Below are 54,873 nucleotides of genomic sequence, written 5' to 3'. Positions count from 1 at the left end.
ACCACATCGGCGACCCCGAGGGCCTCGACCGCCTTGGCCCGGCCCTTGGGCTCGGGCTTGCGCCGCCCCCTGCTCCCCTGGCCCGTGGCGTCGAGGATCTCGACCTTGGCCCGGCGCGCTGCGCGCAGACCCTCCTCGTGCGGCGTCTCGGTGGTGAGGACGGCGACCAGGTCGAGCGGCTCCCCCACCAGGTCCGCGAGGTGCGCGAGGGCCCAGAGGGCGTCCCCGCCGTTGTTGCCGCCGCCGACGAGCGCGACCACGAGCGGCTGCGTGCTGGTGTCGTCCGGGAGGCGCGCGGCGACGACCTGGGCCAGACCGGTGGCGGCCCGCTGCATCAGCTCGCCGTCGGGGAGCTGCGCCATGGCACGCTCCTCGGCGGCACGGACGTCGTCGACCGACCAGGCGTGGATCATCTCGGGCCTCCTTGCGATCGCCGGAGCGGGACCGGCCGGGGTGTCACCTCTCGGCGATAACGAACGCCGAGGCCACGCCCGCGTCGTGGGACAGGGACAGGTGCAGCCTAGTCACGCCGAGGTCGTCCATCCGGTCCTGCACGCTGCCGCGTACCTGCCAGTAGGGTCGGCCGTGCTCGCCCCGCACGACCGTCGCGTCGTGCCAGCTGAGCGAGCCGGGCGATCCGAGCGCCTTGGCCAGTGCCTCCTTGGCGGCGAAGCGGGCGGCGGTCGACTCGGTGCGCAGTCCGCGCTCCTCGGGCGTGAACAACCGCTCGAGCAGGCCGGGAGCCCGCTCGAGGGTGCGCGCGAAGCGCTCGACGTCGACGACGTCGATCCCCACGCCCAGGATCATGGACGACCTGCTCGTATGCCGACGCCCGCCGTCACTCGACGGTGACGGACTTGGCGAGGTTGCGCGGCTGGTCGACGTCCAGCCCCTTGGCGGTGGCGAGCTCGCAGGCAAAGACCTGCAGCGGGATGATCGACAGCAGCGGCATCATCATGACGCTGGTGCGGGGCACCTCGATGACCTCGTCGGCGAACGGCCGGACCGCCTCGTCGCCCTCCTCCGTGATGACCAGGGTGCGGGCACCGCGGGCGCGGATCTCCTGGATGTTGGAGACGACCTTGGCGTGCAGGTCGTAGGGGCTGTCCTGCGCGGGCATGACGATGAACACCGGCTGGCCGGGCTCGATCAGGGCGATCGGGCCGTGCTTGAGCTCGCCGGCCGCGAAGCCCTCGGCGTGGATGTAGGCGATCTCCTTGAGCTTGAGCGCGCCCTCGAGCGCGATCGGGTAGCCGACGTGGCGTCCCAGGAAGAGCACCGAGCGGGTGTCGGACATGAAGCGCGCGATCTCGCGGACGCGGTCCATGGAGCCCAGCACCGTGTCGACGTGCTGCGGGATCTCGGCGAGCTCACGCATGACGGCCTGCGCGTCCTCGGCATACGTGCCGCCGCGGAGCTGCGCGAGGTAGAGGCCGAGCAGGTAGCAGGCCGCGATCTGGGCGGTGAAGGCCTTGGTGGACGCGACGGCGATCTCGGGGCCGGCGTGGGTGTAGAGCGCGGCGTCGGACTCGCGCGGGATGGTCGCGCCGTAGGTGTTGCAGATGGAGACCGTGAGGGCGCCGAGGTCCTTGGCGTGCTTGACCGCCATGAGGGTGTCCATCGTCTCGCCCGACTGGGACATCGAGACGACGAGGGTGCGATCGTCCACGACCGGGTCGCGGTAGCGGAACTCGTGCGCCAGCTCGACCTCGGTCTGGATGCGGGTCCAGTGCTCGATGGCGTACTTGGCGGACAGCCCGGAGTAGAACGCGGTGCCGCAGGCCACGATGATGATCTTGTCGATGGCCCTGAGGCGCTCGGGGTCGATGTTCATCTCGTCGAGCACGAGCTTGCCGTCCTCGTCGGTGCGCCCGAGCAGGGTGTCGGCGATGGCCTTGGGCTGCTCGAGGATCTCCTTCTCCATGAAGGACGAGTGCCCGCCCTTCTCGGCCGCCTCGGCGTCCCAGGTGACCTCGAACCTCTTGCCCTGGGCCGGCGTGCCGTCGAAGCCCATGACCTGCACGTCCTCCGGCGTGATGACGACCAGCTGGTCCTGGTCGACCTCCATGGCCGACTTGGTGTAGCCGATGAACGCGGCGACGTCGGAGCCGAGGAAGTTCTCGCCCTCGCCGAGGCCGATGACCAGCGGGCTGTTGCGGCGGGCCGCGACGACCGTGCCGGGGTGGTCCGCGTGCACGGCGAGCAGCGTGAACGCGCCCTCGAGGCGGTTGACCACGTCGATCATGGCCGCCGTCAGGTCACCGTCGTAGGCCTTGGCCAGCAGCTGGGCCGCGACCTCGGTGTCGGTCTCGGACAGGAACTCCGCGCCCTCGGCGAGCAGCTGGGTCTTGAGCACGTGGAAGTTCTCGATGATGCCGTTGTGGACCACCGCGATCTTGCGGTCCTCGCCACCGCGGTGCGGGTGGGCGTTCTGGTCGGTGGGTCCGCCGTGCGTCGCCCACCGGGTGTGACCGATGCCGGTGCTGGCGGCCCCGAGGGGGTGCGCCTCCAGCTCGGTGGTGAGGTTGACGAGCTTGCCGGCCTTCTTGGCCGACGAGACCCCGTCGGGCCCGACCAGCGCGATGCCCGCCGAGTCGTAGCCGCGGTACTCGAGCCGGGCCAGCCCCTCGAGGACGACCTGCTGAGCCTTGCCATCCACCTGGGGGCCGACGTATCCCACGATTCCACACATGCGGCACACGATAACCGGCTCGAGGCCCTCACCACGCGAGAAACCCCCACGTGCGCGAGGCGGCGGGGCGTCATACCTGCTCATGGGCCACAATGTCGGGGTGTCGTCCAACGCTGCCGTCGCGCCGGTCTCGACCCCGTACGTCGAGATGGACCGGGCCGCGTGGGCCCGGCTGCGGGATCGGCACCCCCTCTCGCTCGACGCCGCCGACCTCGCCCGCATCCAGGGCACCGGCGTGCCGCTGGACCTGCAGGAGGTCGAGGAGGTCTACCTCCCGCTGTCACGCCTGCTCTCCTTCTACGTCGACGCCACCTCCCAGCTGCACCGCGTCACCAGCAGCTTCCTGATGGAGTCGACGCCCCCGCCGACGCCGTTCGTGATCGGCGTCGCCGGGTCGGTCGCGGTCGGCAAGTCCACGACCGCCCGCCTGCTGCGCGACCTGCTGCGCCGGTGGCCGTCCACCCCCAAGGTCGAGCTGATCACCACCGACGGCTTCCTCTATCCCAACTCGGTGCTCGCCGAGCGAGGCCTCATGCACCGCAAGGGATTCCCGGAGTCCTACGACCGGCGGGCGCTGTTGAAGTTCGTGGCCGCCGTCAAGGCCGGGGCGCCGTCCGTGCAGGCCCCCGTCTACTCCCACCTCGTCTACGACATCGTCCCGGGCGAGCAGGTCGTCGTGGAGCAGCCCGACGTGCTCATCGTCGAAGGGCTCAACGTCCTGCAGGCCCCCCAGCCCCGCCGCGACGGGCGCCTCGGCCTCGCCGTCTCGGACTTCTTCGACTTCTCCGTCTACGTCGACGCACGGATGGACCACATCAAGAAGTGGTACGTCGACCGCTTCCTCAAGCTGCGGCAGACGGCCTTCGCCGACCCGGCGTCCTACTTCCGGCGGTATGCCGACCTGTCGGACGCCGAGGCGCGGGCCACGGCACTGCGGATCTGGGAGGAGATCAACGGCCCCAACCTCGAGGACAACGTCGTGACCACACGTGGGCGCGCGAGCCTCGTGCTCACCAAGGGCGAGGACCACTCGGTGCGCCGCGTGCTCCTGCGCAAGCTCTGACACCTCGCCTGCTGCCGGCCCCAGGAGCCGCGCCAGTGACCGGCTATCGGCGGCGCAGGGTCAGCTGGACGAGGACCGGGCCGGATCGGCGCCGCGACGGACCGTCCGCGCCGCAGCCGGCGTCGCCGTCGTCCGAGCCGGAGGCGCACGACCCGCAGCCGCCGTCGGGGCAGCCCGCCGCGAGCTCGCGCGCCTCGATGCGGCCCATCCGCACGAGGTGGTCGACGGCGGCGTCGACGGACGGGCGCGACAGGCCCGTCGCGCGCGAGATCGCGTCCAAGGATCCCGCCCCCGACGCAAACGCCGCCAGCACCTGCCGCAACGGCCCGCCCGACGCGACGGTCGGGCTTGCGGCGGGCGAGGTGGAGCCCGGGACCGTCATACGACCAGCCGCCCGACCTGGAACACGAGCACCGACAGCGTCCAGGCCATCGTCATCTGCACCGCGATCCCGAACACCGTCCAGCGCCAGCCGATCTCACGCTTCTGCGCGGCGAGCGTCGCGACGCAGGGGGTGTAGGCCAGCAGGAACACCATGAACGCCAGCGCCGCCGCGGTGCCGTGGCCGCCGGACGAGCGTTCGAAGTCCTCCCGGATGACGTCGCCCAGCCGACCCGGCTCGCGCTCGCTCTCCGGCTCGGACACGGCATAGGTCTGGGCCCACGAGGAGATCACGGCCTCCTTGGCGACGAAGCCGACGACCAGCGCCGACGACGTCCGCCACTCCCCGTAGCCCGCGGGCGCGAAGGCGGGGGCGATCGTGGAGGCGCCGGCGGCGTAGACGGAGTCCGACGCCTGGACCTCGCCGAACGACCCCTTGCCGGGCATGGGGGTGGCCTGCAGCAGCCAGATCGCGACCACGGTGGCGACGATGATGCCGCCGGCGGTCTGCAGGAAGCCGCGCAGCCGCACCCAGGTCTGCGAGGTCATGAGCCGCAGCTGCGGCAGCTGGTAGGGCGGGAGGTCGAGGATCAGCGGCTCGTCCCCCACGCGCCGCCACACGGTCGAGCGCAGCGCGAGGCCGAGCAGGACGACGAGGACGATCGACAGGAGGTACATCGCGAAGACGACGGTGCCTGCCTGCTGCGGGAAGAAGGTCGTGGCCAGCAGGACGTAGACGGTGAGCCGCGCGGTGCACGAGGTGAGCGGCACGAGCAGCGCGGTCATGGTGCGGTGGTGCGCGTTGGGCAGCGTGCGGGTGGCGGCGATGGCGGGCACGTTGCACCCGAACCCCACCACGAGCGGCAGGAAGGCCCGCCCCGGCAGGCCGATCGCCCGCATCAACCGGTCCGTGACGACGGCGGCCCGCGCCATGTAGCCCGAGTCCTCGAGCAGCGACAGCAGCGCGAACATCAGCGCCATGAGCGGCACGAAGGTCAGGAGCATCCCGACGCCGGCGATGAGACCGTCGACGACGAAGCCGCGAACCGGGCTGTCCCCCAGACCGATCCGTTCGAGCAGCCAGCCGGCGCCGTCGCTGATCGGGCCGGTGAACAGGCCGTCGAGCCAGTCCTGCATCGGTGCGGCGACGGTCGTCGTGAGCTGGAAGACGACCCACATGGCGGCCAGGAAGACCAGCGGTCCCCAGACGCGGTGCGTCACGATCCCGTCGACGCGGTCGGTCCACCCGACCCTCACCTCGCCGCTGTGGCTGGCCGCAGCCTCCACGGCGGCCTCGACCCACGCGAACCGGTCGTCGGCGAGCATCAGCTCGGAGTCGTCGGAGTCGTCGGGGTGCCGAGGCCGTATGCCGGAAGCGGCGCCAGGACGGGTCGCCGGCACGGGCCGGGCCAGGGTCTGGACGACGACCTCCGCGAGAGGGTCCAGCCCCGTGCGCCGACGCGGGTCGACCTCCACGACCGGCACGCCCAGGGCCGCCGCAAGGCGGTCGGCGTCGACGTGGATCCCGCGGCGCTCGGCGACGTCGCCCATGGTGAGGGCCACCACGACCCTCAGGGCGTGCTCGCGCACCTGGGCCACGAGATAGAGGCTGCGCGCCAGGTGCGCCGCGTCGGCCGCGACGACCACCACGTCGGGGCGCTCGGCGGGAGGCTTGTCGATCAGCAACGCCCGGGTGAGCTCCTCGTCCGGCGAGGCGGGGTCGAGGCTGTAGGCGCCGGGCAGGTCGACGAGGTCGACCTCGGCGACCGGGCCGGCGGGCTCGTCCCCGCCCCCGGTGCCGCCCCCCGCGGCGGCGTGCCCCATCCGCCAGGCGCCGCGCCCGACCTCGACGGACGTCCCGGGCCAGTTGCCCATCTGGCGACGGGCGCCGGTGAGCGCGTTGAACAACGTCGACTTGCCGACGTTGGGCGAGCCCGCGAGCGCGACGACGGGCGTGCCCGGGGCCGCGGCCGGGCCCCCTGCGTCGCTGTGGCAGCTCGGGACGCTGCTCGCGGTGATGTGGGCGACCGTGGTGGAGCCGGCGGCGGCCGCGCCGGCACCGGGCGCGGCCGGGAGGGGCGGGGCCTGCGTCATACGACCGGAGCCTCCTCGACCACGAGGACCTGTATGCCGTGCGCCGTGGCCCGGTCGAGCGCGATCCGCGAGCCGGCCACCGCCACGACGCGACCGCCGCCCGCCGTGCGGTGGACGACCTCGACGGTGGCGCCGGCGCGCAGGCCCAGCTCCGCGAGGCGTCGTCGCGCCACGAGCGGCAGGTCGACCAGGGTCAGCCGCACCGGTCGTCTCGTGGGGACGGACTGCAGGGTGTCGGTGGGCCTCATGCGGGCCACGCTACGCCCGAGGTTAGGCACGCCTCAGTGCGGGGTTCCCTTGAGCGGAACACCCCTGCCCCGTGGCGCCCCGTCCCCGCACGGTTGTCAGATCTCGAGGCCCTCCAGCAGGTCGGTGACGAGGGCCGCGATCGGGCTGCGCTCGCTGCGGGTGAGCGTGACGTGGGCAAAGAGGGGGTGCCCCTTGAGGGTCTCGATGACCGCCGCGACGCCGTCGTGCCGACCGACCCGCAGGTTGTCGCGCTGCGCCACGTCGTGGGTGAGGACGACGCGGGAGTTCTGGCCGATGCGGGACAGGACCGTGAGCAGCACGTTGCGCTCGAGCGACTGGGCCTCGTCGACGATGACGAACGCGTCGTGAAGCGACCGTCCGCGGATGTGCGTGAGCGGCAGCACCTCGAGCAGGCCACGGTCGATGACCTCCTCGACGACCTCGGTGGAGACGACGGCCCCCAGGGTGTCGAAGACCGCCTGCGCCCAGGGCCCCATCTTCTCGTTCTCGGTGCCGGGGAGGTAGCCGAGCTCCTGGCCACCGACGGCGTAGAGCGGGCGGAAGACGATGACCTTGCGGTGCTGACGGCGCTCCATGACGGCCTCGAGCCCGGCGCACAGCGCCAGCGCGCTCTTGCCGGTGCCCGCGCGACCGCCGAGCGAGATGATGCCGACGTCCGGGTCCATCAGCAGGTCCAGGGCGATCCGCTGCTCCGCGGAGCGGCCGTGCAGCCCGAACGCGTCCCGGTCGCCGCGCACCTGGCGCACCGCGCCGTCGGCGCCGACCCGGCCGAGACCGCTGCCCCGGGCCGAGGACAGCATCAGGCCGGTGTGCACGGGCAGGTCCTTGGCCTCGGGCATCTCGGCGCGGCCGTTCTCGTAGAGCGCGTCCAGCTGCTCCGGCGCGACCTCCAGCTCGACGATGCCGGTCCAGCCCGAGTCGACCTTCCACTCGTGGCGGTACTCCTCGGCGTCCAGGCCGACCGCGGACGCCTTGACCCGCATCGGCAGGTCCTTGCTGACGATCGTCACGTGCCGACCGGAGTCCGACAGGTGCTTGGCCACCGCCAGGATCCGGGTGTCGTTGTCGCCCAGACGGAACCCGTCGGGCAGGACGCGCGGGTCGGTGTGGTTGAGCTCGACGCGCAGGGTGCCGCCGTCGTCACCGACCGCCACCGCGTGGTCCAGGCGGCCCTCCTTGACCCGCAGGTCGTCGAGCAGCCGCAGCGCCTGGCGGGCGAAGTAGCCGAGCTCCGGGTGGTGCCGCTTGGCCTCGAGCTCGGTCACGACCACGACCGGGAGCACCACCTCGTGCTCGGCGAACCGCAGCATCGCCCGGGGGTCGGACAGGAGCACGGAGGTGTCGATCACGTAGGTGCGGCACCCCTCGGCCACCGCGCCCTGTCCGGCGCCGGCGTCCCCGACGGCCTCGGCGTGCGGGACGTCCGGAGCGCCCTCGCCCCGCTGGTCCACCGACGACTCGTCATGGCTGGTCTGCGTCACGCTGACTCCCACGCGCGACGGTGCCGTCGCGCTCGCTCTCGGTCCGGAGGCCGACCCTGGCGCCGGGGCGCCGGGTCCGGCCCCCGTCCGGAGCTCGTGTGGCTCCCTCAACGTCAAGGCCTTCCCATCCGTGCGCTGGATGCGCCGGATGCCGCCACGCTACGTGCGCCCGGTGGTGGTCGCGCGGGATATCCCGCCGCGACGCGTCGGGGTTCAGCCGAAGTTCACCCGCGCGGACCCCTGGCGTCGCGGACGACGGACCGCTCGGGGCAGGGGTGCGCCCGGCGATGCCGGCGGCCGCGCGCGCGAGACCTCAGGAGCCGTAACGCCGTTCGCGGTCGGCATACGACCGCAGGGCCCGCAGGAAGTCGACCCGCCGGAAGTCCGGCCAGTAGGCCTCGCAGAAGTAGAACTCGCTGTGGATGGACTGCCACAGCAGGAAGCCACCGATCCGCTGCTCCCCCGAGGTGCGGATCACGAGGTCCGGGTCGGGCTGGCCCTTGGTGTAGAGGTGGTCGGCGATCTGGTCCACGTCGAGCGTCTCGATTATCTGCTTCAGCGAGCGGCCCTTGTCGGCCTCGGCCCGCAGGAGGTCCTTGACGGCGTCGGCGATCTCGCGGCGTCCGCCGTAGCCGACGGCGATGTTGCAGACGAGGCCGTCGAGCTCGGCCGTGGCCTGCTCGGCGCACCGCAGCGGCGCGGCGGTCTCGGCCGGCAGCAGGTCCAGCGCCCCGACCAGGCGGATGCGCCACCGCTGCTGCTCGGCGAGCGAGGCGACGGCGCCCTCGATGATGCGCAGCAGCGGCGCGAGCTCGGCCTCGGGGCGGTTGAGGTTGTCGGTGGACAGCAGCCACAGCGTGACGAACTCGATACCCACCTCGTCGCACCACTCCAGCAGGTGCTCGATCCGGTCCGCCCCGGCCTGATGGCCCTCGGCCGTGTCAGCGCCCTTGGCCCGCGCCCACCGCCGGTTGCCGTCCAGCATGACGCCGACGTGACGCGGCAGGCCCTCGGTGGGGAGCTGGCTGAGCAGCCGACGCTCGTAGGCGGAGTACAGCGGGTTGCCGACTGAGCTGCGCACGGGGGACCTCCTTCACCGGTGACTCGGCGGACAGCGGGCTCGGCGACGTGCTGCGCGGCACGAACCGTGCCGAGGCTACTCCTGTCGTCCGGACCCTGTCTGCGGACGCCGCCCGTCCTGCTCACGGCTCTCACTGCGCTCGATGCGCTCACGCTGCGCCTGCTGCTCCGCGGCCTCGCGGTAGCGCACCCGGCGCAGGTGGCCGTTCATGCTCCGCACGAGCAGCCAGATCGCGAGCGCCAGCAGGAACACGACCACGAAGGCCGCGAAGCCGGGGCCGATCTGGTTGTAGAGGTCGTTGCCGCCGCCACCGGGGTTCATCAGGCTCGCTCCTCGCGCTCGCGCTCGTGCTCCGCCTCGAGGGCCACGCGGCCGTCGTAGGCGATGGACAGGTCCGTCCGCCGGCCCGACGCGTCGGCCTCATCGGGCGTGCCGAGACCGGCGAACAGGTCGTCCTCGCCCGCCTCGATCGGCACGTAGGACAGCGCCGCCTCGAAGTCGTCGTAGGGCCAGGACTGCTCCTGGATCGCGAGGGGGACCTGGAACCACGTGCCGTCGGGGTCCACCTGCGTGGCGTGGGCCATCAGGGCGGCGTCGCGGACGGGGAAGTACTCCGCGCAGTGGATCTTGGTGGTGACGGTCCGCTCGGGGCGGTCGCGCCAGCCCTTGAGCCAGTCGTCGTAGGGGCTCTTGTGCCCGCCGGCCAGCATCGCCTCGTGGAAGGCCGTGATGCGCGCCTTGGAGAAGGTCTGGTTGTAGTAGATCTTGAGCGGCTGCCACGGCTCGCCGGCGTGCGGGTAGCGGTCCGGGTCGCCCGCCGCCTCGAACGCCGCCATCGCCACCACGTGGGTCATGACGTGGTCGGGGTGCGGGTAGCCGCCCTTCTCGTCATACGTGGTCATCACGTGCGGGCGGAACTCACGGACGACGCGGACCAGCGCCTCGGTCGTGACGTCCAGCGGCTCCAGCGCGAAGCACCCGTCCGGCAGCGGGGGCAGCGGGTCACCCTCGGGCAGACCGGAGTCGACGAAGCCCAGCCACACCTGGTCCACGTCGAGGATCTCGCGCGCCTTGGCCATCTCCTGGCGGCGCACCTCGGGCAGGTTGCGCTGGATGTGCGGGTCGTCCTTGAGCTTCTCGTTGAGCACGTCCCCCCGCTCGCCGCCGGTGCAGGTGACGACGAGGACCTCGTGCCCCTCCCCGCGGTAGCGGGCCATGGTGGCCGCACCCTTGCTGGACTCGTCGTCGGGGTGGGCGTGCACGCACATGAGCCGCAGCGGGCCACGGGCGGTGTCGGTCACGAGGGGTCCTTCCGGCGGGACTACGGTGGGGGGCGAACCCCATTGTGCCCCGAACCACCTGCAGGAGCCGACGTGCCTGACGACGCCTACCCGGACGTGGACGAGCGGGACTACGACGAGGAGCTCGAGCAGCCCGTCGTCCCCCGGCTCGGCACGCGTCGGTGGTGGTGGATCGCGGCAGCCATCCTCGTCCCGGCGATCGCGCTCCTCGCCTGGATCGGCGTCCAGAACGCCACGGACGTGGTCACCCACCGGGTCATCAACTACCGCGTCGCCGACGACCGGTCGGTGATGGTGGACTTCGAGGTGACCCGGCCCCGCGGCTGGACCGTGTCCTGCGAGGTGGAGGCCCTGGACGTGCGTTTCGCTCCGGTGGGCACGACCCACGTGCGGGTGCCGGCGGACGACCGCCAGGACACCACGCGCACCAAGACCAGCCTGCGCACGACCTCGCGGGCCGTGACCGGCACCGTCAAGCTCTGCACGCGCGTCTAGCCCCCGGCGAGCACCACCGCGGGGACCAGTTGGTACAATGGAGGCTTACTCGTGCCGGGTCTGGACCTGACGCGCGGCTCTTTCGAGCCTCGTCGCTGCGGTCCGGACCCGAACTTATACCGACCAGGAGAATCATCGTGACCGAGACGACCGCTCAGCAGAGCTTCCTGACCCAGGAGGCCTACGACCGCCTCAAGGGTGAGCTCGAGCAGCTGTCGGGCCCCGGCCGCACCGACATCGCCAAGCGCATCGAGGCCGCCCGTGACGAGGGCGACCTCAAGGAGAACGGTGGCTACCACGCGGCCAAGGAGGAGCAGGGCAAGATGGAGGCCCGCATCCGCCAGCTCAAGCAGCTGCTGGAGACCGCCAAGGTCGGCAACACCCCGCCCGACGACGGCATCGTCGAGCCCGGCATGGTCGTCACGGTCGACCTGTTCGGCGACGACCTGAAGTTCCTCCTCGGCAGCCGCGAGATGGCCGGCGACGAGGACCTCGAGGTCTACTCCGAGAAGTCCCCCCTCGGTGCCGCCATCAACGGCAAGAAGAAGGGCGACCAGGCTTCCTACGAGGCCCCCAACGGCAAGACCATCACGGTCAAGATCAAGGACGCCAAGCCCTACGTCGCCTGAGCGCCTACCCCAGCAGGCGTGCGGCCACGCGGCGCGCCGCCGCCTCGTCCACGCCGGCCAGGAGGCCGACGGCGCACAGCAGGTAGTCCCGGTCGACGGCCGTCCGCGCGTGGTCGGGCACCCGCCACCCGCCGGCCCAGTCGCCGGTGACCGCCCCGAGGACGGCGTCCGCGACGCTGCCCCGCTCCCCCGCACCGCCGCCGTGCCTCAGCGCCCCGCCCGACCCGAGGACCAGGGCGACGTCACCGGTGGGGCGGTCCGGTCGTGCGTGGCGCCGCACCGCGATCGTCGCCGCCAGCCGGGCCAGCTCCGCGTCGTGCCCGCGCTCGTCTGCGTCGGCCGGCAGGTGCCCGGTGTCGGCGTGCACCCTCTCGGCATACGCGCGCAGTCCCTCGCTCACCGCGAGGCCCTCCGCGGGGGCCGCGTCGACGATGGTGGGGGCGTTCCACCGCATCCCGAGGTCCCCCTCGACCGTGCGCATCGCCCACATCGGGCCGACCACGTGCTTGCGCAGCGTCGCGTCCTCGCCCTGCGGCTCGATGACGGAGTAGACGTCGGTCGTCGCCCCACCCACGTCCACGACCAGCACGTCCCCGTCGTGCAGCGCCGAGAGCACCTCGACCCCGCTGAGCACGGCGTCGGGGGTCGCGGCACGCACCAGGGCGGCGAACGTCGGCCCTCTCGACAGGCCCTTGCCGCCGATCACGTGATCGAGGAACACCTCGCGTATGGCGGCGCGCGCACCCTCAGGCGCGATGACGCCGATGCGCGGGACGACGTTGTCGGTGGCGACCACCCGCCGACCGCGCTCTCGCAGGATGGCGACCACCTCGTCGCGGGCCTCGGCGTTGCCGGCCACCACGATCGGCATGGTCACGCGCGCCCGCGCCAGGCGAGTCGCGTTGTGCCGCAGCACCTCTGCGTTGCCCCCGTCGGTCCCGCCGACCAGGAGGACCACGTCGGGGCGGGCATCCCGCAGGTCACGTATGCCCTGTGCGTCGAGCTCCCCCGCGCTGACGTGCACGACCTTGGCCCCCGCGGACAGCCCGACCCGGTGCCCCGCCTCGGCCGTGACCGTCCGCTCGTATCCCACCACCGCCAGCCGCAGCCCCCCGCCCGCGCTGGAGCACAGGAGCACGTCGTCGATCTCCCCTGAACCGTCCGGCAGCTGCGCCTCAGCGAGGTCGCGGACCGTGCGGTAGCCGTCCAGCACGTCCGTCCCGACGGTGGTCGGCGTCTCGGCCCGTGCCAGCAGCTCGCCCGTCCCCGTCTCGACGACCACCGCCTTGGTGAAGGTCGAGCCGACATCGACGCACAGCACGCGGGACATGGTCGCCAGGCTATCCACCCGCATCGAACGAGCTCACACGCACAACGGCGCCAGCCGCCACATCGACCTGGGCCGATACCTCGTTGTGCGTGCGGGTCACTAGCCTGGGGCCATGCCCGGCACCCAGCGCAGCGTGACCCTCCGCTTCATGGCGGCACCGACCGACGGCAACGTCCGCGACCGGGTGGGCGGCGGCCGCATGCTGGAGTGGATCGACAAGTCCGGATATGCCTGTGCCGCAGGGTGGTCCGGCACCTACTGCGTGACGGCGTATGTCGGCAACATCCACTTCACCCGCCCCGTCGAGGTCGGGGACCTGGTGGAGGTGCAGTCCCGCGTGGTCCACACCGGGCGCTCGTCGATGCACATCGTGGCGACCGTCTCGTCCGGCGACCCGCGCGACGGGACGCTCACGATCAACACCCAGTGCCTGCTGGTCTTCGTCTCGATGGGTGAGGACGGGCGACCGGCGGCGGTGCCGGAGTTCGTGCCCGAGGACGACTGGGAGCGCGAGCAGCAGGCCCTCGCGCAGAGCCGCATCGAGGGTCGCCGGGCCATCGAGGCCGACATGGAGCGCCAGCGCTACACCGACGACACGGACGCCTGCCGCGAGACCTTGCGCTTCATGGCGGCGCCGACCGACGTCAACTGGGGCGGCAAGGTCCACGGCGGCATCGTCATGCGGTGGATCGACGAGGCGGGGACGCTGGTGGCCGAGCGCTGGCACCGCGGCAGCGTGATCGCGGTCTACGCCGGCGGCGTCCGCTTCTACCGCCCCCTTCTCATCGGGGACGTGGTCGAGGTGGAGGCCCGCCTCATCTACACCGGCCACTCCAGCATGCACGTGTCCGTGCACGTGCGATCGGGCAACCCGCGCACCGGCGAGATGCGCACGACGACGCACTGCACCATGGTGCTCGTGGCCCTCGACGAGGACGGCCACAAGCAGCACGTCCGCTCGTGGAACCCCCAGCGCCCCGAGGACCTCGCCCTGCAGGAGCACGCCAAGGCGCTCATCGACATCCGCGAGCGGCTGCGGCGTCCCATCCCCGCGGCAGCGCCCGACGCCCCGCACTGAGCGTGGGAGGATGGGGGGATGATCTTCGGTCGTTCCACCCCCGTGATGGTCACCCCCGCCGAGGCCCTGCCCGGGCGCGACACCCCGATGGGCGGGCTGGCGGCCCGTCATACGGTCCTCGATGCCCCGCTCACCGGTCCCTGGACCACCGCCGGCGGCTCCCCCGCCGAGATCCTGTATGTCGCGGGCGGGTGCTTCTGGGGGCTGGAGCGCATCTTCTGGAAGCTGCCCGGCGTGGTCGGCACCGCGGTGGGCTACATGGGCGGGTTCACCCCCAACCCGACCTACGAGGAGACGTGCAGCGGTCGCACGGGGCACACCGAGATGGTGCTCGTGGCCTACGACCCGGCGCAGGTCGGCGCCGACCGGATCGTCGCCACCCTCATGGAGAACCACGACCCCACGACCGCCAACCGCCAGGGCAACGACATCGGCACGCAGTACCGCTCGGCGATCTACTGGACCACCCCCCTGCAGGAGGCCCAGGCCCGCGCGGCGTGCGACGCCTTCGACGGGCTGCTCACCTCGCGCGGCCACGGCCACGTGACGACGGAGCTGCGCTCGGCCGAGGACGCGGGCCCGTTCTACTTCGCCGAGGACTACCACCAGCAGTACCTCCACAAGAACCCCGGCGGCTACTGCAACCACGGGCCCAACGGCTACACCTGCCCCGTCGGCCTGGTCTCCTCGGACGACCTGCCCGCCCAGACGACCGTCGAGCCGCCCCGCGCCTGACCGAGACGCGGCCACTGCCGACCACGGGTCAGACGCGCACCACCCGGATCCCGCAGACCTCGCCCAGCACGTCGAAGTCATCATCCTGGGTGTAGACGGGCAGGTCGTTGGCCCGGGCGGTGGCTGCGATCCAGAGGTCGTTGACGTTGACGCGTCGTCCGGCGTCACGGAGCAGGACGCGCATCCGCGCCCACTCCCGCGCCACCGCCTCGTCGACCGGGAGCGCCTCGACCATGGCGAGCGCCGTGGCCGTCGCCATGCGTGCGGCTCGGGTCTCGACGTCGCCGGCTGCGAGGACGCCGGCCTCGATCTCCGCGACGGTGATCACGGAGACGTACGAGCGCTCGGGCAGTGCCTCGGCGGTGACGGGGCGCCCGACCTCGCCGGCGATCCAGACGCTCGTGTCCAGCAGGCCCGCCGCTGTCACCGGATCGGACCGAGGTCGTCGGTGCTGCCTGCGCCGATCCAGGCCTGGTCCTGCGTCCAGGACCCTCCCCGCCCGGGTGCCAGGACGGCAAGGACCTCGTCCCGCTGGAGGTAGCCACGACGACGACGTCCCGGCCGGGTCAGCTCGGCCACGGGCTCGCCGCGGTGGGTGATGGTGAGTCGCTCACCCGCCGCGACGCGGGCGAGGAGCGCGCCGGTGTGGTTGCGCAGCTCTCGCGCGGCGATCGTCGTCATGTGCGCAATCGTAGCCCTCGGCGCACACCATGGACCGGGTGAGGCTCGGGTTCAGGCTCGGCGGCCCGTCCGCGCCAGGACGCGGGCACACCGGTCCGCCCCCTCGGGCACCTCGACGGGTCGGGCGAAGATGCCGGGTGCGTAGGCGTGCTCGCCGAATCCGTCCACGGCGGCGTCGATCTCGTCGAGCTCGGCATCCGTGAGGACCTCGTCGCGGCCCTGGGAGCGTGAAATGTCCCAGCGGTGCACCAGCAGGTCGAAGCCGTAGAAGCGGGTGAGGGTGGCGCCCACGGTCGTGGGGCCGAAGTGGCCGTCGAACGCCTGGTCCCCCACGGCCGGGTCCGCCAGCAGCGCGGCCACGGCCGTCTCGTGCGCGGCCCACCGGTCGGCCGGGGATCCCTCGGCGGTGACCGGCAGGGAAAGGCCGCATCCCTCGACGAAGTCCCGCTCCGTCTGGACGACGTGATCCACCACGTCGGTGGCGGTCCATCCCTCGCACGGGCTGGCGGCGTCCCAGTCGGTCGCCGCCACGACGACCGCCGTGAAGGGCTCGGCGTGCTGCCGCCAGCTCGCGAGGGTGGGGTTGTCGTCGGTCCTGGTGGTCGGGTGGGTGGTGGTGGTCATGAGGGCCTCCTCGGCAGATGGGGAGTCGAGACGGCGGGGCACGTCTGGACCGGACACCCCGACGCTAGGCTCGGCGGGCATGGGCCGTCTTGACGATTCCCGACAGCCGGGCCGGGCGACCGACGACATCGACCGGGCGCACCTGCGCGACCCGGCGGACGACAGCTTCGTGATCAGCCGCTATCTCCCGCCGGACGCGCTGCAGGGCTGGATCAGGCGCTACTGGGTGCCGGTGTGGGACGTGCCGGAGGATCCCGACCAGCCCGACCACTCCGACCAGCCCGACCGGCCCGAGCGGCCCAAGCGAGGGCGCCGGGAGCAGAAGGTCCTGCAGTACCCCGTCACCCTGGCCGTCGTGTCGCCGGTCTACGCACGGTTCGTCGGCCCGCGGCGAGGCCTGTCGATCACGGTCCTGGAGGGACGCGGGTGGGCCTTCGGCGTGATGCTCGCACCCGCCGCCGGCACGCCGCTCCTGGGTGGGCCGGTCAGCGGGATCACCGACCGGTATGTCGACCTGGCCACCGTCCCGTTGCTCGGGGACCTGCCCGAGGCGCTGCGAGCCGTGATGAGCGAGGACCCGAGCGACGAGGCAGCCCACGCCGTCGGCCGCCGGCTGGTGGAGGACCGGGTCGCCCGCCTGGGCCCTCCGGACGTCGAGGACCGGTTGGTGAACGACGTCGTCCGCACCGTCGAGGAGGACGGCTCGGTCCTCACGGTCACCCAGCTGTGCGAGCGGGTGGGCCTGTCCGAGCGGACGCTGCAGCGCCTCACCGAGCGCCGGCTAGGGCTCACCCCGCTGTGGCTCGTCCGTCGTCGCCGGCTGCACGAGGCGGCCGACCGGTTGCGTCACCACGAGGGCAGCCTCGCCGACGTGGCCGCCGACCTGGGGTACGCCGACCAGGCGCACTTCTCGCGCGACTTCCGCACGGCGACGGGCTACTCGCCGCGGGAGTTCGTCATGCTGCAGCGCGGAGGGGCCTGAACCCTCGGCTATCGTGCGCGCCATGGACGACGCCCCGCAGCCTGACCCGACCTCCCTGCTGGACGAGCTGGAGTGGCGCGACGCCACGACCGCCGACGAGGAGCTCCTCGAGGTCGCCACGTGGGTCAACGTCAACTGGCTGCGGCACCGCACCAGCCGTGCGGAGGTCCGCGAGAACCCCCGGCTGGCGCACTACTTCGCCGACTTCGGGCACCGCGGCGGCGACCTCGGCGTGGTCGCCCAGACGCGCACCGAGACCGTCGGCGTCGCCTGGGCCCGGACGTTCTCGGCGCAGGACCCGGGCTACGGCTACGTCGCCGACACCGTGCCCGAGGTGAGCGTCACGGTGTTCGAGGACTACCGCCGCGAGGGGGTCGGACGAGCCCTGCTTGAGCGGCTCGCCGACCGGCTCCGGACCGCGGGGTATGCCGGAGCCAGCCTGTCGGTGGAGGACGGCAACGAGGCGGTCAACCTCTATGGCCGGCTCGGCTATCGCACGGTGGGGCACGACGGCACGGCCGAGACCATGCTCCTCGACCTGCGCGTCTGAGCCGCCGGGCCTGAGCCGTCGACGCTCAGCCGTCGGGCCTGACCTGACGGGCCAGAGCTGTCGAACCTGAGGGGTCCGGCCTGACGTGTCCAGACCCAGGCGGCCGATCAACCCTGCGGGGTGCTGGTGAAGCGAGGGTGCCGCTTCTCCAGGAAGGCGGTCATGCCCTCCTGGCCGTCGACCCCCACCGCGCCGTCCGCCATCGCGGCGATCGCCATCGCATAGGCCTCGGACTGGTCCCGGCCGACCTGGGCGTAGAAGAGCCTCTTGCCTGCGGCGCGCTGGGCGGCGCTGCCACGGGTGACGCGAGCGACCAGGGCGGCCACCGCCTCGTCCAGCTCGTCCTCGGGGACGACCGCGTTGACCAGACCCCACTCCAGGGCGGTGCCCGCGTCCACGACGTCGCCGGACAGGGCCATCTCGAGGGCGCGCTTGCGACCGACGTTGCGCGCCACCGCCACCAGCGGGGTGTGGCAGAACAACCCGCCGCGGCCTCCCGGCAGCGCGAAGCCCGCCGTCTCGGCCGCCACCGCCAGGTCGCAGGTCGCGACGAGCTGGCAGCCGGCGGCCGTGGCGAGGGCGTGCACGCGGGCGATCACGGGCTGCGGCATGGCCTGGACGGTGTCCATCAGCGACGTGCACAGCTCGAACAGCTCGGTGACGTCCTCGGACGTGGCTCCCACCATGTCGCGGAAGCTGTGGCCGGCGCTGAACACCGGGCCCTCCGCGGCCAGCACCACCGCGAGGGTGTCGGTGCTGCCCGCCTCGGCGAGGGCGTCGCGCAGCGCGCGCATCATGTCGACCGACAGGGCGTTGCGCTGCCTCGGGCTGGTCATCGTCACCGTCGTGACGTCGCCGGTGCGGTCGACGCGGACGAGCTCGTCTGCCATGGATCCTCCTCGATCGGGCGTGTCCTGGCAGTCTGGCAAAGGGGGACGAACCTGGGCAGGCCCCGTGGCCCCACGTCGACCGTCGGCCCCTCCCGCGCGCCGAGCGGTCGGGTGCGTCAGACGCTCCGGCGCGTCAGATGCTCCGGCGCGTCAGATGCTCGGGCGCAGCGCCCCGGCCGTCCGCGGCCGCTCGAACGGGGTGAACAGACCCGGCCCGATCGGGCGCAACGTCAGGACGACCTGCCCCTGGCGATAGACCGGCCGCACGAAGTCCAGGCCCTCGATCCGGGCCTCGGGGTCGATCCGGCCGGGGTGGCCGGGGACGACGAGCTCGTCGATCACGGTCTCCGCCAGCACCCGCCCCGCCGTCATCGCCCCCGCGAGGGTGCACTGGCCGGGAAACACGAACAGCCGCCCGCCATACCGCGCCTCGTGGTCGGCGACGGCGTCGCGCGCCATGACGGCCCAGCGGTCGTGGTCGCGGTGCGAGGCGCTGGACCACCGGTGCGGACCCACGACCTGCGCGGTCACGAGGGCGATGCCGTCGACGACATGGGTGGCCGCAGTGACCACGTCGGTGCCGCGCGTCAGCTGCAGCGCCTGCTGCTCGGCCTGCTGCACCGTGGTCCACCAGCCCGGCAGGACCGCGACGTGCTCGTCAGGGCGGCGCGGAGGTGCGTCGCTGTCCATCGGGGCCCCCTGCACGTCGTCGGCGCAGCAGCGGGAGTCGCCTGCGCCAGACGTCCATTCGACTCGTGCCGAGCATCACCGCGGCCACCCTGACGTGAACGGAAGCCGAACTCGGAGAAGCCAGGTGATGCGCCTCGGGCATTACCGACAGGTAACCGAGTTTGCTTACCCTTGAAGGGACATCGACGCGGCGAACGAGGTGGGGACACTGGGTCTGGGGACGAGGATCGCGCGGGGCGGGGGCTACGGCCTCGCCGGGGCGGCGGGGGTGGGGGCGGCCGGCTACGGCATCCTCAAGGTCGAGGCGCGCATGGTGCGGCGGGTCGTGGGCAAGCCCTTCGAGACCGCGCCGCCGGACTCCGACGTCTATGGCGCCGGCCTCGGCGACCCCATCGAGCTCGGCGTGCTGGGCGACTCGCTGGCCGCAGGGCTCGGCGTCGACCACCGCCGCCAGACGATCGGCGCCACCCTGGCCCACGGCATCTCCGCGATCGCCGGGCGGCCGGTCCGTCTCACCAACGCCGCCGTCGTGGGCGCCGAGTCGACCGACCTGCCCGCCCAGCTCGAGGACCTCCTGGCCCGCGCGCCCGAGCCGCACGTCGTGGTCGTGGTCGTCGGTGGCAACGACGTGACCCACCGCAAGGACGTGCCCGAGGCCGTGGGACACCTCGCCGAGACCATCACGGTGCTGCGGTCGCGCGGCGCCACCGTCATCGTCGGCACCTGCCCCGACCTCGGCACGGTCGAGCCCCTCCCCCAGCCGCTGCGGTGGCTCGTCAGCCGGTGGTCGCGGGACTTCGCGGCCGCGCAGACGGTGGCCGCCGTCGAGGCGGGCGCCCGCACGGTGTCGCTCGGCGACCTCATCGGTCCGGACTTCCTCGCCGAGCCGGCGCTGATGTTCTCCAAGGACCAGTTCCACCCCTCGGCGGCGGGCTACGCCCGGGCGGCGTCGGCGATCCTGCCGTCCGTCGCGTCCGCGCTCGGCCTGTGGCCCGAGTCGGACCGCCCCCTGGAGGTGTCGCGCGGCGAGGGCGTCGGACCGCTGCACGTGGCCGCCGTCCACGCCGTCGCCCACCCGGGCACCGAGGTGAGCGCCGAGGCCGAGACGGAGGACACCGGCGGGGGCCTGTCGCGGACCACGCGCACCCGTCGCGCCGTGCTGCGTCGACTGCGCCGCCCGGACGTGGGCCGGCTGCGGCGACCCCAGGTGACGTCGGCCACCCCGCCTGGCGCGAGCGTGACCGACGAGCCGCAGCCGGGCTAACCTCTCGGCATACCTGCGGGTAGTTAACCCGCACGACACGAAGGAGTGCCGCATGCAGGACGCCGTCATCGTCTCGACCGCACGGACCCCGATCGGCCGGGCCTTCAAGGGCTCGCTCAAGGACGTCCGCCCGGACGACCTCGCCGCCCACGTCGTGCGGGCCGCGCTCGACAAGGTCCCCGGCCTGGACCGCTCGCTCATCGACGACCTCTACCTCGGCTGCGCCGAGCCGTCCGGCGAGCACGGCGCCAACATGGCCCGCGTCGTCGCGATCCTCGCCGACCTCGACCACGTGCCCGCCGCGACCGTCAACCGGTTCTGCGCCAGCTCCGTGCAGACGACCCGCATGGCCTTCCACGCGATCCGCGCGGGCGAGGGCGAGGTGTTCGTCTCCGGCGGCGTCGAGTGCGTCTCCCGCTACAAGAACTTCGCCGGTGCCGGCGGCTCGGACGACGGCGACAAGAACCCCCGCTTCAAGGACGCCGAGGAGCGCATGAAGCGCATCGCCCAGGACAACACCACCTGGAGCGACCCCCGCGAGGAGGGCCTGCTGCCCGACGTCTACCTGACGATGGGCCAGACCGCCGAGAACGTCGCGACCCTGCGCGGCGTCTCGCGCGAGCGTCAGGACGAGTGGGGCGTCCGTTCGCAGAACCTCGCCGAGGAGGCCATCAAGAGCGGCTTCTTCGCCGAGGAGATCACGCCGGTCACCCTGCCGGACGGCACGGTCGTCTCCACCGACGACGGCCCCCGCGCCGGCGTCACCCTCGACAAGGTCCAGACCCTGCAGCCGGTCTTTCGCGAGAACGGCACGGTCACGGCCGGCAACTGCTGCCCGCTCAACGACGGCGCCGCGGCCGTGGTCGTGATGGCCGCCGACAAGGCCAAGGAGCTGGGCCTGACCCCGCTCGCCCGGATCGTCTCCACGGGCGTCAGCGCCCTGTCCCCCGAGATCATGGGCCTCGGCCCCGTCGAGGCGTCCCGCCAGGCCCTGGCCCGCGCCGGCATGACCATCGGGGACCTGGACCTATACGAGATCAACGAGGCCTTCGCCGCGCAGGTGCTCCCGAGCGCCGACGACCTCGGCATGGACCTCGACAAGCTCAACGTCAACGGCGGCGCCATCGCGCTCGGCCACCCCTTCGGGTCGACCGGCGCGCGCATCACCACGACGCTGCTGCACTCGCTGCAGGCCCGCGACCTGACCTACGGCCTGGAGACGATGTGCGTGGGTGGCGGCCAGGGCATGGCCATCATCTACGAGCGCCTCAGCTGATCTCGCGCCGCACCTGCGCGAGACGCTCCGCGAGCGTCCGTATGCCGCCCGACTGCCGCCCCTCGGGGTGCAGGCGGGCGGCGTCGTAGGTGCACACCTGGAGCTGGTGCAGCAGGGTCGCCGGGCCGAGCTCGGGCAGCGTCTCGCGGGGTCGCGCCTCGGCGTCGGCCACCTCGTCGGCCAGGGCCTGGGCGAGCTCGCGCACCGGTCCGGACGCGCGAAGCGCGTGGTCCAGCGGCAGCTGCTGCCACCGCCGGACCACGCGCTCCAGCTCGACCCTGACCTCGTCAGGGATCGCGGTCATGCTCAGTCGCGGAAGCGCCCGATGAGGCGAAGCATCTCGATGTAGAGCCAGACGACGGTCACGACGAGACCGTGCGCCAGCAGCCAGGAGTACTTCTCCGGGGCGCCGGAGCGGACGGCGTTGTCGATCGAGTCGAAGTCGAGCGCGAGGGTGAAGGCCGCGAGGCCGGTCGCGAACAGCGAGATCCCGATGCCGATCGGACCGCTGCCACCGAAGCCCCAGCCGCCGCCGACGCCCAGGAGCGCGGCGCCGAGGTTGATGAGGGCGAAGATCGCGTAGCCGATGAGCGCCATGCCCATCATGCGGCGGAACTTGTCGGTGACCTTGATGAAGCCGCCCTTCCAGCCCGCGAACATCGCGCCGAAGACGCAGAGCGTCGCGAGGATGGCGGTCGGGACGGCACCGTCGTAGGCCCGCTCGAAGTTCTGGCTGAGGGCGCCGACGAAGGCACCTTCCAGCACGGCGTAGGTCACGATCAGCGGGACGCTGATGGCCTTCTTGAAGGCGATGACGAGGCCGAGGACCAGCGTGCCGATCATCCCGCCGAAGAGCAGGACGAGGCTGGTGGCGGGCATCAGGGCCGAGGCGTACCAGCTGACGGCGCCCACGCCGATGACGATGCCGAACAGCAGCAGGGCCTTCATCATCACGTCGTCCAGCGTGAGGCGGCGCTCGTGCGCGGGGATGACCGGCGGCGCGGCATACATGTCCTGCAGCTGGCCTGCGGACAGGTCGGGCGTGCGCTGCTGGCCGAAGCCGGCGTAGCCGCGCTGCGCCTCCCGGTCGACGCGATCGAAGATCGGGTTGCTCATCGTGGTCTCTCCCAGTGATCGGGCCGTCACGCTCGTGGCGACGGTCTCTCTCAGCATGACGCCACAGCGGCCGGAAATGTTCCCGACAGGCGGCGTCCTTCTCACGCGCGGCTCGCACCCGGCTGGGTCGGACGGTTCACGTCTCGTGCCCCCGACGGGACTCGAACCCGCACTCGAGCGATTTTAAGTCGCCTGCCTCTGCCGTTGGGCTACGAGGGCAGGCCCAGACTAGAGCGCGACCAGGTCGTATGCCGAGAAGCGGGCCGCCCCCTCGGGTCGGCCCGCTTCTCGTGGCTGCGGCGTCGTGCCGGAGCCAGGTCAGTGCCCCTCAGTCTGTGCCCCTCGGTCTGTGGCCCCTCAGCTGGTGCGGTGCTCGCGGTAGTACTCGATGAGCCCCTGCGTGGACGGGTCCTGCGCGGCCAGGGCGTCGGCGTCGCCCTCGATGGCCGGGCCGACCTCCTTGGCGAGCTTCTTGCCGAGCTCGACGCCCCACTGGTCGAACGAGTCGATGCCCCACACGACGCCCTCGACGAAGGTGATGTGCTCGTAGAGCGCGATCAGCTGGCCGAGGGTGGACGGGGTGAGGGCGGGCGCCATGATCGAGGTGGTGGGCCGGTTGCCCTCGAACACGCGGGCGGGGACGAGCGCCTCCTCGGTCCCCTCGGCGCGGACCTCCTCGGCGGTCTTGCCGAAGGCGAGCGCCGCGGTCTGGGCGAGGAAGTTGGCGAGGAACAGCTCATGGACGTCCTGGGCGCCGTCCTTGAGGGGGTGCGACGGGTTGGCGAACGCGATGAAGTCCGCCGGCACGAGGCGGGTGCCCTGGTGGATGAGCTGGTAAAACGCGTGCTGGCCGTTGGTGCCGGGCTCGCCCCACCAGATCTCGCCGGTCTCGGTCGTGACGGGCGTGCCGTCATACCGCACGCTCTTGCCGTTGGACTCCATGGTGAGCTGCTGGAGGTAGGCCGGGAAGCAGTGGAGGTACTGCGCGTAGGGCAGCACGGCGTGCGTGTGGGCGCCGAGGAAGTTGGAGTTCCAGATGTTGAGCAGGCCCATGACCGCGGGGACGTTGCGCTCCAGCGGGGTGGTGCGGAAGTGCTCGTCCATCGTGTGCATGCCGGCGAGGAGCTCGGCGAACCGCTCCGGACCGATGGCCACGGCGAGCGAGGTGCCGATGGCGGAGTCGACGGAGTAGCGACCGCCCACCCAGTCCCAGAACCCGAAGGCGTTGGCCGGGTCGATCCCGAACTCGCTGACCTTGTCCAGCGCCGTCGACACGGCGACGAAGTGCTGCGCGATCGCCGAGAGCGCCTGGTCGCTGTCGCCCTCGCGGATGGCGCCGCGCTCGGCCAAGCCGTCCAGCAGCCACTTCTTGGCGAGGCGGGCGTTGGTGAGGGTCTCGAGCGTCGTGAAGGTCTTGGACGCGACGATGAACAGCGTCTCCTCGGGGTCGAGGTAGGCGGTCTTCTCGTGGACGTCGGTGGGATCGATGTTGGAGATGAAGCGCAGCTCCAGCCCCTCCTGCCCGAACGGCTTCAGCGCCTCGTAGGCCATGACCGGGCCGAGGTCCGAGCCACCGATGCCGATGTTGACGACGTTCTTGATGCGGCGACCGGTCACGCCGGTCCAGCGTCCCGAGCGCACCTCGTCGGCGAAGGCGTAGACCTTGGCCAGCTCGGCGTGGACGTCCGGGACGACGTCGTGACCCTCGAGCTCCACGACCGTGCCCTCGGGGGCCCGCAGAGCGGTGTGCAGGACCGCACGCTTCTCGGTGACGTTGATGCGCTCGCCGCCGAACATCGCGTCGCGACGCTCGATCAGCCCCACCTGCTCGCCCAGGCGGACCAGCTCGGCGAGGATCCGGTCGTCGACGAGATTCTTGGACAGGTCGACGTGCAGGTCACCGGCGTCCAGGCTCAGGCGGCGCGCCCGGTCGGGGTCGGCGGCGAACCAGCCACGCAGGTCGGGCTCCAGGTCGTCGCGCGCGTCGGTGAGCTCGCGCCAGGCGTCGGTCGTCGTCGGATCGACAGGATGGGGCATGTGGTGCCTTCCTTGCGGTGATGGCGGACGTCAGGGTGTCGTGCGAAGACGCCGTTGTCATCGCTGCGCGGCCTGGGCCACGCACCTATGAATCTAATCACCTCCGCACCTGCCCGGAGCGGGACCCCCCGATCTTGTCGCAGGTCCACGCCGTGCGGTCACCCGCGATGAAACGTTTGAACGATTTAACGAAACCGCGCCGGAGGTCCCCTCGCGTCGCCTCCCGAAGACCCTGAGGTCGGCCGTCGCGGACTCGCTGTTGTCGACCGCGCGCCGTGACTTATGGTCACACTGCCCACGTCATACGGCTGATTGCTCGGCACATTGAACACTCTGTGCGCCCGGACCCGCCTGGGTTGCGTAGCGACTGCCCCAGGAGCAGCGTGGGCGGCACGCAACCAGGACGCAACCAGAGACGAGGAAGGTGAGCTCCGTGGTCAACGCCGAGCCGTATCGCATCAAGATGGTCGAGCCCCTGCACATGACGACCCGCGCCGAGCGCGAGGAGGCGATCCGGGCCGCCGGCCACAACACCTTCCTGCTCAAGAGCAAGGACTGCTACATCGACCTGCTCACCTACTCGGGCACCTCCGCGATGAGCGACGCGCAGTGGAGCGCCATGATGCTGGGCGACGAGGCCTACGCCGGGGCGCGGTCCTTCGACAACCTGTGGAACGCCGTCGAGGAGTTCTACGGGTTCCCCTACACCTGCCCCACCCACCAGGGCCGCGGCGCCGAGCACCTCATCTCCCAGATCCTCATCACGCCCGGCCAGCACGTGCCCGGCAACATGTACTTCACGACCACCCGCGCCCACCAGGAGCTGGCCGGCGCGACCTTCCACGACGTCATCATCGACGAGGCCCACGACCCCTCCGCGATCCACCCCTTCAAGGGCAACGTCGACCTCGACAAGCTCCGCGCCCTGATCGACGAGGTGGGCGCCGACCAGATCGCCTACGTCAACGTCGCGGTCACCGTGAACATGGCCGGCGGCCAGCCCGTCTCCATGGCCAACATCAGGGCCGTCCGCGAGATCTGCGACGAGCACGGCATCATCATGTGGTCCGACGCGACCCGCCTCGCCGAGAACGCCTACTTCATCCAGCAGCGCGAGGAGGGCTACGCCGACACGCCCTGCGCGCAGATCGCCAAGGAGATGCTGTCCCACTTCGACGGCCTGACCATGTCCGGCAAGAAGGACTGCCTGGTCAACATCGGCGGCTTCCTCGCCATGCGCGACGAGGACATCCTGATCAAGGCCCGCGAGCTCGTCGTCCTCTACGAGGGCATGCCGACGTATGGCGGGCTGGCCGGTCGCGACCTGGAGGCCATGGCCGTCGGCCTGCGCGAGGCGCTGGACGACGACTACCTCGCCCACCGCATCGGCCAGGTGCGCTACCTCGGCGAGCGTCTGATCGAGGCGGGCATCCCCGTGGTGCAGCCCATCGGCGGCCACGCGGTGTTCCTCGACGCGCGTGCCTTCCTGCCCCACGTCCCCCAGGACGAGCTCCCGGCCCAGTCGCTCGCCGCCGAGATCTACGTCGAGTCCGGGGTGCGCGCCATGGAGCGCGGCATCGTCTCGGCCGGCCGCACCAAGACCGGCGAGCACAACCACCCCAAGCTCGAGCTCGTCCGGCTGACGATCCCCCGGCGCGTCTACACCAACGCCCACATGGACGTCGTCGCCGACGCCGTGATCGCCGTCTGGCAGCGGCGCGCATCGATCCGCGGTCTGCGGTTCGTCTACGAGTCTCCGACGCTGCGGTTCTTCACCTCGCGGTTCGAGCCGCTGCCGGTCTCGCCCCTCCCCGTCCACGAGGGCACGCAGGAGGAGCACGCCCTCGCCCACTGACCTGCTCGCCCATCCCCCGCTGCCCCCGGCCCCATCACCCGGGGGCAGCACCCTGCTCGGGGTCACAGCCGAGCGATCACCTCGTCGAGCATCGTCTCGGTCAGGCGGCCGGTGAAGGTGTTCTGCTGGCTGACGTGATAGCACCCCACGAGGCGGATCTCCTTGCCCCGCGCGGTGATCAGGGTGGCCTCGGCGCCGTGGCCGAACTTCGGCGCGGGACGCGGCACGGTCCAGCCGAGTCGTCTCGCGGCGCCGATCGCCTGCGCCCAGCCGATGCCGCCGAGGGCGAGCAGGCTCTCGAGATCGCGCTCCACGAGGGTGATCTCACGATCCAGCCACGGTGCGCAGGTGGCCTTCTCCAGGGTCGAGGGCTGGTTGTCCGGGGGCGCGCAGTGCACCGGGGCCGTGATGCGCACGCCGTGCAGCTGGAGGCCGTCTGCCGCGTGCACGCTGGTGGGCTGGCTGGCCAGGCCCGCGCGGTGGAGCGCGGCATACAGCCAGTCCCCGCTGCGGTCCCCGGTGAAGATCCGGCCGGTCCGGTTGGCCCCGTGGGCGGCGGGGGCGAGCCCGACGATCAGCGCGCGCGGGTGCGGGTCGCCCCACCCCGGCGCCGGGCGGCCCCAGTAGGGCTGGTCGGCGAACGCCGCCCGCTTGGTCTCCGCGACGCTCTCGCGCCACGCGACGAGCCGCGGGCAGGCCTGGCAGACAGCCACTCTCGCGTCGAGCTGGTCCAGGGTCCGGGCCGACCCGGCCAGCCGTATGACGTCCTCCGGGGCTGCGGCACGCGGGGTGCGGGGCCGCGAGGGATCCCCCGGCCAGCCGGTGCCCGGCGGCACCGGCGACGGGTGGAGGTCGCCGGTGCCGGGGTGCGGGAGGAGCAGGTCCATGCCCCGCAGGATGCCACCCCACCCCGCCGACCGGTCACTTACCGACCCACACCCCGCCCATGACCGACCACTCGGCGAGGAGGGACCCCGCCGAGTGGTCAGCTTCGGACGCGCTCAGGGGGTCGTCGTCCCGGTCGGGGTGGGCGTCGGGGCCGTGGCGGTCGACGTAGGTGCGGTCGAGGGCCCGGAGGTCATGGTCGGGCCGCCGCTCGGACCGCCCGGCCTGCTCGGGCTGGACGTCACACTCGGGCCAAGGGTCGCGCTCAGGCTTGACGTCGGGTTCGAACCGGCCGCCGAGCTGGCGCCGGGCGACGGGGTGGCGGTCGGCGCCGGCTGCACGGGCAGCAGCGGCGGCAGGGTGGCCGGCGGCCGCCAGGCGTACTCCTCGGCGTCGAGCTGTTCTTGGGTGGGGTGCCAGGCGTCGGTGCTCGGCAGGCTGCGGGGGACGACGTTGCGCTGCGCCTGCCCATAGCTGTCGACGGAGGCGATCCGGTCCTGCACGTCGTGCGGCCGCACGATCAAAGGGCTTCCGCCCTCGTCGAAGAGCCGGGCCCGCGGAACCGGGTTGCCCTGCTCGTCGTAGACGAAGACGTTGGCCACCTCGACACCTTCCCTGGACAGTCCGGACGGCGCCGCAGGCTGGGAGTACACGGCCGGCAGGTAGTTCCCGTCCCCGTAGAACCGCTCGACCAGCTGCGCCCCGAATACCAGCGAGGCGACCACGGCGATCGTGTTGGCCAGGCCGATCGCCAACCGAGCAGCCCTGGGCACCCCCCTGCCGCGCCAGCCGATCCACACGCTCAGGGGCACGGCGGCGAGGAGCAGCAGCACGCTCGCCACCTGCCCCAGGCCCAGCATCGCGTTGATGCACCACACGGCGAGGAAGGCCCGCAGCAGCCACCACGCCGGGTGGAGCGTCCTGACATAGTCGCGCGGGTGACGCAGCCACGGATGCCGTTGCAGCGCAGCGTCATACGACTCCCGCACGGTAGCCGTGGCCTCCCGCATCCCCCTGGTGCGGGAGGCCACGGCGGATCGTGGGGGCAGGCCGGCAGCGGCGCGCAGCTCGGCGGCGTAGGTCTCGGGCTCGCCAAGGCGGGCGACGAGCGAGCCTGCCTCGGAACGGATCTCGGCCAGGTCGGCCTCCATGCCGGAGGTCAGCTCGTCGACGTCGTCGGCGCGCAGGTCGTCCAGCGCCCGCCTCACCCGCGCCACGTAGTCGCGGATCTCGTTGTCGCCCAGCACGATCGTGTCGCTCATGCCACTGCCTCCGCATCCTTGAGCAGGTCGTTCATGGTCCCGGCGAAGGTCCGCCAGGTCTTGCCCTGGCGCTCGAGGATCGCGCGCCCCTCGCCGGTGATGCCGTAGTACTTGCGGTGCGGGCCCTCGTCGCTCGGCACGACGTAGGACGTCAGCGCGCCGGCCGCGAAGAGCCGGCGAAGCGTGCCGTAGACGCTGGCCTCCCCCACGTCCTCGAGCCCCGCCGCCCGGATGCGCCGGACGACGTCGTAGCCGTAGCCGTCCTCGCGTGCCACCACCGCCAGGACAGCGAGATCCAGCACGCCCTTGACGAGCTGAGTGGTCTCCATGGGCACCCCCTTCTTCCACGTCGCACACTACCGCGCCATGCGCACTAGTGTCCACAGCGGGATAGGCACGGTCCGCTCTCGTGGCGTCGTTCGGCACCTGCACCTTCGTCGTCGGTATGCCGGACCGTCGGCGCATGACGAAGGGCCGCCCCGCGACGGCGGGACGGCCCTTCGTGACCAGGGCTGACTCGTGGCAGGCTGCCCGACGCTGTGGTCGGCGACCGCCGGTCGGGTCAGGCGTGGGTGCGAAGGCGACGGGCTGCGGCCACCACCGCACCGGCCGCGGCCACCAACCCCAGCCCCAGACCAACGGCCACCATCGGCGCGGGCGAGTCGGACGGCTGGGCTGACCTCTGCGCCGCGGGCTGCACGGCCACAGGCTCCGCGGCCGTGGGCTGGGCCGCTGCCGGCGCCCCGCCCGCCGCGAATCCGCCTGCGGTGCCGGACCGGTCGTAGCCGGAGCCCGGCAGCTTGTCGGCGTACTTGGCGTGCACGGTGCGCTGGTAGTCGCGCAGCGCCATGCCGGCACCGACGGCTGCCCGCGCCTCGTCGTTGAGTGGCAGCACGCGATCGCCCTTGACGGCATACCAGGCGTTGATCTGCGGCTCGCGGAACAGTGAGCCGCCGGAGGCCTTGCGGGCCAGCTGGGCCTCGAGGCCCCCACCGGCCGCGTTGACGGCCTCACGTCCGCGGCAGGTCGCGTCAGCGCGAGACGTAGCCCGCCGCCACCGCATCGGCGGCGGGGACGTCCTTGGCGATGAGGCCCTGCGAGCGCATGAACGCCGTCATCGACGCCCACTGCGCCGGGTCCAGCCGACCGCTGACCGCCCCGTCCTTGGTGAGCATCACCTTGACCGTGGCGTCCAGCGTGGCGCGGGCCGCGGTGGCGGCCTTGGCGTCCGCGAGGTTGGGCACGTGCCGCGACGAGTCCTTGATGGTCTGCTCCGGGTCGGAGGCCATCGTCTGGATGCCGTCGAGCATGCCGTCGGCCACCGCGCGCACCCGCGCCGGGTTGGCCTGCAGATATTTCCTCGTCGTGACGAGCGAGATGGACACGAGCGGGACCTCACCGGTCGCGGTGAGCGGGATCGAGCGCACGTCGAGCCCCGCGAGCCGCATCTGCACGGTGTCGTTGTTGGCATAGCCCATGACGGCGTCGACCTTGTCGGTCGCGAGCGCGGCCTGGCTGGTGTAGCCGATCTCGGTGACCCGCACGTCCTGGTCGGTGATCCCGGCGGCCTTGAACATCGCCAGGGCCCCGAGCCAGCTCTCGCCATACCGCCCGGGAACCCCGAGGGACCGGCCCTTGAGGTCGGCTGGCGTCTTGATCGGGGAGTCGGCCGGGACGATCAGCTCGACGGGGTACCGCCGGTAGTAGGAGGCGACCGCGACGAGGTCCAGGCCCTTGGCCCGCGCCTCGATCATCTCGTCGCCCCCCGCGATCACGAGGTCCTCCTGCCCGGAGGCGATCGCGGTGAACAGCCCCTCCTGCGCGCCGTGGTGCCGCACCGCGACGTCGGCCCCCCGCTTGCGGAAGTAGCCCTGCTCGATCCCCACGTAGAACGGCGCGAACTGGATGTTGGGGATGTAGGTCAGGCCCACCGTGGCCTTGCCACCCCCGGCGCTGCTGCCGGCGGGGGTGGCAGCGGTGGACGACCGGACCACCTGATCGCTGCCGCTGCCGCTGCCGCCGCCGCACGCGGCCAGCGCCAGCACCGAGGTGAGTCCGGCGGCGGTGAGCAGGGATCGGCGGGTGATGGTCACGGGGAGTGGTCCTCTCGAGGGGTGCTGCGGGGGGTGGCTGATGGGGGGTGGGGACGGTTCGAGGTCAGCCGCGCGGGGTCTCGCGGACGTCGGCGACGATCGAGGAGCGTCGCTCGACGACCAGGAGCAGGGTGTATGCCGAGGCCGCGATGGCGCACAGCATGACGATGACGGCGACCATGCCGGCGGTGTCGACGGCGTCGCGCTGCAGGGTGAGCAGGGTGCCGAGTCCCTCGCCGCCCATGACCATCTCGCCCACGACCGCCCCGGTCACCGACAGGGTGAAGCCGTTGCGCAGCCCGGCGAGGACGTTGGGGAGCGCCAGGGGGGCCTCGACGTGGCGCAGCAGGTCCCAGCTGCCGGCGCCGTCGATCCGGGCGGCGTCGGCCACCTCGTGCGGCACGTGGGTGAGGCCGACGACCGAGGAGATGAGGATGGGAAAGAACACCATGAGCGAGCACAGCGCCACGATCGCGGTCAGGCCGTAGCCGACCCAGAGCACCAGCAGCGGCGCGAGCGCGATGGCGGGGATCGCCTGGGTGGCGCCGAGGAAGGGGGTGACGGCGGCACCGACCCAGCGCGAGCGGTGGATCAGCACGGCCAGCGGCAGCGCGACCGCCGCGCCGAGCGCGCAGCCCCCGAGGGCCTCGGCGAGGGTGAGCGCGACATAGGGCCACACCACGGGTCCACTGAGCATGCCCACCAGCCGCGTCGCCACGTCGACCGGGCCGGGCAGGAGGAAGGCGGGCAGACCGCCGTAGGCCGCGACCAGCTCCCAGACGGCCAGCAGGACCGCGCCGAGCGCCAGCGGCGCCAGCCAGGTGTGCCGCGCGTGTCGGGTCATCCTCACCTCCGGTCGACTCCCGTGCCGTTGCTGCGTGGCTGCGCCGGGGTCACCGTCGGTCGACGGACGTGCGCCAGGTGCGGCTCCGACCCGGTCGCGACGACCGGAGCGGGCGCCGACGAGGCGCCGCGTGCTGCCTCCCATCCGGACTTTCACCGTCGGTCCTGGAGTTCCACCAGGTCAACCGCCCACCTCAAGAGGTGGTCGGGTCGCGGACTGTCACCGCCGGCTCGGAATTGCACCGACCCCGGAGCACGTGCTCCCCCCAGTGTAGGCCCGTGGCCGGCCTCCCTCGGTCAGTCGACCGAACCCGCCAGGCGCAGGCAGACGCCGTCGAGGATGTCGTGCTCGGAGGAGACGACGAGGTCGTCGGCGCCCGCCCCCACGACGCGCTCGACGATCCGGCCCCAGATCAGGGCCCCGGGCCCGATGACGTCGACGCGGCCCGGGTGCATGAACGGCAGCGCCGCTCGGCTCGGTCGGTCCAGGTGCACCAGGTCCGCGCAGGCGGCGCGGACCACGTCGGCAGGGAGCCGGGACAGGTGGATGACCTCGGGGTCGTATGCCGCGAGCCCCATCGCGTGCGCGGTCACCGTCGTCACGGTGCCGGCGACGCCGACCAGCGTGCGCACGCCGGCGAGCTCGACCGTGCTGCAGGCCAGGTCGAGCTGCCGGTCGACCTCCGCCAGGGCGGCGGCGAGCTCGTCGGCCGTCGGCGGGTCGTGGTGCAGGTAGCGCTCGGCGTGCCGCACGCATCCCATGTCGACCGACCGCGCCGCCTCGACGGCACCCTCAGCCGTCCCGCGCACCAGCTCGGTGGACCCGCCGCCGAGGTCGACGACGAGGTAGGGGCCGGGGATACCGGCTGCCGCCAGGTCACCCGTCGCGCCGAGGAAGGACAGCTCGGCCTCCTCGTCGCCGGTGATCACCTCGGGGACGACGCCGTCGTGCCCGTGCTCGGCGAAGGCGGCTCTCACCCCGGCCGCGAAGTCTTCCTCGTTGCCGGCGTCGCGGGCGGCCGAGGTCGCCACGAAGCGCACGGCCGAGACGCTGAGGTCGGCGCACTGCTCGGCATACTCGCGCGACCGTCCGAGAGCCCGCTCCATGGCGGCCTCGGAGATGCGCCCGGTCCGGTCGACCCCCTCGCCGAGACGGACGACCTCCATGCGGCGGACCACGTCGTGCAGCGCGCCGACGGCAGGCGCCGCAGGCCCATCAGGCCCGGCGACCTCGACGTCCGCGACCAGCAGGCGGATGGAGTTGGTCCCGCAGTCCACGGCCGCGACGCGACGAACGGCCCCGTCGGTCACCGGCGCTCCCAGCCGTCCTCGGTGGGGGCGACGCAGGGTCCGGGGGCCCACCACTCCCCCACGGCCTCGACGGCCTCGTCCCCCAAGGGGTTGACGCCGGGCCCGGCGGCCAGCGCGTGACCGGCGAGGACGTGCAGGCACTTGACGCGGGTGGGCATGCCCCCGGCCGAGATGCCGTCGATCTCGGGGACCGAGCCCAGCTCGGCGCGGTCGGCGAGGTAGGCCTCGTGCGCCCGCCGGTAGGCGCCCGCCAGCGCCTCGTCGTCCCGGAGGCGTTCGCTCATCTCGCGCATCACGCCCTGCGCCTCGAGGGTCGACAGGGCACCGGTCAGCCGTGGGCAGGTGGCGTAGTAGGTGGTCGGGAACGGCGTGCCGTCCGGCAGCCTCGGCAGGGTGCGCAGGACGTCAGGACGTCCGCACGGGCAGCGGTGGGCGACCTCGACGACGCCGCGCGCCTCGCGCCCGAGCTGGGCGTGGACCGCTGCGGCGTCCTCGTCGGTGAGACCCGGTGCGGGCGTGGTGGACTCGTTGCTCATGCGGTGGCCTTGGCCTTCGGGAGGAGAGGTATGTCGGGAGCCCGGCGTCAGCGCGTGGGCGAGGCACCGGGCGAGGTGCGGCCGCCGGGGGCGCTGCCGGACGGGGTGGAGCCGGGGCGGGGGGTGTCCGAGATCGTGGGCTGCGGCGTGGGCGTCGGGCCACCCTCGGCCGGGGCCACCGTCGGGTCGAGGCCGAGGCGGTCCGCGCTGGACAGGGAGGTCCAGACCTTGGAGTACCACGGGACCTGCTGCGCCTCCAGGTCGACCCCGACCACCTGGGCGTCCACCGAGGTGCGCCGGCCCGTCTGCGGGTCGAGCACGGTGTAGGACGTCTCGCCAGGCTTGACGAAGTGCAGCCGGGAGCGGATCTGCTGCTCGAGGAAGGCCTGGTCGTCCCACTTGGCGCGTTCGCGCATCAGGTCGTCGACCTGGCGCTGCTGCTCGACGATGGAGTGCTCGAGGGTCGCGATCTGGTCGCGCTGCTCGAGATAGCGACGCAGGGTGGGGACGAGCATGATCGCGAGCATCACGACGATGGCCGCGAGGCCCAGCAGGCGCCGCACCGTGGCCGGTCGCATCCGGCCGCGAGGCCCACCCGCTCCTCGTGAGCCACCGGTCCCTCGCGGGCCGCCCGGCCCGCCGGATCCCCCGACGCCGCCACCCTCACCGACGCGGCGACGAGGACCCTCCGCGGGCCGACGCTGCCGGTCGCCGGCACCGGCCGGGCGCCGGGACGAACCCGCGGCAGCACCGGAGGAGGGACGTCGCGCGGGGCGTGACGTCCCTCCTCGGGAGGTGCTGGATGGCATGTGCTCCAGACTAGGCGCTGGCGCCCTTGAAGCGCGGGAACGCGCCCGCACCGGCGTAGACGGCCGCGTCGTCGAGCTCCTCCTCGATGCGCAGGAGCTGGTTGTACTTGGCGACGCGCTCGGACCGGGCCGGGGCACCGGTCTTGATCTGGCCGCAGTTGGTGGCGACGGCCAGGTCGGCGATGGTGACGTCCTCGGTCTCGCCGGACCGGTGCGACATCATGCAGCGGTAGCCGTTGCGGTGGGCCAGGTCGACGGCGTCCAGCGTCTCGGTGAGCGAGCCGATCTGGTTGACCTTGACCAGCAGGGCGTTGGCGGTGTCGGTGGAGATGCCGCGCTGCAGCCGCTCGGGGTTGGTGACGAACAGGTCGTCGCCGACCAGCTGGACCTTGTCGCCGAGCTGCTCGGTGATGGACTTCCAGCCGTCCCAGTCGTCCTCGTTGAGCGGGTCCTCGATGGAGACGAGGGGGTAGGCCGCGACGAGCTCGGCGTAGTAGGCGATCATCTCGTCGGCCGACTTGCTGCCGCCCTCGAAGGCGTAGGAACCGTCCTGGTAGAACTCGGACGCCGCGACGTCGAGCGCCAGGGCGATGTCCTTGCCGGGCTCGTAGCCCGCGGCACGGATGGCGTCGAGGATGAGGTCCAGCGCGGCGCGGTTGGACTCGAGGTTGGGGGCGAAGCCGCCCTCGTCGCCGAGACCGGTGGCCAGGCCGCGCTCCTTGAGCACGGACTTGAGGGCGTGGTAGACCTCGGCGCCCCAGCGCAGGGCCTCCTTGAAGGAGGGCGCGCCGATGGGGGCGATCATGAACTCCTGGATGTCGACGTTGGAGTCGGCGTGCGACCCACCGTTGAGGATGTTCATCATCGGGACGGGCAGGACGTGGGCGTTGGGGCCGCCGACGTAGCGGAACAGCGGCAGACCGGCCGACTCGGCGGCGGCCTTGGCGACGGCGAGGGAGACGCCGAGGATCGCGTTGGCGCCGAGCGAGCCCTTGTTGTCGGTGCCGTCGAGGGACAGCATCTCGTTGTCGACGAGGCGCTGCTCGGTCGCCTCGTAGCCGAGGACCCGCGGGGCGATCTCGTCCAGCACGGCGTTGACGGCGTCCTCGACGCCCTTGCCGAGGTAGCGACCCTTGTCGCCGTCACGACGCTCCACGGCCTCGAACGCTCCGGTGGAGGCGCCGGACGGGACGGCGGCACGCGCGATGGTGCCGTCCTCCAGGGCGACCTCGACCTCGACGGTGGGGTTGCCACGCGAGTCGAGGATCTCGCGTGCGCCTACTGCTTCGATGTTGGCCACAAGTACTCTCCTGATCGATGGTGAGCGGTGCGGCTCGAGCCTATCCCGTGCGCCGCAGGGGGCGCGCCGGGGTCTGCGGCCAACCGTGCCGTCGTCCGAGCGGTGGACAGGCACCTGCCGTATGCCGTCCGGTCAGCCCCTCGCCGGCCTCTCGCAGGGCGCTCAGGCGTCGCCGTCGGCCGTCGCGGCGAGGCGCAGGACGGTGCCCCGCAGGGCCTGCTCGGCGTCGATGCCCCGACCCCGGGCGTCGAGGACGAGGGCCAGCAGGGCGGCCCCGACGTCGTCAGGCTGCGGCGCAGCGGCGGCGGCGAGCAGCTCGCCCCGTCCGGTCCGCTCGAGCCGCGAGGCCGTCTTGGCCGCCAGGGCGAGCGCCGGCAGGGACGCGGGGATGCCGTCGAGCAGGCCGGTCCGGTCGGGCTTCTCGAGGGCCTTGATGGCCTCCCAGCCGGCCTCGACGTCGGCGGCACCCGACACCACCGCGTCCGCGAAGACGTGGGGGTGGCGCCGTTGGAGCTTGGTGATGATCGCGTCCGCGACGTCGTCCACGTCGAACGGCTCGGTGGCGTGCTCCTGACCGACCCTGGCGTGGAAGGCCACCTGGAGCAGCACGTCCCCCAGCTCCTCGACCAGGTGCTCACGGTCGCCGGAGGCGATGGCGTCGGCGAGCTCGTGCGCCTCCTCCACGGCATACGGCGCGAGGCTCTCGTGGGTCTGCTCGGCGTCCCACGGGCAGCCGCCCGGGGAGCGGAGCCGGTCCATGACGGCCACGAGGTCGAGCAACCGCTCGCCGGGGCGGGGCCGCTCGACCTCGTCGGTCGTCGTCATGTCAGGGTGCGGGAGCCGGGGTCGGCGCGGGGCTGGGCGCACCGGCCGCGTCCGCCACGAGCCAGTTGCGGGTCTCGGGCCCGATCTGCAGGGTCTTGCGGTCGAGCGAGCCGTAGCGCGGGTTGAGCTCGATGTCGGCCTGCTTCAGCTGCTGGACGACCTTCTCCTCGGTGGCGGGGTCCATGCTGTTGAGGGCGAGCGCCGTGCGGACGAAGTCGAGCGTGGACCGGGACGGGTTCTCGACCTTGTCCAGCAGCTTCCTGGCGGCGTCGTCGGACACGCCCTTGCCGGACTGCTGCACGGCGGGCAGGACGTAGCGGCCGAAGGTCAGCAGGCTGACGACGTTGGCGGGCTGCACCGGCTGCGTGACCTGCGAGGATCCGCCGTTGAACTCGCGGGCCGCGGTCTGCACGTCGGACTCGAGGATGGGCTGGCCGTCGACGATCGCCGCGGCGCGGGACTGGGAGCCCTGGTCGCACCCGGTGAGGAGTCCGGTGGCCGCGACCACGGCGGCCAGCGTCCCGGTGAGCACGCGCTTGGAAGCCAACACCATCAAGTCCTCTCGGCAAAGGGTCTGCATCGTCCGCCTCGGGGACCGTGGCGACGCGGTCCCAGCCTAGTCGGTGGTCGTGGGTGCCACGACCGGGGTGGGGATCGTCGGCGTGGGGATCGTCGGCGGGAGCAGCGGCCGCGTCGCCCGGACCTCACCCGCCCCGTCGGTCACCCAGCGGGCGCGGACCGCCGAGTAGGCCGGGGCGGACGCGAAGCGCCAGGCCCAGCCGAGGTCGCGGAAGCCCCCGAGCGCCTCCTCGACCTCGACCTGCGCGTGCCCCCGGGCCGGGACGGCGAGCTCGAGCTCCGCGTCGAGGACGGCGTCGCCCTCGAGGTCCAGGGCCTCCAGCCGGAGCGTCCCTCGCACCGGGCGCCCCGTGTCGTTGACCGCCTCGAGCAGCACCCCGTCCAGACCACGATCGAGGAGCAGCAGCGCCACCGGCGCGAGCACCTCGGGCAGCGCGAGCAGCGGCGCCTTGGGCGCGCCGATCACGTCGATCAGCCCCCACCCCGGGCCTGGTGCGAGGTCGCGGTGGGCCAGGACGATCGCGCCGCCGGTCGGGGTGGGCGAGCTGCGCCACCAGGCGAAGCTCTCGGTCATGACCCGGGCGACGGTCCGGCGCTGCAGGTCCTCCCAGCCCTCCGTGGTGAGCTGCCTGGCGGCTGCGTCGACGTCGGTGTCGACGCCGGTGTCGCCGTTGTCGGCGCCGGCGGGGTAGCGACCGATCCACGCCCGCACGTAGTGGTCGGTGACGTCCACGAAGTCCCACGACGTCCCCCGGTCGTGCGGGGCGGCCCGGCGCCACGCGGATCCTCTGCCCCGGTCGTCGGGGGCCGGCAGCAGGCCCAGGTCGTCCAGCTCCGCCATGGTCGACGGCTCGGGCGGTATGGCGAACGTCAGCGCCTCGGACGCGAAGGACACGCGCGCGGTGCGGGCGTCCTCGAGCGGCCGCAGGTAGGCCCCGACGCCGAAGTAGTGGCTCACGCCGTGCTCGATGCTGACCGGGCGGGGCCCGCCGGACGGGCTCGAGGTCACGTGGATCGCTCCGGGCACGAGCTCGTCCGCGAGGCGCGGGAGCAGGTCGTGCAGGGCCGTCATCCGCCGTCGCTCGGGGGGCAGACCCATGAGGGTGGGCTGCTGCTCGGTCTCGGTGCCGCCGCAGACGACGGCGAGGTGCGGCCAGCCGCCCCAGGCGCCGAGCTGGTCCCGGAGCTCGGCCTCGAGCTCGGCGAGCCAGGCCTCGTCCTCGGGCGGGTCGAAGGTCGCGAGCATGGCGTCCTGCCACACGAGCAGACCGCGTTCGGCGGCGAGCTCGCGCAGGACCTGGTCGGCATAGGTGCCCGTGCCAGGGATGCGGACGAGGTTGATGCCGGCGGCGACGAGGGCGTCCAGGTCGCGGGCCACCTCGGCCGGGTCGCTGGTCCAGCCGAGCGGGTCGGTGGTGGCCCAGACGACCCCCCGGACGAAGACGTCGACGCCGTTGACGGCGATCGCGAAGCGGTCGTCCTCGCGGCGGGCCCTGATGTGGGAGAAGCCGATCCGCCGGTCCAGGACCGTCTCGCCCCCGACCCGGACGTGCAGGCGGCGCAGCCGAGGCAGCCCGTGGGTGTGCGGCCACCACAGGGTCGCGCCGTCGTCGCCGGACACGACGCCCACGTCGTGCGACAGGCGCAGGTGCCATGCCCCGTCGTCCTCGAGGGTGGGCTCGGCGGTCAGCCGCTCCCCGTCCAGGGTCACCTCGACCGGGAGCGGTTCCGCGGCCCGCACGTGCAGCGCGAGCCGGGCGGTCCAGCCGTCGGGTGCCGGCTCGACCTGCGTGCGGATCGACACGACCTCCGCGCGGGGACGGGCGCGCAGGCCGGCCTCCCCGAGGATGCCGACCGGGGGCAGGACGCCCTCCCAGGTGGGGATGCGCCCGAGCAGCGGGGTCCGCCGCCACCGCAGGCTCGGGTCGGGCAGGAGCGAGCTGCGCCAGCGGGGACGGGGCTTGCGGGGCACGGGCGTCTCGCCGAAGGACGCAATCCGCACGGCGATCTCGTGCGGTCCGGCCGTGAGCGCGCCGAGATCGATGACGTGACGGCGGAAGGCGTTGTCGCTGCGCAGGATCCGCTGACCGTCGAGGTAGACGTCGGCGTGCGTGGCGATCCGGTCCAGCACCAGCCGGGCGCGCGGGAGCGGCTGGTCGAGGATGACGTTGCCGCGCAGCCACCAGGTGCTGTGGTCGGCCTCCGCGAGCGCCGGGACGCCATACGCCTCGACCACGGCGGCCGAGGCCGCGAGGGACCCGGGCACGACCGCCGCGACCCAGCCGTCCTGCGGCCAGGAGCCAGGCCCTGGCTGCTCGCCCGGATCGAACCGCCTCACCTGCCAACGGATCTCGACGGGGTCCGCACCGGCGGCGAGGACGGTCATCCCAGCTGGGCGGCGACGCGGTCGATGGCGCTCCCCCACCGCTCGGTGGCGCGCTGCAGGGTGGGCTCGAGGTCGCGCGCGCGGCCGCCCGTGATGCGGGCGAGGGCGAACTGGAGGTTCTTCATCTCCTGCGAGACGACGTCGAAGTCGTCTGCGGCCGTGCGCAGCTCGTCGGCATCGAGACCAGGCTGCGAGTCGCGGTCGGGGTCGTCGCCGTCGGCAGCACCGTCGGCGAGCCAGCGGGTCGCGTCCGCCGCAGCCTGGGCGGTGAGCCCCAGCTGCCGGGTGGCGGTGAAGGAGTAGAGGTGGAAGAACGCGAAGCCCCGCTCGGGCAGCGTCGGCGCGACCTCGCGGACCGAGTCGCACAGGTCGGCCACCGGGTTGCCGGCGGGTCGGCGCGCGAGGTGACGGGCAGCGAGCGCCGTTGCCCGGCGGCGGATCTCGGCCTCGTCCCGGACCAGCCCGTCGAGCCGGACGCGCTCGACGTAGGGCTGCGGAGCGCACGTCGGCAGGTCGCGCAGGGCCAGCGCGCCGTCGTAGTCCTCTCCGTGCAGCGCGTAGAGGCCGGAGTTGTGGAAGTAGGTCATCGCGCGTGCCTCGGGGTCCACGCGGACGGGCACGATCGTCGTCTTGACGCGCTCGGTGCCGTAGGACACGCCATCGGTGTCCGGCAGGTAGTAGGCGTCCGACTCCACGGTCAGCAGCTCACCGGCCCCGAGGTGGTCCAGCACGTGCTCCTCGACCGTGCGCCACAGGTTGATCTCGGCGACCTCGATGCCGTAGAGGTCGCGCAGGTCGTCGGTCTGCGCCTTGAGGAAGGCCCACGCCCCGGGGACCGTGCCTGCGCTGTAGGCGCACACGCCCAGCGGCTCGGGCGGGAGCCCGAGGGCGGCGGCGATCTCGATCCAGATGTCGAGGTAGCAGTTGGTCTGGGTCCAGACCCGGTCGTCGCGGTGCAGCGGGTGGGGCGTGAAGGTGTCGGCCCGCAGGTGGTCGAGCGGCATCCTCGGTCAGGCCTGCGCGTCGAGCCCCAGCCGGGCCCGCACCTCGGTCGGCCAAGACGGGACGTCCATGCCGTGCGTCGCGAACAGCGCGACGGTGACCCGCTCCAGGCCGAAGCCGATGCAGGAGCTGTGGGCGAGCTGCCCGTCGGCCGTCGTGATGTCGAAGTCGAGCCCGAAGTGGTCGTTGTGGTAGTTGGACGAGCCGAGGGCGGTGCCGGAGTGCTCCTCGCCGTAGACCTTGCACTCGAACTCGACCTTGAGGCCGGCGTCCAGCTGGCCGGCGGCAAGGATCTTGGCGGCGCGGCCGAAGAAGGGGTCGTTGGCCGGTACCTCCTCGATCTGCAGCCCGATGGAGGTCAGCAGCTCGGGGCCGACGCGACGCCCGATCTCACGGTGGGCCTGGGCCTGCTCCGGTGTGCCGATGCAGACCTTCTCGCGCATGCGGAAGGACACGAGCCGCATGGGGTCGTCGGACGGCTCGTGCCGGAAGCAGCGGTTGCCGGTCTCGTAGGTCACGCCCCGCTCCAGGCGCGAGCCCGCGTGCAGCGGGTAGGTCTGGTGGCAGGGCGCGGACAGCAGGTCCAGGCGCGCGGGGACGAGGTGCGTCGTCCAGTCCTCACCGGCGTTCTTGTCGACCACCATCGCCTTGTGCGCCTTGGTGTCGCCGGTGAACACGTCGACCGAGCCGATGAGCTGGGGGAACGAGTCGAGGTAGCCGGTCTTCTCGAACACCGGCTGCGTGAGCAGCGGGGGGAAGGAGATGACCGTCACGTCCTCGGTGGGCTGCATCTCGTGGACGAGTCGCTCCACGCCGGCCAGGACGTCCTCGAAGGTGCCGGTGAACGCGGACAGCCCGCGCAGCGGCAGCTCGACCATGTGGCCGGCCTCGACGAGGTCCCGGCGCAGGGCCAGCTCGCGGTCGTGACGTGAGGTCATGTGGGTCTCCTGTCAGCCCTTGTAGATGAGCTCGAGCTGGGCGGTGTTGCCGAGGATCCGGTCGTTGTTGACCATCAGCTGAGCGCCGTAGGCGTCCCGCAGCTGACGATCCAGGCTCACCGCCCCCGTCCGACGATAGCCCGCGATACCCACGATCAGCAGGGCTTTGGCCACGATGTCCACGACCGTCTCGGCGCTGTAGACCTTGAGGGTGTTGTAGCCGATCGCCCGGCCCATCAGCGTCGCGGCCTGGGACGTGGGGTCGACCTCGAGGTAGCCGGCCGTGGCGCCGTGCACGCGGGCCCGGAAGGTCTCGAGCACGACCTCCAGCTCGGCCATCCGCAGGCCCGTCACCGGCTGCAGCTGCCCCGACCGGCGGGCGGCCTGCCGGACCACGCCACGTGCCGTCGCCGTCGCGCCCTCGGCGAGCCCCAGCCAGCAGGAGGACCACAGAGAGTGCGCGACCGGCAGCATCGTGCGGGCCGACAGGTCGGCGTAGTCGTCGGGAAAGATCCGGTCCTGGTGGGAGCGGGCCGTGAGCACGAAGCCGGGGCTGCAGGTGCCGCGGAAGCCCATCGTGTCCCAGTCGCCCAGGGGCTCCAGCGTCAGGTCGGCCTTGTCGCACACGACGAGGACCTGGTCGCTCTCGACCGCCTCGGCATCCTTGCGCGCCGTGACGAAGATGAGGTCGGCCTCGACCCCGTAGGAGATGACGGGAGCCTTCTTGACCAGCTCGAAGGTGCCGTCGTCGGCGCGGTCGACGTGGCACAGGCTCCGTCGGACGTCACCGCCGATGCCCATCTCGGTGGTGGCTGAGCCGACGAGCAGCTGGTCGGCGGCGATGCGCCGCATCAGCTCCTGGAGGTAGGGGGTGCGACCGTGGTGCACCAGGCACCCCACCTGGATCTGGTGCATCGCAAAGATCATGGCGGTCGAGGCGCAGCCCTTGGCGAGCTCCTCGCAGGCGAGCCCGATCTGCACCACGTCGGCCCCGAGGCCGCCGAGGTCGGTGGGGATCCAGGCCCCGAGCAGGCCCGCCTCGCGCAGCGCCGTCATGGCCTCGCGCGGGAAGCGGGCGTCGCGGTCGACGTCGGGGGCGTGGACGGCGGCCACCTCGGTGGCGATGCGCCGGGCCTCCGCGACGACGTCCGTGGCGGTGGCTGCGGCGGAGCCGACGGAGCCGGTGCCCGTGGTGCTGGTGCTGGTGGCGCTGCCCGTCATCAGTCCTCCACCAGCGGCGCGAGCGCGGCCTGGAGGGCGTCGACGGACGCGAAGGTGCTCTTGACGAGCAGCTCGTCCGGGATCTCGATGTCGAGGGTGTCCTCGAGCTCGAGGACCACGTTGACGGTCGCGTGGGAGGCCAGCCCGGCGGAGTAGAGGTCGGCGTCGGCGCCGATCTGGTGGGCATCAACCTTGAGCCGGCCGGCCTCGGCCAGGGCGTCACGGATGGTGGTGGTCAGCGAGTCGACAGACATGGAGCCCTCTGGTGCGCGGGTGACGATGACATGGCACGAGCGACCACAGGTTCCCCCTCGGGTCGCTCGTCCTTGAGCCTAGTGCGGACCCCTGGCGTCCACCTCTCGTTCGCCCTGTTGCCCAACGTGCGTCACCACATTGCGTCGAACCCTGACGTCCGGTGACATCGCGGTGACGCTGTGCGGTCAGCTGCGGCCCTGCACCCCGGCCGCCGTCGCGATGTCATCCAGGAGCACCGACTGCATGAGATCGCTGGCCCAGCGCAGGATCTCGTCGTCGCGCAGCACCTTGCCGCCGACCTTGGCCGTCATGGGCGCCGGCACCAGGAGCTGCCGCTGCGGCTCCTTGACCAGGGTGCCGGGATAGAGCCGCATCAGCCGCATCTGCTGGGACTCGCGCAGCTCCACCGGGCCGAACCGGACGAACTTGCCCTGCACCCCGATGTCGTTGACCTTGGCCCGGCGGGCGACGGTGCGCAGCCGGGCCACCTCGATGAGGTTGTCGACGGCCGGCGGCGGCGTGCCGTAGCGGTCGGTGAGCTCCGCGACGATGTCGGCCAGGGCAGCCTCGTCCTCGACGACGGCGAGCTTCTTGTAGGCCTCCAGGCGCAGCCGCTCCCCCGGGACGTACTCGTGCGGGAGGTGGGCGTCGACGGGGAGCTCGATCTTGATCTCCATCGGCTGGGCCGCGGAGTCGTCGCCCCGGAAGTCGGCGACGGCCTCGCCGACCATGCGGACGTAGAGGTCGAACCCGACGCCCGCGATGTGGCCCGACTGCTCGCCGCCGAGGAGGTTGCCGGCGCCCCGGATCTCGAGGTCCTTCATGGCGACCTGCATGCCGGCGCCGAGGTCGGTATGGCTGGCGATGGTCTGCAGCCGGTCGTGGGCGGTCTCGGTGAGCGGCTTCTCGGGGGGGTAGAGGAAGTAGGCGTAGGCGCGCTCGCGGCCACGCCCCACCCGCCCGCGCAGCTGGTGGAGCTGGGACAGGCCGAGCATGTCGGCGCGCTCGACGATGAGGGTGTTGGCGTTGGAGATGTCCAGGCCGGTCTCGACGATCGTCGTGCAGACGAGCACGTCGAACTTCTTCTCCCAGAAGTCCAGCACGACCTGCTCGAGCCGGTGCTCGCCCATCTGCCCGTGCGCGGTCTCGATGCGCGCCTCGGGGATGATCTCGCGCAGCCGGGAGGCGGCCCGCTCGATCGAGGACACCTTGTTGTGGACGAGGAAGACCTGGCCCTCGCGCAGCAGCTCGCGCCGGATGGCCGCGACCACCTGCTTCTCGTCATACGCACCGACGTAGGTGAGCACCGGGTGACGCTCCTCGGGCGGGGTCGCCAGGGTGGACATCTCGCGGATGCCGGTGACGGCCATCTCCAGGGTGCGCGGGATCGGGGTCGCGCTCATCGCGAGCACGTCCACCGAGGTGCGCAGCGCCTTGAGCTGCTCCTTGTGCTCGACCCCGAAGCGCTGCTCCTCGTCGATGATGACCAGGCCGATGTCCTTGAACGCGATCTCCTTGGACAGGAGCCGGTGCGTGCCGATGACGAGGTCGACGCTGCCGTCCTTGAGCCCGGCGACGACCTCGCGCGCGTCCTTGTCGGACTGGAAGCGGGACAGCGCCTTGACCACCACGGGGAACTGCGAGTAGCGCTCGGAGAAGGTGTTGTAGTGCTGCTGGACGAGCAGGGTCGTCGGCACCAGCACGGCGACCTGCTTGCCCTCCTGGATGGCCTTGAAGGCGGCGCGCACCGCGATCTCGGTCTTGCCGTAGCCGACGTCGCCGCAGATGAGGCGGTCCATGGGCACGGGCTTCTCCATGTCGGCCTTGACCTCGTCGATGCTGGACAGCTGGTCCGGCGTCTCGACGTAGGCGAAGGCGTCCTCGAGCTCGCGCTGCCAGGGGGTGTCCGGCCCGAAGGAGTGCCCCGTGGTCGCCATGCGGGCGCTGTAGAGCCGGATGAGCTCCCCCGCGATCTGCTTGACGAACTTCTTGGCGCGGCTCTTGGTCTTCTGCCAGTCGGAGCCGCCCATCTTGGACAGCGTCGGCTGCTCGCCGCCCACGTAGCGCGTGACCTGGTCGAGCTGGTCGGTGGGGACGAAGAGCTGGTCGGCCGGCTGCCCGCGCCGGGAGGAGGCGTACTCCAGCACGAGGTACTCGCGCGTGGCGCCGCCGACGGTGCGCTGCATCATCTCGACGAACCGGCCCACGCCGTGCTGCTCGTGCACGACGAAGTCGCCGGGGCGCAGCTGCAGCGGGTCGACCTGGCTGCGGCGCCGCGAGGGCAGCCGGCGCATGTCCTTGGTGCTGGTGCCCTGGCCCGACGTGCCGGTCAGGTCGGCCTCGGTCAGGACGACGAGATCGACGCTCTCGCAGGCGAACCCGCGGCCCAGCCGGCCGGTGGTGATGGACGCGACCCCGCCCTCGATCTCGGCGCCGTCGGCGAGCAGCCGAGCGGGCAGGCCGCCCTCGCCGAGCAGCTCGACGAGGCGCTTGGCGAGGCCCTGCCCCTCGGTGACCATCAGGACCCGCCGCTGGTCGTGCAGCCAGCCCTGCAGGTCGGCGAGCACGGCGTCGCGGTCCCCGCGGTAGGCCGGCGTCTCGACGGTCGGCACCGTGAACGTGAGCGCGTCGTCGTCGCTGCTCTCCATCAGCTCGGCGAGGTCCTCGTCGGCGGCGAAGGGCGTCAGGGTCCACCACGGCCGGGAGGTGGCGAGGGCGTGCTCGCGGACGTCCCCGAGCTGCCAGTAGGACGCGGTGCCGAGCACGCTCTCGAGGTCGACGGGCACCGCGTTGCCGGCGGCGGCGTTGGCCCAGCTCGCCTCGAGGAACTCGGCGCTCGTCGCCACCAGGTCGCGGGCCCGGGTGCGCACCCGCTCGGGGTCGCACACGACGACGTGGGCACCCGCGGGGAGGGTGTCGAGCAGGCTCTCCATGCCGTCGACCAGGGCCGGCCCGAGGGACTCCATGCCCTCGGCGGCGATCCCCTCGGCGACCTTGTCGAGCAGGTCGCGGACGCCGGGCAGCTGCTCGGCCAGCGCGCGCGCCCGCTCACGGACCGCGTCGGTCAGCAGGATCTCGCGGCAGGGCGGTGCCCACAGCCCGTGCTCGGCGGCCTCGAGGCTGCGCTGGTCGGCGACCCGGAACCACCGGATCTCCTCGATCGTGTCGCCCCACAGCTCGACGCGCAGCGGGTGCTCCTCGGTCGGCGGGAAGACGTCGAGGATGCCGCCGCGGACGGCGAACTCGCCGCGTCGCTCGACCAGGTCGGTGCGCGTGTAGGCCGCGCCCACCAGCGCCTCGACGATGTCCTCGAGGGGGCGCTCGTCGCCGGCGACCAGGGCCACGGGCTCGAGCTCGCCGAGGCCCGTCGCGATGGGCTGGATCAGGGCCCGCACGGAGACCACGAGCACGGCGATCGGGCCGTAGGCCGGGTCGTCGGCGGACGGGTGCGCGAGCCGCCGGAGCACGGCCAGCCGCCGCCCGACGGTGTCGCTGCGGGGGCTGAGGCGCTCGTGCGGGAGGGTCTCCCAGCTGGGGAACTCCGCCACGGCGTCGTGCGGCAGGAAGCAGCGCAGCGCCGCGGCCAGGTCGTCGGCCTCGCGCCCGGTCGCCGTCACCGCCAGGATCGGGGTGCCACCGCGGTGCTGGGCCAGCAGCGCGATCAGCGGGGCGCGCGAGCCGCCGGCCGCGGCCACGTCGACGCGCTGCTCGACACCGACCGACTCCAGGACCCGACGCACCGTGGCGTCGCGACCGAGGACGTCGAGGAGGGCAGGCAGCGCCATGAGCAGTCTCGCTTCCGGGGGAGGTGGCGTCCGAGGAGGATCTGGGCCGCGGGCAAGCCTACGCCGCAGCACCGACACACCCCCTCCCTGCGGGAGCGTGAGGACGACGGCTACGAGGTCAGCGGGCGTTCCAGCGGTCCTGGGCGTAGGTGAGGCCCTGCGTCAGCAGGTCCTCGACGACGTCGGCGGCATCCTCGAGGAGCACGCCCACGTCGGCCCGCTCGCCCGAGGCGAAGTCCTTGAGCACGAAGTCGGCGGGGTCCTGGCGTCCCGGGGGGCGGCCGATGCCGAGGCGCACCCGCACGTAGTCCTTGGTGCCGACGCTCTTGCTGATGGACCGCAGGCCGTTGTGCCCGCCCTCTCCCCCGCCGAGCTTGACCCGGGAGGACGCGAAGGGGATGTCGAGCTCGTCGTGGATCACCACGAGCTGGCGCGGCGGCACCTTGTAGAAGGAGGTCAGCGCCTTGACCGGGCCGCCGGACTCGTTCATCCACGAAGACGGGACGGCGAGCACCGCGCGCGGGCCGGGGGCCCCGCCCGGCAGGACGCCCACGCGCACCTCGGCGGCGGCGGCTCGCGCCTTGTGGCGCTTCAGCGTCGCCCCCGCCCGCGCCGCGAGCACGTCGACCGCCATGGCACCGACGTTGTGCCGGTTCCTGGAGTACTGCGTCCCGGGGTTGCCGAGGCCCACGACGAGCCAGGTGTCCGAGGTGGTCATGTCAGGAAGTCTCCCAGAGCGAGGGGGTGGCACGACGCCGCGGCGCCCAGGTCCTGCCTGGGCGCCGCGGCGTCATACGGGTCGTGCTGCGGGACGGGCCCGCGGGAGGGGCGAGGCTCAGGCCTCGTCGCCCTCGGGCTTGGCCTCGTCGCCCTCGGCGGCGTCGGTGCCCTCGGCGGACTCGCCCTCGGCGGCCTCGTCCTCGGACTCCTCGTGCTCGATGCCGGCCTCGGCCTCGGCCTCGGCGAGCTCGGCCTCCAGCGCCTCCGCGGAGACCTGCTGGGTGATGTTGACGACGAGCAGCTCCTCGTCGGACACCAGCGTGGAGCCGGCGGGCAGCTCGATCTCCTTGGCCAGGATCTGCGTGCCGGCGGCCAGGCCCTCGACGGAGACCTCGACACCCTCGGGGATGTGGGTGGCCTCGGCCTCGACGGAGATGACGGGGTTCTCGAGCTGGACGACGGTCTCGCTGGCGGCCTCGCCCGTGAGGGAGACGGAGATGTCGACGGTGACCTTCTCGCCGCGGCGGACGACGACGAGGTCGACGTGCTCGATGACGACGGTGCGGATCGGGTCGCGCTGCACGTCGCGGGCCAGGGCGTACTGCTCCTGGCCGTCGACGACGATGGTCAGCAGCGCGTTGGGGTTCTTGAGCGCCAGCAGCGTGTCGTGACCCGGGAGGGTGACGTGCACGGGGGCGGCGCCGTGGCCGTACATGACGGCGGGGATCTTGCCCGCGCGGCGGATGCGGCGGGCAGCGCCCTTGCCGAACTCGGAACGGGCCTCGGCCTGCAGGACGGTGGCGTCGGACATGTCGACTCCTCGGGGGGTGGTGGGGAGATATCGGTCGGGCCTCGACGCGGGACACGGCGCGGACGCGACGACGCGTCAGCAGGAGGCGACTCCCACCACCGCGTCGATCACGGACCTGGTCGGTGCTGCGCACCGTGCCCTGTCCCTCGCCGAGGCAACCGCACCAGCATAGCCGAGCCCGGCCGTATGCCGGAACCGCCCCGTGGTCACCAGGTCGTGCTGGCGCGGCCCATCCCGCGGTAGGACCAACCCGCAGCCTCCCACCGCCCCGGGTCCAGGGCGTTGCGGCCGTCGATGATCGCCCGCTCCTTGACCACCGAGCCCAGCTGGTCCGGCTCCAGGCTCGTGAAGTCGCTCCACTCGGTCAGCAGCATCACCAGCTCCGCGTCCACGCACGCCCCCCGCGCGTTCGGCGCCGTCTGGATGTGCGGGTAGCGCGCGTGCAGGCCCGGCAACGCGATCGGGTCGGTCACCACCACGTCCGCGCCCTGCCCCACCAACCTGGTCGCGACGTACAACGCCGGCGAGTCCCGCAGGTCGTCGCTGTCCGGCTTGAACGCCGCCCCCAGGATCGCGATCCGCCGACGCTCCACGCTCCCCCCGAAGTGCCGTTCAGCCAACGCCACCGCGTGCTGACGACGACGCTGGTTGATCGCGTCCACCTCCCGCAAGAACGTCAACGCCTGGTCCACCCCCAGCTCACCGGCCCGCGCCATGAACGCCCGGATGTCCTTGGGCAGGCACCCACCCCCGAAACCCCCCCCCGCCCGCAGGAACTTCGGACCGATCCGCTCGTCGTGCCCGAGCGCCTCCGCCAGCCGCGTCACGTCCGCCCCCGTCGCCTCGCACAGCTCCGCGATCGCGTTGATGAAGCTGATCTTGGTCGCCAGGAAGGAGTTAGCCGCCACCTTCACCAGCTCCGCCGTCTGGTAGTTGGTCACCAGCCGCGGCATCCCGTGCGACAGCACCCCCGCATACACCTCGTCCAGCAGGTCACGCGCCGCCTCCCCCGCCACCCGGTCCTCCGGCAGGCCGTACACCACCCGGTCCGGGGTCAACGTGTCCTGCACCGCGTACCCCTCGCGCAGGAACTCCGGGTTCCACACCACCGTCGCGTCCACACCCTCACGCGCGCACCAGTCCGCCAGCCGCGCCGCCGTCCCCACCGGCACCGTCGACTTGCCCACCACCAGCGCCCCCGCCACCGGGTGCTCACCCATCACCGCCAGCAAGGACCCCATCGCCGCGTCCAGGTGCGACAGGTCCGCGGCATACCCCGACTCCCGCTGCGGTGTCCCCACCCCCACGAAGTGCACCCGCGCCCCCGCCACGTCCCCCATCTCCGTCGTGAAGCGCAACCGCCCCCCGTCCACCCCCCGGCGCAACAGCTCCGCGAACCCCGGCTCGTAGAACGGCGCCTCACCCCTCGACAACCGGGCCACCCGCTCGACGTCCACGTCGACCCCCACCACCTCGTGCCCCAGCTCAGCCATGCTGGCCGCGTGCACCGCACCGAGATATCCACATCCGATCACCGAGAGCTTCACGGGCCCGAAGATAGGCGCTCGGCAAGCCGAACGGGGCGTCGCGCGGTCGACGAGTCGCCGAACGCCCTGTGAACGTTCGGCCACCCGCCTCGTGCGGGGCCCTCGAGTTCTGGCCAACCGCCCCCCACGCCGGGGGGCCACCACCTAGGATCGGGCTGTTGACCGGCAGGAACGCCGCCGGGGGAAGCCGACGAGCAAGGGGCACGGACGGGGTGGACATGAGCGAGGGCTGCGTCGCCGAGCGTCCGTCGACGCGGGGCGCACAGGTCGCTGCCGTGGGCGTGGACACCGCCGACGTCGGCGAGGTCGGCCGATCCCTGGACGCGTACGCCGACCGCTACCGCGACTTCCTCCTCTCCCCCCGCGAGCGGGCCGAGCAGGCGGGCCTGACCGGCCGCGCGCTCGTCCTCGACACCGCCCGGCGCTGGGCGGCCAAGGAGGCCGTCACCAAGGTGCTCGGCCCCAGCGACGCGGACCCCTGGCCGTGGCGACACATCGAGGTGGTCGGCGACGCCCGACGACCGACGGTCCGGCTGCACGGGCGCCCGCGCGAGCTGGCCGACCGGCTCGAGATCCACGAGCTCGTGGTCGAGGCGCCCGTCGAGGCGCCCGACCTCCCCCGTCGCAGCACCTACCTGACCGACACCATCACCGTCACCGCGGTGGGGCTGCGCCCCGCCCGCACCGCAGACCAGCCGACACCACCGCAGGAAGGGACACCATGAGCACCGACACCATCGAGGCCGTCCGCACCGTCGTCGCCGCGCACGCCGGCCTGGAGCGCGACGCCTCCGAGCTGGCGCCCGACGACGACCTGTTCGACGCCGGCATGACCTCGCACCGCAGCGTCAACCTCATGATGGCGCTCGAGGACGACCTGGACGTCGAGTTCCCCGACGACCTCCTGACCCGCGAGACCTTCACCTCGCTGCGCTCCATCAGCGACGTCGTCGAGCGGATACGCGGCTGATGAGCCTCGTGGGGGTGCAGCCGGGGGGCCGGCACGTCGAGCTCGAGCAGGACGCGACGAAGCACGTCGTGCCGGAGCCGACCACGCCGGAGCCGACCACGCCGGCGCAGCTCGCGCCGGAGCACGTCGAGTTCCGTCGGGCCCTGGTCGAGGCGGGCCACCTGCTCCCCCTGCGGCAGCAGGGCACGTGGGGCCGGGGCGCGGACCTGGAGCGCGTCGTGCTCGGCTTCGTCGGGCGGCTGGACGCGATGTACTCCGACCGGCCGCAGACGGCCTACCACTTCGGGCCGCTCATGCCGCAGGGATGCTTCCAGCTCACCGGCTACGTCAGCTCCCAGCCCCACCTCGTCGGCAGCGTCGACATCTTTCGCGGCGGGGACTCCGAGCACCGCGAGCTGCTGGCCGAGTGCGAGGCGGGCGAGGACTGGACCCACCGGCTCGAGCCCGCCGGCCTGATGCTCGGCTCGGCCGCGTGCCACCCCCTGTATGCCGCGCTGGCGGGTCAGCAGGTCAGCGGTTCCTACCTGATCTACGGCCACGCGTTCCGCCACGAGCCGTCCGACGATCCCTTCCGCTCGATCACCTTCCGCCAGAAGGAGTCCGTGCACGTCGGGACGCACGAGGACTGCGCCGAGCACCGCGACCACTACTTCGGCCGGGCCCGTGACCTGCTCACCTCCCTCGGCCTCGAGGTGGAGGGCGAGGTCGCCAACGACCCCTTCTTCGGTCGCGCCGGCCGGCTGATGGCCCGCGGCCAGCGCGCCGCCGAGCTCAAGCGCGAGCTGTCGGTCCAGGCCTACGGACCCGGGCACCCCCGCACCGCGCTCGCCTCGGCCAACCTGCACGGCCCCCACTTCGCCCAGGCCTTCGACATCACCCTGCCCGACGGGTCGCCGGCCGAGACGGCGTGCATGGGCTTCGGCGTGGAGCGGGTCGCCCTGGCGCTGCTGCGCGCCCACGGCCTGGACGTGCGCGAGTGGCCCGCCGAGGTGCGCCGGGAGCTCGCGCTCTGACCGTATGACGCCCGCACGCCGCCTCGGGGTGACCCCGTGAGGCGGCGTGCGTCCGGCATACGGCCGGTCGTCAGTGAGCGCGCTCCGACGCGTGGTCGAAGAGCGAGGTGACCGACCCGTCCTCGAACACCTCACGGATCGCGTCGCCGATCAGCGGGGCGATCGACAGCTCCGTCAGCTTGTCGAAGCGCTTCTCCTCGGGGATGGGCAGGGTGTTGGTCAGGACGACCTCCCGCGCCACGGACGCCTTGAGCCGCTCGACGGCGGGGTCGGACAGGATGCCGTGGGTCGCGACGATGACCACGCCGCTCGCGCCCGCCGCCATGATGGCGTCGGCGGCCTGGCAGATCGTGCCGCCGGAGTCGATCATGTCGTCGACCAGGATGCACATGCGGCCCTCGACGTCACCGACCACGCGGTTGGCGACGGACTGGTTGGCCTTGTGGGGGTCGCGGGTCTTGTGGATGAACGCCAGCGGGGTGCCGCCGAGGCGGTTGGCCCACTTCTCGGCGACCTTGATCCGCCCGGCGTCCGGGGACACCACGCACAGGTTGTGGTGGTGGTACTTGTCGTAGACGTACTCCGACAGGATCGGGATGGCCTGCAGGTGGTCGACCGGCCCGTCGAAGAAGCCGGAGATCTGCTCGGTGTGCAGGTCGACCGCGATGAGCCGGTCCGCGCCCGCGGTCTTGAACAGGTCGGCCATGAGCCGGGCCGAGATGGGCTCGCGACCGAGGTGCTTCTTGTCCTGGCGGGCGTAGCCGTAGAAGGGCATGACCGTCGTGATGCGCTTGGCGCTGGCCCGCTTGAGCGCGTCGATCATGATGAGGTTCTCCATGATCCACTCGTTGATCGGGGCCGTGTGGCTCTGGATCACGAAGGCGTCGGAGCCGCGGACGGACTCCTGGAAGCGCACGTAGATCTCGGAGTTGGCGAAGGTGCGGAAGTCGGTCGGGACCACCTGGGTCTCGAGCTGGTAGGCCACCTCCTCGGCGAGCGCGGGGTGCGCCCGGCCGCTGAAGATCATGAGGTTCTTCTCGTTGGTGCGCTTCACACCGGTCATCGGGTGGTGCCCTCCTGCTTGCTGTCGTCGCCCTGCTGGGCCGTGGCGGCGGCTGCTGCCTCGGCGGCCTTGGTGCCCGGGCGCCGCTCGGCGATGTAGCCCGGGATGTTGCGCTGACGGCCACGCGCGACGGCCAGGTCGCCGGCGCCGACCGGCTGGTTGATGGCGGAGCCGGCCGCGACGAAGGCGCCGTCACCGATCTCGGCCGGGGCCACGAGCACCGAGTTGGAGCCGATGAAGACGTGCTTGCCGAGGGTGCTGCGGTGCTTCTGCTCGCCGTCGTAGTTGGCGAAGATCGTGCCGGCGCCGACGTTGGTGCCCTCCCCGATCGTCGCGTCGCCGCAGTAGGTCAGGTGCGGGACCTTGGCGCCGTCGCCGATCTGGGCGTTCTTGGTCTCGACGAAGCCGCCGACCTTGGCCTTGACGCCGAGCGTCGTGCCGGGGCGCAGGTAGGAGAACGGACCGACGGTGGCCTGCGGGCCGATCTCGGCCAGGAGGGTCTGGGACCGGATGACGCTCGCGCCGTCCCCCACCTGCGTGTCCTGGAGCGTGGTGTCGGGACCGATCTCCGCGTCGGTGCCGATCGTGGTGGCGCCGAGCAGCTGGGTGCCCGGGCGGATGGTGGTGTCGCGGCCGATCGAGACGTCCGCGTCGATCCACGTGGTGGCCGGGTCGACGACGGTGACGCCCTCGCGCATCCACCGCTCGACGATGCGGCGGTTGAGCTCCTTGCCGAGCGTGGCGAGCTGGACGCGGTCGTTGACGCCCTCGGTCTGCCACAGGTCGTCGACGACGTGGGCGCCGACCGTGAGGCCCTGACCCTTGGCGATGGCCAGGACGTCGGTGAGGTACTTCTCGCCCTGGGCGTTGTCGGTGCCCACCTGGGCGAGGGCGCTGCGCAGCACCTGGGCATCGAAGGCGTAGAGACCCGAGTTGATCTCGGTGATCTCCCGCTGCTGCGGCGTCGCGTCCTTCTGCTCCACGATGGCGGCGACCGAGCCGTCGGCGTCGCGCACGATGCGGCCGTAGCCCGTGGGGTCCGTGAGGTGCGCGGTGACGACCGTGACGGCGCTGCCGGTGGCGTCGTGCTGCTCCAGCAGGGCCGTGAGGGTGACCGACTCGAGCAGCGGCACGTCGCCATACGTCACGACGACGGTGCCGGACAGGTCGGCCGGCAGCTGCTCGAGGCCGCACTCCACGGCCCGGCCCGTGCCCTTGACCTCGTCCTGGTCGGCGATCACCGCGTCGGGGGCGATCTCGGCGACGTGCGCCGCCACCCGCTCCCGCTCGTGACGCACCACGACCGCCAGGTGCAGCGGCTCGACGCCCTCGGCCGCCCTGATCGCGTGGCCCACGAGGCTGCGGCCTCCGATGGTGTGCAGCACCTTGGGGGTGGCGGACTTCATCCGGGTGCCCTCGCCTGCGGCGAGGACGATGACGGCGGCAGGACGAACTGCGGTCACTGGGGGTCTCCAGCCTGGCGGGGACAGGGCTCGTGCGCGCAGACGGCGCACGCCGTGAACTCTACCGGTCCACCAGGTGACGGCCGTCGGGTGCGCGCGTCCGTGGACGTCGCCGTCTCACGCGCGCCGGGCTCCCCGGGTAGGAATCGAACCTACGTCGCTTGTCCTGATTCAAAGTCAGGCGGGCCCTGCCAGCAGACCAACCGGGGAACGTCGCCTGAGCGACCGCCCAAGCCTAGTCGACCGGGTCGGCGGGTCGGCGCGGGTGGCTGCCGACGGGTCCCCAGATGGAGGGGATCAGGGGTGGGGGCGTGGTGGTGTGCTGACTGCCGTCGGGGTAGCGGTAGGTGATCGCTGGTGGCGGGTCCCAGCCGGTGTCGTCTGGCCGGTGCTGGAGGCCGTGTGCGGTGTGGCCGGCCGCTTCGTGGGCGTAGTTGTGGGCCTCGCACACCCCGACGCCGTTGCTCGCGCTGGTGGGCCCGCCGTCCCGCCACGCCTGGACGTGGTCGACGTGACGGATGGGCGAGTCGCAGCCCGGGGCCCGGCAGGTCCCGTCGCGCCACACGATCAACCGGCGCAACGCGCCGTCGAAGGTGCGACCTCGCGCATCCAGGGCGACCAGCTGCCCGGTGTCGGGGTGGGTGTACAAGCGGCGCAGGAA

At 72.4% G+C, this 54,873-nt stretch carries 56 protein-coding genes, 2 tRNA genes and 1 riboswitch (1 of these 59 only partly in view); of the genes, 13 read left to right on the top strand and 45 right to left on the bottom strand.

Annotation, left to right across the window (positions count from 1 at the left end; all coding sequences use genetic code 11):
• The 3 genes in view from K313_RS0109210 to glmS are tightly spaced (at most 43 nt apart) and all read right to left on the bottom strand, a layout consistent with a single transcriptional unit that may run on beyond the window.
• Positions 1 to 413 carry the 5' end (the start) of a bifunctional ADP-dependent NAD(P)H-hydrate dehydratase/NAD(P)H-hydrate epimerase gene (locus K313_RS0109210; protein WP_029211371.1) on the bottom strand. The gene continues 1,138 nt to the left of window position 1, outside the view, so the window shows 413 of its 1,551 coding nt (coding positions 1–413); it begins with the start codon at positions 411 to 413; its stop codon lies beyond the left edge, outside the window.
• 43 nt (positions 414 to 456) lie between these two features.
• Entirely contained in the window at positions 457 to 807 is a 351-nt protein-coding gene (locus tag K313_RS0109205) for a holo-ACP synthase (RefSeq protein WP_029211370.1), read from the bottom strand.
• Between the two features lie 31 nt (positions 808 to 838).
• Positions 839 to 2,692 carry a glutamine--fructose-6-phosphate transaminase (isomerizing) gene (glmS, locus tag K313_RS0109200; RefSeq protein WP_029211369.1) on the bottom strand — a complete coding sequence of 618 codons (1,854 nt, stop codon included), beginning with the start codon at positions 2,690 to 2,692 and terminating at the stop codon, positions 839 to 841.
• 82 nt (positions 2,693 to 2,774) lie between these two features.
• On the opposite strand from glmS, the gene coaA reads away from it, so the two are divergent.
• The gene (gene coaA, locus K313_RS0109195; RefSeq protein WP_029211368.1) at positions 2,775 to 3,755 is read left to right on the top strand and encodes a type I pantothenate kinase; all 981 of its coding nucleotides are present in this window, start codon (positions 2,775 to 2,777) and stop codon (positions 3,753 to 3,755) included.
• 43 nt (positions 3,756 to 3,798) lie between these two features.
• Here coaA and K313_RS22325 read toward each other — a convergent pair whose 3' ends face one another.
• The 7 genes from K313_RS22325 to mca form a co-directional block, all read right to left on the bottom strand.
• Entirely contained in the window at positions 3,799 to 4,137 is a 339-nt protein-coding gene (locus K313_RS22325; RefSeq protein WP_029211367.1) for a FeoC-like transcriptional regulator, read from the bottom strand.
• Positions 4,134 to 6,230, bottom strand: a complete 2,097-nt coding sequence (gene feoB / locus K313_RS0109185) for a ferrous iron transport protein B (RefSeq protein WP_029211366.1) — start codon at positions 6,228 to 6,230, stop codon at positions 4,134 to 4,136. The genes K313_RS22325 and feoB overlap by 4 nt, the downstream gene beginning before the upstream one ends.
• Positions 6,227 to 6,478, bottom strand: coding sequence for a FeoA family protein (locus K313_RS20625; RefSeq protein WP_051274072.1), 252 nt, complete (start codon positions 6,476 to 6,478; stop codon positions 6,227 to 6,229). The genes feoB and K313_RS20625 overlap by 4 nt, the downstream gene beginning before the upstream one ends.
• A 96-nt stretch (positions 6,479 to 6,574) precedes the next feature.
• Positions 6,575 to 7,810, bottom strand: coding sequence for a PhoH family protein (locus tag K313_RS0109175; protein ID WP_240483965.1), 1,236 nt, complete (start codon positions 7,808 to 7,810; stop codon positions 6,575 to 6,577).
• A 484-nt stretch (positions 7,811 to 8,294) separates the two neighbouring features.
• Positions 8,295 to 9,062, bottom strand: coding sequence for an isoprenyl transferase (locus K313_RS0109170; protein WP_019285502.1), 768 nt, complete (start codon positions 9,060 to 9,062; stop codon positions 8,295 to 8,297).
• Between the two features lie 75 nt (positions 9,063 to 9,137).
• On the bottom strand, positions 9,138 to 9,383 hold the full coding sequence (locus K313_RS0109165) for a DUF1656 domain-containing protein (protein ID WP_029211363.1): 246 nt from the start codon (positions 9,381 to 9,383) through the stop codon (positions 9,138 to 9,140).
• A complete protein-coding gene (gene mca / locus K313_RS0109160) occupies positions 9,383 to 10,330 on the bottom strand; it encodes a mycothiol conjugate amidase Mca (protein WP_034252552.1) in 948 nt (315 codons plus the stop codon). The genes K313_RS0109165 and mca overlap by 1 nt, the downstream gene beginning before the upstream one ends.
• Before the next feature lie 105 nt (positions 10,331 to 10,435).
• On the opposite strand from mca, the gene K313_RS20620 reads away from it, so the two are divergent.
• Positions 10,436 to 10,858 carry a DUF4307 domain-containing protein gene (locus tag K313_RS20620; protein ID WP_019285499.1) on the top strand — a complete coding sequence of 141 codons (423 nt, stop codon included), beginning with the start codon at positions 10,436 to 10,438 and terminating at the stop codon, positions 10,856 to 10,858.
• A gap of 137 nt (positions 10,859 to 10,995) precedes the next feature.
• A complete protein-coding gene (gene greA / locus K313_RS0109150; RefSeq protein WP_029211361.1) occupies positions 10,996 to 11,487 on the top strand; it encodes a transcription elongation factor GreA in 492 nt (163 codons plus the stop codon).
• Positions 11,488 to 11,491: 4 nt separating this feature from the next.
• Here greA and K313_RS0109145 read toward each other — a convergent pair whose 3' ends face one another.
• Positions 11,492 to 12,817 (bottom strand): glutamate mutase L, encoded by a 1,326-nt coding sequence (locus K313_RS0109145; protein WP_029211360.1) that lies wholly within the window; start codon positions 12,815 to 12,817, stop codon positions 11,492 to 11,494.
• A gap of 112 nt (positions 12,818 to 12,929) precedes the next feature.
• On the opposite strand from K313_RS0109145, the gene K313_RS0109140 reads away from it, so the two are divergent.
• Together K313_RS0109140 and msrA are read left to right on the top strand one after the other, a co-directional pair.
• Positions 12,930 to 13,895, top strand: coding sequence for an acyl-CoA thioesterase (locus K313_RS0109140; protein ID WP_029211359.1), 966 nt, complete (start codon positions 12,930 to 12,932; stop codon positions 13,893 to 13,895).
• A gap of 18 nt (positions 13,896 to 13,913) precedes the next feature.
• Positions 13,914 to 14,630 (top strand): peptide-methionine (S)-S-oxide reductase MsrA, encoded by a 717-nt coding sequence (gene msrA / locus K313_RS0109135; RefSeq protein WP_019285494.1) that lies wholly within the window; start codon positions 13,914 to 13,916, stop codon positions 14,628 to 14,630.
• A 28-nt stretch (positions 14,631 to 14,658) separates the two neighbouring features.
• On the opposite strand, the gene K313_RS0109130 is transcribed toward msrA, so the two are convergent.
• The 3 genes from K313_RS0109130 to K313_RS0109120 are packed head-to-tail and all read right to left on the bottom strand — an operon-like array spanning position 14,659 to position 15,935.
• The gene (locus K313_RS0109130) at positions 14,659 to 15,057 is read right to left on the bottom strand and encodes a PIN domain-containing protein (RefSeq protein WP_051274071.1); all 399 of its coding nucleotides are present in this window, start codon (positions 15,055 to 15,057) and stop codon (positions 14,659 to 14,661) included.
• On the bottom strand, positions 15,054 to 15,311 hold the full coding sequence (locus K313_RS0109125) for a type II toxin-antitoxin system Phd/YefM family antitoxin (RefSeq protein WP_029211357.1): 258 nt from the start codon (positions 15,309 to 15,311) through the stop codon (positions 15,054 to 15,056). Before K313_RS0109125 ends, K313_RS0109130 begins: the two co-directional genes overlap by 4 nt.
• Before the next feature lie 51 nt (positions 15,312 to 15,362).
• Positions 15,363 to 15,935 (bottom strand): maleylpyruvate isomerase N-terminal domain-containing protein, encoded by a 573-nt coding sequence (locus K313_RS0109120; protein WP_029211356.1) that lies wholly within the window; start codon positions 15,933 to 15,935, stop codon positions 15,363 to 15,365.
• Positions 15,936 to 16,014: 79 nt separating this feature from the next.
• Between K313_RS0109120 and K313_RS0109115 the strand changes: the two genes are divergently transcribed.
• Positions 16,015 to 16,917, top strand: a complete 903-nt coding sequence (locus K313_RS0109115) for a helix-turn-helix transcriptional regulator (RefSeq protein ID WP_029211355.1) — start codon at positions 16,015 to 16,017, stop codon at positions 16,915 to 16,917.
• 22 nt (positions 16,918 to 16,939) lie between these two features.
• On the top strand, positions 16,940 to 17,467 hold the full coding sequence (locus K313_RS0109110; RefSeq protein ID WP_019285490.1) for a GNAT family N-acetyltransferase: 528 nt from the start codon (positions 16,940 to 16,942) through the stop codon (positions 17,465 to 17,467).
• Positions 17,468 to 17,574: 107 nt separating this feature from the next.
• Here the strand turns inward: K313_RS0109110 and K313_RS0109105 are convergent, their stop codons facing one another.
• Positions 17,575 to 18,357 carry an enoyl-CoA hydratase-related protein gene (locus K313_RS0109105; protein ID WP_019285489.1) on the bottom strand — a complete coding sequence of 261 codons (783 nt, stop codon included), beginning with the start codon at positions 18,355 to 18,357 and terminating at the stop codon, positions 17,575 to 17,577.
• A 150-nt stretch (positions 18,358 to 18,507) separates the two neighbouring features.
• On the bottom strand, positions 18,508 to 19,047 hold the full coding sequence (locus K313_RS22320) for a hypothetical protein (protein ID WP_029211354.1): 540 nt from the start codon (positions 19,045 to 19,047) through the stop codon (positions 18,508 to 18,510).
• A gap of 199 nt (positions 19,048 to 19,246) precedes the next feature.
• Here K313_RS22320 and K313_RS0109095 point away from each other — a divergent pair, with 199 nt between their 5' ends.
• The gene (locus K313_RS0109095; RefSeq protein ID WP_029211353.1) at positions 19,247 to 20,311 is read left to right on the top strand and encodes an SGNH/GDSL hydrolase family protein; all 1,065 of its coding nucleotides are present in this window, start codon (positions 19,247 to 19,249) and stop codon (positions 20,309 to 20,311) included.
• A 52-nt stretch (positions 20,312 to 20,363) separates the two neighbouring features.
• Complete coding sequence (locus tag K313_RS0109090; protein WP_019285487.1) at positions 20,364 to 21,587, top strand: acetyl-CoA C-acetyltransferase; 1,224 nt, start codon at positions 20,364 to 20,366, stop codon at positions 21,585 to 21,587.
• On the opposite strand, the gene K313_RS0109085 is transcribed toward K313_RS0109090, so the two are convergent.
• The 4 genes from K313_RS0109085 to pgi form a co-directional block, all read right to left on the bottom strand.
• Positions 21,580 to 21,891, bottom strand: a complete 312-nt coding sequence (locus tag K313_RS0109085; protein WP_029211352.1) for a hypothetical protein — start codon at positions 21,889 to 21,891, stop codon at positions 21,580 to 21,582. The genes K313_RS0109090 and K313_RS0109085 overlap by 8 nt on opposite strands.
• A gap of 2 nt (positions 21,892 to 21,893) precedes the next feature.
• Complete coding sequence (locus K313_RS0109080; RefSeq protein WP_029211351.1) at positions 21,894 to 22,703, bottom strand: Bax inhibitor-1/YccA family protein; 810 nt, start codon at positions 22,701 to 22,703, stop codon at positions 21,894 to 21,896.
• Between the two features lie 146 nt (positions 22,704 to 22,849).
• A tRNA-Leu gene (locus tag K313_RS0109075) sits at positions 22,850 to 22,922 on the bottom strand.
• 138 nt (positions 22,923 to 23,060) lie between these two features.
• Positions 23,061 to 24,740, bottom strand: a complete 1,680-nt coding sequence (pgi, locus tag K313_RS0109070) for a glucose-6-phosphate isomerase (RefSeq protein ID WP_029211350.1) — start codon at positions 24,738 to 24,740, stop codon at positions 23,061 to 23,063.
• A gap of 424 nt (positions 24,741 to 25,164) precedes the next feature.
• Here pgi and K313_RS0109065 point away from each other — a divergent pair, with 424 nt between their 5' ends.
• On the top strand, positions 25,165 to 26,595 hold the full coding sequence (locus K313_RS0109065; protein WP_029211349.1) for a tyrosine phenol-lyase: 1,431 nt from the start codon (positions 25,165 to 25,167) through the stop codon (positions 26,593 to 26,595).
• Positions 26,596 to 26,657: 62 nt separating this feature from the next.
• On the opposite strand, the gene K313_RS0109060 is transcribed toward K313_RS0109065, so the two are convergent.
• From K313_RS0109060 to K313_RS0108960, 21 genes are all read right to left on the bottom strand, one after another.
• Complete coding sequence (locus K313_RS0109060; protein WP_029211348.1) at positions 26,658 to 27,482, bottom strand: uracil-DNA glycosylase; 825 nt, start codon at positions 27,480 to 27,482, stop codon at positions 26,658 to 26,660.
• Between the two features lie 114 nt (positions 27,483 to 27,596).
• Positions 27,597 to 28,742 (bottom strand): HAAS signaling domain-containing protein, encoded by a 1,146-nt coding sequence (locus K313_RS0109055; RefSeq protein ID WP_029211347.1) that lies wholly within the window; start codon positions 28,740 to 28,742, stop codon positions 27,597 to 27,599.
• A complete protein-coding gene (locus K313_RS0109050; protein ID WP_019285481.1) occupies positions 28,739 to 29,071 on the bottom strand; it encodes a PadR family transcriptional regulator in 333 nt (110 codons plus the stop codon). The genes K313_RS0109055 and K313_RS0109050 overlap by 4 nt, the downstream gene beginning before the upstream one ends.
• Positions 29,072 to 29,304: 233 nt before the next feature.
• Positions 29,305 to 29,805, bottom strand: coding sequence for a hypothetical protein (locus tag K313_RS22315; RefSeq protein ID WP_029211346.1), 501 nt, complete (start codon positions 29,803 to 29,805; stop codon positions 29,305 to 29,307).
• The gene (locus K313_RS0109040) at positions 29,774 to 30,835 is read right to left on the bottom strand and encodes an ABC transporter substrate-binding protein (protein ID WP_029211345.1); all 1,062 of its coding nucleotides are present in this window, start codon (positions 30,833 to 30,835) and stop codon (positions 29,774 to 29,776) included. The genes K313_RS22315 and K313_RS0109040 overlap by 32 nt, the downstream gene beginning before the upstream one ends.
• A 64-nt stretch (positions 30,836 to 30,899) precedes the next feature.
• A complete protein-coding gene (locus tag K313_RS0109035) occupies positions 30,900 to 31,679 on the bottom strand; it encodes an ABC transporter permease (protein ID WP_029211344.1) in 780 nt (259 codons plus the stop codon).
• 127 nt (positions 31,680 to 31,806) lie between these two features.
• A riboswitch (FMN riboswitch) is annotated at positions 31,807 to 31,938 on the bottom strand.
• A gap of 37 nt (positions 31,939 to 31,975) precedes the next feature.
• Positions 31,976 to 32,989 carry a Ppx/GppA phosphatase family protein gene (locus tag K313_RS0109030; protein ID WP_029211343.1) on the bottom strand — a complete coding sequence of 338 codons (1,014 nt, stop codon included), beginning with the start codon at positions 32,987 to 32,989 and terminating at the stop codon, positions 31,976 to 31,978.
• The gene (locus K313_RS0109025) at positions 32,986 to 33,525 is read right to left on the bottom strand and encodes a DUF501 domain-containing protein (RefSeq protein WP_019285477.1); all 540 of its coding nucleotides are present in this window, start codon (positions 33,523 to 33,525) and stop codon (positions 32,986 to 32,988) included. Before K313_RS0109025 ends, K313_RS0109030 begins: the two co-directional genes overlap by 4 nt.
• Positions 33,526 to 33,572: 47 nt before the next feature.
• Entirely contained in the window at positions 33,573 to 34,103 is a 531-nt protein-coding gene (locus tag K313_RS22310) for an FtsB family cell division protein (protein WP_019285476.1), read from the bottom strand.
• Positions 34,104 to 34,344: 241 nt separating this feature from the next.
• Positions 34,345 to 35,634 carry a phosphopyruvate hydratase gene (gene eno, locus K313_RS0109015; protein ID WP_029211342.1) on the bottom strand — a complete coding sequence of 430 codons (1,290 nt, stop codon included), beginning with the start codon at positions 35,632 to 35,634 and terminating at the stop codon, positions 34,345 to 34,347.
• 162 nt (positions 35,635 to 35,796) lie between these two features.
• Positions 35,797 to 36,459, bottom strand: a complete 663-nt coding sequence (locus K313_RS0109010) for a nucleoside triphosphate pyrophosphohydrolase (RefSeq protein WP_019285474.1) — start codon at positions 36,457 to 36,459, stop codon at positions 35,797 to 35,799.
• Position 36,460: 1 nt separating this feature from the next.
• Positions 36,461 to 37,012 carry a hypothetical protein gene (locus K313_RS0109005; RefSeq protein ID WP_019285473.1) on the bottom strand — a complete coding sequence of 184 codons (552 nt, stop codon included), beginning with the start codon at positions 37,010 to 37,012 and terminating at the stop codon, positions 36,461 to 36,463.
• A gap of 63 nt (positions 37,013 to 37,075) precedes the next feature.
• On the bottom strand, positions 37,076 to 39,424 hold the full coding sequence (locus tag K313_RS20600) for a glycosyl hydrolase 2 galactose-binding domain-containing protein (protein WP_029211340.1): 2,349 nt from the start codon (positions 39,422 to 39,424) through the stop codon (positions 37,076 to 37,078).
• A complete protein-coding gene (locus K313_RS0108995) occupies positions 39,421 to 40,428 on the bottom strand; it encodes a DUF1839 family protein (RefSeq protein ID WP_019285471.1) in 1,008 nt (335 codons plus the stop codon). The genes K313_RS20600 and K313_RS0108995 overlap by 4 nt, the downstream gene beginning before the upstream one ends.
• Before the next feature lie 6 nt (positions 40,429 to 40,434).
• Positions 40,435 to 41,364 carry a class-II aminoacyl-tRNA synthetase family protein gene (locus K313_RS0108990; protein WP_029211339.1) on the bottom strand — a complete coding sequence of 310 codons (930 nt, stop codon included), beginning with the start codon at positions 41,362 to 41,364 and terminating at the stop codon, positions 40,435 to 40,437.
• A 12-nt stretch (positions 41,365 to 41,376) separates the two neighbouring features.
• Entirely contained in the window at positions 41,377 to 42,585 is a 1,209-nt protein-coding gene (locus K313_RS0108985; protein ID WP_029211338.1) for an acyl-CoA dehydrogenase family protein, read from the bottom strand.
• Positions 42,585 to 42,839, bottom strand: a complete 255-nt coding sequence (locus tag K313_RS0108980) for an acyl carrier protein (protein ID WP_029211337.1) — start codon at positions 42,837 to 42,839, stop codon at positions 42,585 to 42,587. The genes K313_RS0108985 and K313_RS0108980 overlap by 1 nt, the downstream gene beginning before the upstream one ends.
• Positions 42,840 to 43,025: 186 nt before the next feature.
• Positions 43,026 to 46,625 carry a transcription-repair coupling factor gene (gene mfd / locus K313_RS0108975; RefSeq protein WP_029211336.1) on the bottom strand — a complete coding sequence of 1,200 codons (3,600 nt, stop codon included), beginning with the start codon at positions 46,623 to 46,625 and terminating at the stop codon, positions 43,026 to 43,028.
• Between the two features lie 118 nt (positions 46,626 to 46,743).
• Positions 46,744 to 47,343: an aminoacyl-tRNA hydrolase gene (gene pth / locus K313_RS0108970; protein WP_029211335.1), complete on the bottom strand. Its 600-nt coding sequence runs from the start codon at positions 47,341 to 47,343 to the stop codon at positions 46,744 to 46,746.
• 117 nt (positions 47,344 to 47,460) lie between these two features.
• Positions 47,461 to 48,156, bottom strand: coding sequence for a 50S ribosomal protein L25/general stress protein Ctc (locus K313_RS0108965; protein ID WP_019285465.1), 696 nt, complete (start codon positions 48,154 to 48,156; stop codon positions 47,461 to 47,463).
• A 206-nt stretch (positions 48,157 to 48,362) separates the two neighbouring features.
• Positions 48,363 to 49,703, bottom strand: coding sequence for a UDP-glucose dehydrogenase family protein (locus tag K313_RS0108960; protein WP_029211334.1), 1,341 nt, complete (start codon positions 49,701 to 49,703; stop codon positions 48,363 to 48,365).
• Between the two features lie 218 nt (positions 49,704 to 49,921).
• On the opposite strand from K313_RS0108960, the gene K313_RS0108955 reads away from it, so the two are divergent.
• Genes K313_RS0108955 through K313_RS0108945 form a run of 3 tightly spaced genes read left to right on the top strand, consistent with a single transcriptional unit; the run spans position 49,922 to position 51,686 of the window.
• Positions 49,922 to 50,428, top strand: coding sequence for a holo-ACP synthase (locus tag K313_RS0108955; RefSeq protein WP_029211333.1), 507 nt, complete (start codon positions 49,922 to 49,924; stop codon positions 50,426 to 50,428).
• Positions 50,425 to 50,673, top strand: a complete 249-nt coding sequence (locus tag K313_RS0108950; protein WP_019285461.1) for an acyl carrier protein — start codon at positions 50,425 to 50,427, stop codon at positions 50,671 to 50,673. The genes K313_RS0108955 and K313_RS0108950 overlap by 4 nt, the downstream gene beginning before the upstream one ends.
• Complete coding sequence (locus K313_RS0108945) at positions 50,673 to 51,686, top strand: class-II aminoacyl-tRNA synthetase family protein (RefSeq protein ID WP_029211332.1); 1,014 nt, start codon at positions 50,673 to 50,675, stop codon at positions 51,684 to 51,686. The genes K313_RS0108950 and K313_RS0108945 overlap by 1 nt, the downstream gene beginning before the upstream one ends.
• Before the next feature lie 70 nt (positions 51,687 to 51,756).
• Here the strand turns inward: K313_RS0108945 and K313_RS0108940 are convergent, their stop codons facing one another.
• From K313_RS0108940 to K313_RS23920, 4 genes are all read right to left on the bottom strand, one after another.
• Positions 51,757 to 52,749, bottom strand: coding sequence for a ribose-phosphate diphosphokinase (locus tag K313_RS0108940; RefSeq protein ID WP_019285459.1), 993 nt, complete (start codon positions 52,747 to 52,749; stop codon positions 51,757 to 51,759).
• Positions 52,746 to 54,212, bottom strand: coding sequence for a bifunctional UDP-N-acetylglucosamine diphosphorylase/glucosamine-1-phosphate N-acetyltransferase GlmU (gene glmU / locus K313_RS0108935; protein ID WP_029211331.1), 1,467 nt, complete (start codon positions 54,210 to 54,212; stop codon positions 52,746 to 52,748). The genes K313_RS0108940 and glmU overlap by 4 nt, the downstream gene beginning before the upstream one ends.
• Positions 54,213 to 54,343: 131 nt before the next feature.
• A tRNA-Gln gene (locus K313_RS0108930) sits at positions 54,344 to 54,422 on the bottom strand.
• Positions 54,423 to 54,447: 25 nt separating this feature from the next.
• On the bottom strand, positions 54,448 to 54,873 hold a 426-nt coding region (locus tag K313_RS23920; RefSeq protein WP_029211330.1), incomplete at its 5' end, for an HNH endonuclease signature motif containing protein.

The sequence above is a fragment of the Arsenicicoccus bolidensis DSM 15745 genome (assembly GCF_000426385.1).
In the GTDB taxonomy this organism is placed as follows: domain Bacteria; phylum Actinomycetota; class Actinomycetes; order Actinomycetales; family Dermatophilaceae; genus Arsenicicoccus; species Arsenicicoccus bolidensis.
The sequence above is the reverse complement of the archived record's forward strand: the minus strand, read 5'-3'. Positions and strand labels throughout refer to the sequence as shown.

Bases quoted from the DNA above. Each gene is read 5' to 3' on its own strand.
- K313_RS0109205 (WP_029211370.1), bottom strand. From the start codon at position 807: ATGATCCTGGGCGTGGGGATCGACGTCGTCGACGTCGAGCGCTTCGCG.
- glmS (WP_029211369.1), bottom strand. From the start codon at position 2,692: ATGTGTGGAATCGTGGGATACGTCGGCCCCCAGGTGGATGGCAAGGCT.
- coaA (WP_029211368.1), top strand. From the start codon at position 2,775: ATGGGCCACAATGTCGGGGTGTCGTCCAACGCTGCCGTCGCGCCGGTC.
- K313_RS22325 (WP_029211367.1), bottom strand. From the start codon at position 4,137: ATGACGGTCCCGGGCTCCACCTCGCCCGCCGCAAGCCCGACCGTCGCG.
- feoB (WP_029211366.1), bottom strand. From the start codon at position 6,230: ATGACGCAGGCCCCGCCCCTCCCGGCCGCGCCCGGTGCCGGCGCGGCC.
- K313_RS20625 (WP_051274072.1), bottom strand. From the start codon at position 6,478: ATGAGGCCCACCGACACCCTGCAGTCCGTCCCCACGAGACGACCGGTG.
- K313_RS0109175 (WP_240483965.1), bottom strand. From the start codon at position 7,810: ATGCTGCGGTTCGCCGAGCACGAGGTGGTGCTCCCGGTCGTGGTCGTG.
- K313_RS0109165 (WP_029211363.1), bottom strand. From the start codon at position 9,383: ATGAACCCCGGTGGCGGCGGCAACGACCTCTACAACCAGATCGGCCCC.
- mca (WP_034252552.1), bottom strand. From the start codon at position 10,330: ATGTGCGTGCACGCCCACCCCGACGACGAGTCCAGCAAGGGTGCGGCC.
- K313_RS0109145 (WP_029211360.1), bottom strand. From the start codon at position 12,817: ATGTCCCGCGTGCTGTGCGTCGATGTCGGCTCGACCTTCACCAAGGCG.
- K313_RS0109140 (WP_029211359.1), top strand. From the start codon at position 12,930: ATGCCCGGCACCCAGCGCAGCGTGACCCTCCGCTTCATGGCGGCACCG.
- msrA (WP_019285494.1), top strand. From the start codon at position 13,914: ATGATCTTCGGTCGTTCCACCCCCGTGATGGTCACCCCCGCCGAGGCC.
- K313_RS0109125 (WP_029211357.1), bottom strand. From the start codon at position 15,311: ATGACGACGATCGCCGCGCGAGAGCTGCGCAACCACACCGGCGCGCTC.
- K313_RS0109120 (WP_029211356.1), bottom strand. From the start codon at position 15,935: ATGACCACCACCACCCACCCGACCACCAGGACCGACGACAACCCCACC.
- K313_RS0109115 (WP_029211355.1), top strand. From the start codon at position 16,015: ATGGGCCGTCTTGACGATTCCCGACAGCCGGGCCGGGCGACCGACGAC.
- K313_RS0109110 (WP_019285490.1), top strand. From the start codon at position 16,940: ATGGACGACGCCCCGCAGCCTGACCCGACCTCCCTGCTGGACGAGCTG.
- K313_RS0109105 (WP_019285489.1), bottom strand. From the start codon at position 18,357: ATGGCAGACGAGCTCGTCCGCGTCGACCGCACCGGCGACGTCACGACG.
- K313_RS22320 (WP_029211354.1), bottom strand. From the start codon at position 19,047: ATGGACAGCGACGCACCTCCGCGCCGCCCTGACGAGCACGTCGCGGTC.
- K313_RS0109090 (WP_019285487.1), top strand. From the start codon at position 20,364: ATGCAGGACGCCGTCATCGTCTCGACCGCACGGACCCCGATCGGCCGG.
- K313_RS0109085 (WP_029211352.1), bottom strand. From the start codon at position 21,891: ATGACCGCGATCCCTGACGAGGTCAGGGTCGAGCTGGAGCGCGTGGTC.
- K313_RS0109080 (WP_029211351.1), bottom strand. From the start codon at position 22,703: ATGAGCAACCCGATCTTCGATCGCGTCGACCGGGAGGCGCAGCGCGGC.
- pgi (WP_029211350.1), bottom strand. From the start codon at position 24,740: ATGCCCCATCCTGTCGATCCGACGACGACCGACGCCTGGCGCGAGCTC.
- K313_RS0109060 (WP_029211348.1), bottom strand. From the start codon at position 27,482: ATGGACCTGCTCCTCCCGCACCCCGGCACCGGCGACCTCCACCCGTCG.
- K313_RS0109055 (WP_029211347.1), bottom strand. From the start codon at position 28,742: ATGAGCGACACGATCGTGCTGGGCGACAACGAGATCCGCGACTACGTG.
- K313_RS0109050 (WP_019285481.1), bottom strand. From the start codon at position 29,071: ATGGAGACCACTCAGCTCGTCAAGGGCGTGCTGGATCTCGCTGTCCTG.
- K313_RS22315 (WP_029211346.1), bottom strand. From the start codon at position 29,805: ATGCGGTGGCGGCGGGCTACGTCTCGCGCTGACGCGACCTGCCGCGGA.
- K313_RS0109035 (WP_029211344.1), bottom strand. From the start codon at position 31,679: ATGACCCGACACGCGCGGCACACCTGGCTGGCGCCGCTGGCGCTCGGC.
- K313_RS0109025 (WP_019285477.1), bottom strand. From the start codon at position 33,525: ATGAGCAACGAGTCCACCACGCCCGCACCGGGTCTCACCGACGAGGAC.
- K313_RS22310 (WP_019285476.1), bottom strand. From the start codon at position 34,103: ATGCGACCGGCCACGGTGCGGCGCCTGCTGGGCCTCGCGGCCATCGTC.
- K313_RS0109010 (WP_019285474.1), bottom strand. From the start codon at position 36,459: ATGACGACGACCGACGAGGTCGAGCGGCCCCGCCCCGGCGAGCGGTTG.
- K313_RS0109005 (WP_019285473.1), bottom strand. From the start codon at position 37,012: ATGGTGTTGGCTTCCAAGCGCGTGCTCACCGGGACGCTGGCCGCCGTG.
- K313_RS20600 (WP_029211340.1), bottom strand. From the start codon at position 39,424: ATGACCGTCCTCGCCGCCGGTGCGGACCCCGTCGAGATCCGTTGGCAG.
- K313_RS0108995 (WP_019285471.1), bottom strand. From the start codon at position 40,428: ATGCCGCTCGACCACCTGCGGGCCGACACCTTCACGCCCCACCCGCTG.
- K313_RS0108990 (WP_029211339.1), bottom strand. From the start codon at position 41,364: ATGACCTCACGTCACGACCGCGAGCTGGCCCTGCGCCGGGACCTCGTC.
- K313_RS0108985 (WP_029211338.1), bottom strand. From the start codon at position 42,585: ATGACGGGCAGCGCCACCAGCACCAGCACCACGGGCACCGGCTCCGTC.
- K313_RS0108980 (WP_029211337.1), bottom strand. From the start codon at position 42,839: ATGTCTGTCGACTCGCTGACCACCACCATCCGTGACGCCCTGGCCGAG.
- mfd (WP_029211336.1), bottom strand. From the start codon at position 46,625: ATGGCGCTGCCTGCCCTCCTCGACGTCCTCGGTCGCGACGCCACGGTG.
- pth (WP_029211335.1), bottom strand. From the start codon at position 47,343: ATGACCACCTCGGACACCTGGCTCGTCGTGGGCCTCGGCAACCCCGGG.
- K313_RS0108965 (WP_019285465.1), bottom strand. From the start codon at position 48,156: ATGTCCGACGCCACCGTCCTGCAGGCCGAGGCCCGTTCCGAGTTCGGC.
- K313_RS0108955 (WP_029211333.1), top strand. From the start codon at position 49,922: ATGAGCGAGGGCTGCGTCGCCGAGCGTCCGTCGACGCGGGGCGCACAG.
- K313_RS0108950 (WP_019285461.1), top strand. From the start codon at position 50,425: ATGAGCACCGACACCATCGAGGCCGTCCGCACCGTCGTCGCCGCGCAC.
- K313_RS0108945 (WP_029211332.1), top strand. From the start codon at position 50,673: ATGAGCCTCGTGGGGGTGCAGCCGGGGGGCCGGCACGTCGAGCTCGAG.
- K313_RS0108940 (WP_019285459.1), bottom strand. From the start codon at position 52,749: ATGACCGGTGTGAAGCGCACCAACGAGAAGAACCTCATGATCTTCAGC.